The sequence below is a fragment of the Rhodococcus wratislaviensis genome (assembly GCF_041228765.1).
Classification (GTDB): Bacteria; Actinomycetota; Actinomycetes; order Mycobacteriales; family Mycobacteriaceae; genus Rhodococcus_F; species Rhodococcus_F wratislaviensis.
The window spans coordinates 3,928,374-3,980,000 of sequence record NZ_CP150488.1 but is presented as its reverse complement, the minus strand read 5'-3'; the positions used below and the strand labels follow the sequence as shown (position 1 = coordinate 3,980,000).

The 51,627-nt window shown below is 67.8% G+C and carries 49 protein-coding genes (2 of these 49 running past the window's edge); 17 read left to right on the top strand and 32 right to left on the bottom strand.

All coding sequences use genetic code 11. The features are described from left to right. Nucleotides 1–99: the beginning of a tyrosine--tRNA ligase gene (gene tyrS, locus WKC72_RS18345; protein WP_037237498.1), read on the bottom strand. The gene continues 1,179 nt to the left of window position 1, outside the view; 99 of the gene's 1,278 nt are visible here — the first part of the coding sequence; its start codon is at nucleotides 97–99; its stop codon lies beyond the left edge, outside the window. Between the two features lie 8 nt (nucleotides 100–107). Beyond that, the gene (locus tag WKC72_RS18340; RefSeq protein WP_370183818.1) at nucleotides 108–779 is read right to left on the bottom strand and encodes a DNA-3-methyladenine glycosylase; all 672 of its coding nucleotides are present in this window, start codon (nucleotides 777–779) and stop codon (nucleotides 108–110) included. Between the two features lie 39 nt (nucleotides 780–818). Between WKC72_RS18340 and WKC72_RS18335 the strand changes: the two genes are divergently transcribed. The 3 genes from WKC72_RS18335 to WKC72_RS18325 are packed head-to-tail and all read left to right on the top strand — an operon-like array spanning nucleotide 819 to nucleotide 2,928. Next, the gene (locus WKC72_RS18335; RefSeq protein ID WP_037237317.1) at nucleotides 819–1,550 is read left to right on the top strand and encodes an ABC transporter ATP-binding protein; all 732 of its coding nucleotides are present in this window, start codon (nucleotides 819–821) and stop codon (nucleotides 1,548–1,550) included. Continuing rightward, a complete protein-coding gene (locus WKC72_RS18330) occupies nucleotides 1,550–2,305 on the top strand; it encodes an ABC transporter permease (protein WP_037237320.1) in 756 nt (251 codons plus the stop codon). Before WKC72_RS18335 ends, WKC72_RS18330 begins: the two co-directional genes overlap by 1 nt. Next, a complete protein-coding gene (locus tag WKC72_RS18325; RefSeq protein WP_037237323.1) occupies nucleotides 2,302–2,928 on the top strand; it encodes a TetR/AcrR family transcriptional regulator in 627 nt (208 codons plus the stop codon). Before WKC72_RS18330 ends, WKC72_RS18325 begins: the two co-directional genes overlap by 4 nt. Here the strand turns inward: WKC72_RS18325 and WKC72_RS18320 are convergent, their stop codons facing one another. The 17 genes from WKC72_RS18320 to infC all read right to left on the bottom strand — a co-directional run bounded on the left by WKC72_RS18320 (nucleotide 2,929) and on the right by infC (nucleotide 21,301). After that, entirely contained in the window at nucleotides 2,929–3,141 is a 213-nt protein-coding gene (locus WKC72_RS18320) for a Trm112 family protein (RefSeq protein WP_005247353.1), read from the bottom strand. Between the two features lie 38 nt (nucleotides 3,142–3,179). Continuing rightward, entirely contained in the window at nucleotides 3,180–6,170 is a 2,991-nt protein-coding gene (locus WKC72_RS18315) for an acyl-CoA synthetase (protein ID WP_081792550.1), read from the bottom strand. A 106-nt stretch (nucleotides 6,171–6,276) separates the two neighbouring features. Continuing rightward, on the bottom strand, nucleotides 6,277–7,695 hold the full coding sequence (gene argH, locus WKC72_RS18310) for an argininosuccinate lyase (RefSeq protein ID WP_128642011.1): 1,419 nt from the start codon (nucleotides 7,693–7,695) through the stop codon (nucleotides 6,277–6,279). A 2-nt stretch (nucleotides 7,696–7,697) separates the two neighbouring features. Further along, nucleotides 7,698–8,897 (bottom strand): argininosuccinate synthase, encoded by a 1,200-nt coding sequence (locus WKC72_RS18305; protein WP_005247359.1) that lies wholly within the window; start codon nucleotides 8,895–8,897, stop codon nucleotides 7,698–7,700. Between the two features lie 47 nt (nucleotides 8,898–8,944). Further along, nucleotides 8,945–9,487, bottom strand: a complete 543-nt coding sequence (locus WKC72_RS18300; protein WP_037237329.1) for an arginine repressor — start codon at nucleotides 9,485–9,487, stop codon at nucleotides 8,945–8,947. Next, complete coding sequence (argF, locus tag WKC72_RS18295) at nucleotides 9,484–10,431, bottom strand: ornithine carbamoyltransferase (RefSeq protein WP_112300733.1); 948 nt, start codon at nucleotides 10,429–10,431, stop codon at nucleotides 9,484–9,486. Before argF ends, WKC72_RS18300 begins: the two co-directional genes overlap by 4 nt. Then, nucleotides 10,428–11,627 (bottom strand): acetylornithine transaminase, encoded by a 1,200-nt coding sequence (locus WKC72_RS18290; protein WP_037237339.1) that lies wholly within the window; start codon nucleotides 11,625–11,627, stop codon nucleotides 10,428–10,430. The genes argF and WKC72_RS18290 overlap by 4 nt, the downstream gene beginning before the upstream one ends. Further along, nucleotides 11,624–12,550 (bottom strand): acetylglutamate kinase, encoded by a 927-nt coding sequence (gene argB / locus WKC72_RS18285; protein WP_370183809.1) that lies wholly within the window; start codon nucleotides 12,548–12,550, stop codon nucleotides 11,624–11,626. Before argB ends, WKC72_RS18290 begins: the two co-directional genes overlap by 4 nt. Then, entirely contained in the window at nucleotides 12,547–13,791 is a 1,245-nt protein-coding gene (argJ, locus tag WKC72_RS18280; protein WP_052033461.1) for a bifunctional glutamate N-acetyltransferase/amino-acid acetyltransferase ArgJ, read from the bottom strand. The genes argB and argJ overlap by 4 nt, the downstream gene beginning before the upstream one ends. After that, nucleotides 13,788–14,843: an N-acetyl-gamma-glutamyl-phosphate reductase gene (gene argC / locus WKC72_RS18275; protein WP_037237343.1), complete on the bottom strand. Its 1,056-nt coding sequence runs from the start codon at nucleotides 14,841–14,843 to the stop codon at nucleotides 13,788–13,790. The genes argJ and argC overlap by 4 nt, the downstream gene beginning before the upstream one ends. A 68-nt stretch (nucleotides 14,844–14,911) precedes the next feature. After that, nucleotides 14,912–15,310 carry a hypothetical protein gene (locus WKC72_RS18270; protein WP_128642008.1) on the bottom strand — a complete coding sequence of 133 codons (399 nt, stop codon included), beginning with the start codon at nucleotides 15,308–15,310 and terminating at the stop codon, nucleotides 14,912–14,914. A 44-nt stretch (nucleotides 15,311–15,354) separates the two neighbouring features. Continuing rightward, the gene (pheT, locus tag WKC72_RS18265; RefSeq protein WP_370183804.1) at nucleotides 15,355–17,841 is read right to left on the bottom strand and encodes a phenylalanine--tRNA ligase subunit beta; all 2,487 of its coding nucleotides are present in this window, start codon (nucleotides 17,839–17,841) and stop codon (nucleotides 15,355–15,357) included. 67 nt (nucleotides 17,842–17,908) lie between these two features. Beyond that, on the bottom strand, nucleotides 17,909–18,994 hold the full coding sequence (gene pheS / locus WKC72_RS18260) for a phenylalanine--tRNA ligase subunit alpha (RefSeq protein ID WP_037237508.1): 1,086 nt from the start codon (nucleotides 18,992–18,994) through the stop codon (nucleotides 17,909–17,911). 94 nt (nucleotides 18,995–19,088) lie between these two features. After that, nucleotides 19,089–19,898: a TrmH family RNA methyltransferase gene (locus WKC72_RS18255; RefSeq protein WP_370183801.1), complete on the bottom strand. Its 810-nt coding sequence runs from the start codon at nucleotides 19,896–19,898 to the stop codon at nucleotides 19,089–19,091. Between the two features lie 41 nt (nucleotides 19,899–19,939). Continuing rightward, on the bottom strand, nucleotides 19,940–20,329 hold the full coding sequence (rplT, locus tag WKC72_RS18250) for a 50S ribosomal protein L20 (RefSeq protein WP_005247385.1): 390 nt from the start codon (nucleotides 20,327–20,329) through the stop codon (nucleotides 19,940–19,942). 63 nt (nucleotides 20,330–20,392) lie between these two features. After that, the gene (gene rpmI, locus WKC72_RS18245) at nucleotides 20,393–20,587 is read right to left on the bottom strand and encodes a 50S ribosomal protein L35 (RefSeq protein WP_005247390.1); all 195 of its coding nucleotides are present in this window, start codon (nucleotides 20,585–20,587) and stop codon (nucleotides 20,393–20,395) included. Nucleotides 20,588–20,644: 57 nt separating this feature from the next. Further along, complete coding sequence (gene infC / locus WKC72_RS18240) at nucleotides 20,645–21,301, bottom strand: translation initiation factor IF-3 (RefSeq protein ID WP_081792551.1); 657 nt, start codon at nucleotides 21,299–21,301, stop codon at nucleotides 20,645–20,647. A gap of 377 nt (nucleotides 21,302–21,678) precedes the next feature. On the opposite strand from infC, the gene WKC72_RS18235 reads away from it, so the two are divergent. Beyond that, entirely contained in the window at nucleotides 21,679–22,062 is a 384-nt protein-coding gene (locus tag WKC72_RS18235) for a DUF1844 domain-containing protein (protein WP_005247396.1), read from the top strand. A gap of 1 nt (nucleotide 22,063) precedes the next feature. Then, on the top strand, nucleotides 22,064–22,477 hold the full coding sequence (locus WKC72_RS18230) for a DUF1801 domain-containing protein (RefSeq protein ID WP_128642004.1): 414 nt from the start codon (nucleotides 22,064–22,066) through the stop codon (nucleotides 22,475–22,477). A 7-nt stretch (nucleotides 22,478–22,484) separates the two neighbouring features. Here the strand turns inward: WKC72_RS18230 and WKC72_RS18225 are convergent, their stop codons facing one another. Continuing rightward, a complete protein-coding gene (locus WKC72_RS18225; protein ID WP_370183796.1) occupies nucleotides 22,485–23,186 on the bottom strand; it encodes a helix-turn-helix transcriptional regulator in 702 nt (233 codons plus the stop codon). A 119-nt stretch (nucleotides 23,187–23,305) separates the two neighbouring features. On the opposite strand from WKC72_RS18225, the gene WKC72_RS18220 reads away from it, so the two are divergent. Beyond that, complete coding sequence (locus WKC72_RS18220; protein WP_370183793.1) at nucleotides 23,306–24,052, top strand: alpha/beta fold hydrolase; 747 nt, start codon at nucleotides 23,306–23,308, stop codon at nucleotides 24,050–24,052. Between the two features lie 6 nt (nucleotides 24,053–24,058). On the opposite strand, the gene uvrA is transcribed toward WKC72_RS18220, so the two are convergent. After that, nucleotides 24,059–27,055 carry an excinuclease ABC subunit UvrA gene (gene uvrA / locus WKC72_RS18215; protein ID WP_370183788.1) on the bottom strand — a complete coding sequence of 999 codons (2,997 nt, stop codon included), beginning with the start codon at nucleotides 27,053–27,055 and terminating at the stop codon, nucleotides 24,059–24,061. A 151-nt stretch (nucleotides 27,056–27,206) separates the two neighbouring features. Here uvrA and WKC72_RS18210 point away from each other — a divergent pair, with 151 nt between their 5' ends. From WKC72_RS18210 to WKC72_RS18195, 4 genes are all read left to right on the top strand, one after another. After that, nucleotides 27,207–27,896, top strand: a complete 690-nt coding sequence (locus WKC72_RS18210; RefSeq protein ID WP_370183786.1) for an MBL fold metallo-hydrolase — start codon at nucleotides 27,207–27,209, stop codon at nucleotides 27,894–27,896. 168 nt (nucleotides 27,897–28,064) lie between these two features. After that, on the top strand, nucleotides 28,065–29,027 hold the full coding sequence (locus tag WKC72_RS18205) for a DoxX family protein (protein ID WP_112300723.1): 963 nt from the start codon (nucleotides 28,065–28,067) through the stop codon (nucleotides 29,025–29,027). 159 nt (nucleotides 29,028–29,186) lie between these two features. After that, the gene (locus tag WKC72_RS18200; protein ID WP_112300722.1) at nucleotides 29,187–31,469 is read left to right on the top strand and encodes an ATP-binding domain-containing protein; all 2,283 of its coding nucleotides are present in this window, start codon (nucleotides 29,187–29,189) and stop codon (nucleotides 31,467–31,469) included. Next, the gene (locus tag WKC72_RS18195) at nucleotides 31,466–31,852 is read left to right on the top strand and encodes a DUF732 domain-containing protein (RefSeq protein ID WP_370183782.1); all 387 of its coding nucleotides are present in this window, start codon (nucleotides 31,466–31,468) and stop codon (nucleotides 31,850–31,852) included. Before WKC72_RS18200 ends, WKC72_RS18195 begins: the two co-directional genes overlap by 4 nt. Before the next feature lie 12 nt (nucleotides 31,853–31,864). Here WKC72_RS18195 and WKC72_RS18190 read toward each other — a convergent pair whose 3' ends face one another. From WKC72_RS18190 to uvrB, 3 genes are all read right to left on the bottom strand, one after another. After that, nucleotides 31,865–32,317, bottom strand: coding sequence for a universal stress protein (locus WKC72_RS18190; RefSeq protein ID WP_005247414.1), 453 nt, complete (start codon nucleotides 32,315–32,317; stop codon nucleotides 31,865–31,867). A 188-nt stretch (nucleotides 32,318–32,505) separates the two neighbouring features. Next, nucleotides 32,506–33,378, bottom strand: coding sequence for a hypothetical protein (locus WKC72_RS18185; protein ID WP_370183780.1), 873 nt, complete (start codon nucleotides 33,376–33,378; stop codon nucleotides 32,506–32,508). A gap of 28 nt (nucleotides 33,379–33,406) precedes the next feature. Next, nucleotides 33,407–35,569: an excinuclease ABC subunit UvrB gene (gene uvrB, locus WKC72_RS18180; protein ID WP_005260403.1), complete on the bottom strand. Its 2,163-nt coding sequence runs from the start codon at nucleotides 35,567–35,569 to the stop codon at nucleotides 33,407–33,409. A gap of 77 nt (nucleotides 35,570–35,646) precedes the next feature. Here uvrB and WKC72_RS18175 point away from each other — a divergent pair, with 77 nt between their 5' ends. Continuing rightward, nucleotides 35,647–36,165 (top strand): DUF402 domain-containing protein, encoded by a 519-nt coding sequence (locus WKC72_RS18175; protein ID WP_037237387.1) that lies wholly within the window; start codon nucleotides 35,647–35,649, stop codon nucleotides 36,163–36,165. A 1-nt stretch (nucleotide 36,166) separates the two neighbouring features. On the opposite strand, the gene coaE is transcribed toward WKC72_RS18175, so the two are convergent. Beyond that, entirely contained in the window at nucleotides 36,167–37,381 is a 1,215-nt protein-coding gene (gene coaE / locus WKC72_RS18170; RefSeq protein WP_370183776.1) for a dephospho-CoA kinase, read from the bottom strand. Between the two features lie 170 nt (nucleotides 37,382–37,551). Here coaE and WKC72_RS18165 point away from each other — a divergent pair, with 170 nt between their 5' ends. Next, a complete protein-coding gene (locus tag WKC72_RS18165) occupies nucleotides 37,552–37,770 on the top strand; it encodes a hypothetical protein (protein WP_005260399.1) in 219 nt (72 codons plus the stop codon). Between the two features lie 146 nt (nucleotides 37,771–37,916). Here WKC72_RS18165 and rpsA read toward each other — a convergent pair whose 3' ends face one another. Continuing rightward, entirely contained in the window at nucleotides 37,917–39,401 is a 1,485-nt protein-coding gene (gene rpsA / locus WKC72_RS18160) for a 30S ribosomal protein S1 (RefSeq protein ID WP_037237394.1), read from the bottom strand. 250 nt (nucleotides 39,402–39,651) lie between these two features. Here rpsA and WKC72_RS18155 point away from each other — a divergent pair, with 250 nt between their 5' ends. Then, entirely contained in the window at nucleotides 39,652–40,545 is an 894-nt protein-coding gene (locus tag WKC72_RS18155; protein ID WP_112300719.1) for a class I SAM-dependent methyltransferase, read from the top strand. 39 nt (nucleotides 40,546–40,584) lie between these two features. Here WKC72_RS18155 and WKC72_RS18150 read toward each other — a convergent pair whose 3' ends face one another. The 4 genes from WKC72_RS18150 to WKC72_RS18135 form a co-directional block, all read right to left on the bottom strand. Then, complete coding sequence (locus WKC72_RS18150) at nucleotides 40,585–41,346, bottom strand: amino acid ABC transporter ATP-binding protein (RefSeq protein WP_037237400.1); 762 nt, start codon at nucleotides 41,344–41,346, stop codon at nucleotides 40,585–40,587. Then, nucleotides 41,343–42,326, bottom strand: a complete 984-nt coding sequence (locus tag WKC72_RS18145) for an amino acid ABC transporter permease (protein WP_037237404.1) — start codon at nucleotides 42,324–42,326, stop codon at nucleotides 41,343–41,345. The genes WKC72_RS18150 and WKC72_RS18145 overlap by 4 nt, the downstream gene beginning before the upstream one ends. Nucleotides 42,327–42,346: 20 nt before the next feature. Then, on the bottom strand, nucleotides 42,347–43,276 hold the full coding sequence (locus WKC72_RS18140; protein ID WP_052033462.1) for an ABC transporter substrate-binding protein: 930 nt from the start codon (nucleotides 43,274–43,276) through the stop codon (nucleotides 42,347–42,349). Between the two features lie 148 nt (nucleotides 43,277–43,424). Further along, nucleotides 43,425–44,519: an isocitrate/isopropylmalate dehydrogenase family protein gene (locus tag WKC72_RS18135; RefSeq protein WP_037237410.1), complete on the bottom strand. Its 1,095-nt coding sequence runs from the start codon at nucleotides 44,517–44,519 to the stop codon at nucleotides 43,425–43,427. A 19-nt stretch (nucleotides 44,520–44,538) separates the two neighbouring features. On the opposite strand from WKC72_RS18135, the gene WKC72_RS18130 reads away from it, so the two are divergent. Continuing rightward, entirely contained in the window at nucleotides 44,539–45,060 is a 522-nt protein-coding gene (locus WKC72_RS18130; protein ID WP_037237412.1) for a 2'-5' RNA ligase family protein, read from the top strand. Here WKC72_RS18130 and WKC72_RS18125 read toward each other — a convergent pair whose 3' ends face one another. Beyond that, nucleotides 45,061–45,966 carry a DMT family transporter gene (locus tag WKC72_RS18125; protein WP_370183769.1) on the bottom strand — a complete coding sequence of 302 codons (906 nt, stop codon included), beginning with the start codon at nucleotides 45,964–45,966 and terminating at the stop codon, nucleotides 45,061–45,063. 194 nt (nucleotides 45,967–46,160) lie between these two features. On the opposite strand from WKC72_RS18125, the gene WKC72_RS18120 reads away from it, so the two are divergent. Both WKC72_RS18120 and trxA read left to right on the top strand, forming a co-directional pair. Then, entirely contained in the window at nucleotides 46,161–47,159 is a 999-nt protein-coding gene (locus WKC72_RS18120; protein ID WP_112300717.1) for a helix-turn-helix domain-containing protein, read from the top strand. A 73-nt stretch (nucleotides 47,160–47,232) separates the two neighbouring features. Beyond that, nucleotides 47,233–47,601 (top strand): thioredoxin, encoded by a 369-nt coding sequence (trxA, locus tag WKC72_RS18115; RefSeq protein WP_005247443.1) that lies wholly within the window; start codon nucleotides 47,233–47,235, stop codon nucleotides 47,599–47,601. A gap of 19 nt (nucleotides 47,602–47,620) precedes the next feature. Here trxA and polA read toward each other — a convergent pair whose 3' ends face one another. Continuing rightward, nucleotides 47,621–50,365 carry a DNA polymerase I gene (polA, locus tag WKC72_RS18110; protein WP_037237416.1) on the bottom strand — a complete coding sequence of 915 codons (2,745 nt, stop codon included), beginning with the start codon at nucleotides 50,363–50,365 and terminating at the stop codon, nucleotides 47,621–47,623. 226 nt (nucleotides 50,366–50,591) lie between these two features. On the opposite strand from polA, the gene WKC72_RS18105 reads away from it, so the two are divergent. Continuing rightward, a protein-coding gene (locus WKC72_RS18105) for a branched-chain amino acid ABC transporter permease (protein WP_037237418.1) crosses the window boundary here: on the top strand, nucleotides 50,592–51,627 show its 5' portion. Its footprint extends 335 nt past the window's final position; 1,036 of the gene's 1,371 nt are visible here — the first part of the coding sequence; its start codon is at nucleotides 50,592–50,594; its stop codon lies off the right edge, out of view.

Here is a 51,627-nt window from a genome sequence, read left to right as displayed (position 1 = left end):
GACCGGTCCGGCATCGAGATCACGACGCAGCGCGTCCAGATCGGTTGATTGGGCAATGAGCCCGCGCCAGGTCAGTTCATCGATGATGTTCTCAGTCACGGGTTCGATCATCCCATCTGCTCGTCGGCGGACATCGCACGCGGGCTTCTCCGGTACGCGGACACGGCCGGCGACTCCGGTATCCAGAAGCGCCACGGCCGGTCGGCGGCCGTACTGACACCGACGCGGGGGCCACTCACCCAGCCGTCCGACTCCGCGACCTCCAGTCGAACCGGCGAATCGGACTCGAACAGCGCCGCACCGTTCTCCGCGAGGGTCACGCCCGTCGCGGACCCCAGGTTGCCGGGACCGCGCGCCCACTCCGCGGGTCGCGTGACGTGGGGCCTGCGCGCCTGGACCGTCGCGCAACCGTCGAGCACTTCGCCCGCACGGAGAAGCACCCCGCCCGCGACTCCGACCGGCCCGTACGACACGTTCATGCAGAAGTGCATCCCGTAACTGCGGTAGACGTACAGGTGCCCGGCCGGTCCGAACATCACCTCGTTGCGCGGCGTCCTCCCCCGGTACGAGTGCGATGCCGGGTCGGGCCACGGGCCGTCCCTCTCCCCGCCGTACGCCTCCACTTCGACGATGCGGATGCGGACGTCTCCGACGACCAGCGTGGATCCGAGGACGATTCGCGCGGCGTCGACGGGTTCGGCCCGGTCAAGTCGATCAATGGTCACGTCCCGATTCTCCACAACCGTTGACGACGCCACCCCGGCGGTCGCATAATTCATCAAGCAATGAATTCACCCTGTGATGAATTGAGGCCCGCCATGACCGGCAGCCCGGCGATCGACATCCGAGATCTGCACGTGCGAAGAGGCAAGAACGAAGTGCTGCACGGCATCGACGTCGAGGTGCCGAGCGGTTCCATCACCGGCCTCCTCGGACCCTCCGGTTGCGGAAAGACCACGCTGATGCGGTGCGTGGTCGGCACTCAGATCGTGGAATCGGGGACGGTCACGGTGCTGGGCTCCCCCGCAGGCTCGGTCTCGCTGCGGAGCCGCGTCGGATACGTCACCCAGTCACCCAGCGTGTATGCCGACCTCACGGTCAAGAAGAACGTCGCCTACTTCGCCGCGCTCTACGGTCAGCCGTCGAACGCGGTCACCGAAGCGATCGACGCGGTGGGGCTGACCCGGTTCGCCACCCAGAAGGCGGCGGACCTGTCGGGAGGACAGCTCGGACGGGTCAGCCTCGCCTGCGCCCTGGTGGCGCGCCCCGAAATCCTCGTCCTCGACGAGCCGACCGTCGGCCTGGACCCACTTCTACGCGTCGAACTGTGGGAACGGTTCGACGCTCTCGCCGAGGCCGGTACCACCCTGCTGGTCTCGAGCCACGTCATGGACGAGGCCGAACATTGCGCTTCCCTGCTCCTCATGCGCGACGGTTACGTTCTCGCGCAGGTCTCCCCCGGCGAACTCCGGGAGCAGACCGGTGAGACGAGCCTCGAAGACGCCTTCCTGAACCTCATTCGCGCATCACATGTCGGGAGCGAGAGCTGATGAACGTCACGATCTTCGCGGCCACTGCGGGCCGGATCCTCGCGCAACTGCGAACGGATCACCGCACTGTCGCCATGATTCTGGTGGTACCCAGCCTGCTGATGGTGCTGCTGTACTTCCTGTACCAGAACGTTCCGGCGCCCCCCGGTCAGCAGTCGCTGTTCGAGCGCGTCGCGATCACGATGCTCGGCATCCTTCCGTTCGTCGTGATGTTCCTCGTCACGTCGATCGCGATGCAACGCGAACGCACGTCGGGAACGCTCGAACGCCTCCTCACGACCCCGCTGGGCAAACTCGACCTGCTCGGCGGGTACGCGGCGGCGTTCTCCACCGCCGCGGCTGCCCAGGCGGCGCTGGCCTGCGTCGTCTCGTTCGGATTCCTCGGCCTCACCACCGAGGGCAGCGTGACGTGGGTGCTGCTGATCGCCGTGCTGAACGCGATCCTCGGCGTCGCCCTCGGCCTACTGTGCAGCGCCTTCGCGCGGACCGAGTTCCAGGCGGTGCAGTTCATGCCGGTGGTCGTGGTTCCCCAGCTCTTCCTGTGCGGGCTCCTCGTTCCACGGGATCAGCTCCCCACGTGGCTCGAGTGGATCAGCAACGTCCTCCCGCTGAGCTATGCGGTAGACGCACTGCAGCAGGTCGCCACCCATCCCGGCGCGACGGGCGTCATGTGGCGAGACCTGGCCGTGGTCGCCGCCTTCGCGCTTCTCGCACTGTCGCTGGGCGCCGCGACCCTGAGGCGTCGCACACCATGACCGAGCCCGCGACACGCGCAGACGCCACCCCCGGGCTGCGCACGGGACGACGCCCGGGCAACCCGGACACCCGGTCACGAATCCTGACGACTGCACGGAAGATGTTCGCACAGAATGGCTTCGACAAAACCAGCGTGCGCTCCGTGGCCACCGGGGCCGGCGTCGACTCCGCCCTGATCCACCACTACTTCGGAACCAAACGTGAACTGTTCCTCGCCTCGGTCGACATTCCCGTGGATCCGACGCAGGTGATCGCGCCGGTGCTCGACATTCCGACGGGCGAGGTCGGCAGCCACCTCGCCCGGGCAGTCTTCTCCGTCTGGGAGTCGCCGCACAAGCCCGCCGTGGTCGCGGCGTTCCGGTCCGCGATGGCGGGGAACGAACCCAATCTCATTCGCACGTTCCTCCTGGAGGTCGTGCTCCGAGACCTCGGACCACGCGTCGACGATCCGCCGGGAACCGGGATGCTGCGCATGCAGCTGGTGGCATCCCAGATGGCCGGGGTTCTGGTGACGCGGTACATCCTCGAATTCGAGCCGCTCGCGTCGCTGCCCGTCGACGACCTCGTCGCGATCGTCGGACCGACGTTGCAGCGCTACCTCACCGGCGCTCTGCCGGTGTGATCAGGCCTCGCCGGCAGCCCGCGCGAGCAGTGTCTCGTGCTCGTCCGCGCCGACGTCCCGGGCCTCGTCGATGAGGAGGACGGGAATTCCGTTCTCGATGGGATACGCCCGCCGCAGGCGAGGGTTGTAGAGCAGCTCGTCGCCGACCAACAGCAGAGGACCCTTGTCCTGCGGGCACGCGAGAATGCCGAGCAACGTCGGATCAATAACCACGGAAGTCCTCTCCAACCGTTCGGGTGAGCAGTGTCAGGTTACCGCGCACCGGCAGGCACCCCCGCCGAGCCGTTCTGAAACTCCGCGGCCACTGCCTTGGTCAGTCGCTTGTACTGCTGCGATTCCGGATCGACGTACCACACACGGGTTCCCGGCTTGGGCAGTCCGGCCGCGCTCAGCGCCTCGGCATTCGGACGGTACGAGGACCCCAGCGGGATGTCCTCCACTACCTGGATGATGTCGGGTCGCAGCGCGGGAGGAAGCGCCTCGAAGGCGTCGGAGATTTCCGCCAGCCTCGGCGCCCGCCCTTCGCGGAGGGTGAACGCGGCCACGGCCAGTGTCCGGCCTCCGACCTCCACCCCGTAGGCCACCGCGAGGTCGACGCGATCGACGGACACGAGCGCATCGACGATCGGCTGAGTGAACACGGCTCCCCGCGGAGTCGCGATGACGGTCTTCCTGTGGTCGACCAGCCAGTAATCCCCGTCGGCGTCGCGACGGAAGAGGTTCTCCGTCGGAATCCAGGCGTCGCCCGCGGCGAAGATCCCCCGCATCGCGCCGCCGGACATCTCTGCGTGCACGCCCGCCCGGCCGAGGAGCAGACCGACCTCGTCGTCCTGGCATTCCCGGATGAACCCCTGTTCGTCCTCGAGCAGCCGGCCGGCGATCGGGTCGTAGGCCGCGAGCCGCACCTCGGCACTGCCCGGGAGGGGTCGGCCCTTCGCCCCGACCTTCGCGCCTGCGACGTTCGCGAGTACGACGTCGCCCTCGGTGGACGCGTAGAACTCGAGGACCTTCGCCGGTGCGAACCGCTCCGTCGTGCGACGCCACAGTCCCTGCGGCATTCCGGATCCGATGAAGAGCCGGACGGGGTGACTGCCGTCGAGCGCGAGGTTCTCGGCGTCGAGAATCTCGCGCATCATCGTCCACGTGTAGCTCACCACGGTCACCCCGTAGCGGTGGACTTCCTCGGCGAACCGCTCGGGATCGACTCCGCGTGAGAGCGCGATCCGGGAGCCACCTGCCACGGCACCACCGATGGCGGCCAGCAGACTCGACGAATGATGCAGGGGTGCAAGGCAATACACGGTGTCGCCACGGTCCAGATCGGCGGCCGAGGCCGTTCCGAACGCCGACAGCGCCCACCGGTAGTTGGTAATCTGCTTCGTCTCCCAGTGGCCGTTGGACTCACTGCAGATGATGAATGCCAGTTCACGAGCGAGACCGGGATCAGGCCGGTACCAGCCCGGCAGTGTCACGGCGGCGGGGTCGATCTTCTCGAGGTCCACGACGTTCGCCGACGGATCCACGTCGAGTTCGCGCTGGTCGCCACCACCCAGAACCAGGACCTGCATCCCGGTCGCGATCGCCGCGTCGAGATTCTCCGGGTCGGTGACGATACGTTCGACACCGTCGATGCGGATCGCGGTGTGGACCTCCCGGCCCGGGGGCAGCAAGACAGCCACCGCACCGAGACGGGACAGCGCCGCGATGGCGGCGAGCGCACTCGGGCGCGTCTGCATCACGACGCCGACGTGGGCGGCGGGACGGACACCGGCCTGGATCAGGCCGCGCACCACGTTGTCGATCCGCTGATTGACCGCCGCGTAGGTGTGGACGCGATTGTCGAAGAGGAAGCACTCGCCGCCCGGCGCCTTTCGACCCTGTTCGGCCAGCAACCGGCTGAGCGAGATCTGGGTGTGGGGCTGGATCTGACCGAGCCGGGCCAGCCGCGGCAGCGCCCGCGTGGCCTCGCCGGACAGCTCCACCGTTCCCCGCAGCGCCCCCGAAGCGAAATCACTGATCCCTTTGCCGACCCCGACACCGACCTCGGCGACCGATGCCACGGTGTGAATGATGCGGTCGCTGATGGAGACTCCGGATTCGCTGCCGAAATGTTCGTCGTAGCGCATGAGCTCGATGTTGGTGGGCCGCGGCCCGAGACCCTCGTTCCACAGCACCCACTTCCCGGTCGTGGGCCATGTGTGGGTCGCCGCAGCTGAACCGACGACGAGACCGAAATGTCCTGCCCGCAAAGTTGATTCGTACACATTCGCCCGTGGGGCGGCCCGGCGGATGCCGCGGACGGCCAACGGCTGACCGATGTCGTCGACCTCCCCGACGAACGCGAGGATGGGGCAGGTCAACTCAGCGAGCGACACCACCTGGTCCTTGATCACGAACCCGCCGGTCATCATGCGGTTGTGCACGATGAACTGCTTGAGCAACTCCGCGACGGCCGGACCGGACCACGCCACCCAGCCCTCGGTCGCGAGGAATCGTCGCTGCTGTTCCCGCGGCAACAACGCTTCCCGGTCGTGCAGCTGACGCAGGAAGTCGAGCCTCGACTTCAGTGTCTTGACGGGATCGAGGAGCTGAAAACCGGTGCGCGCCATCCACCCCGACACCGCGAGCCGGTTGAAGACGTGGTCGGCGAGGAAGCCGGCGGCGTCGGTGGCGAATCCTGCCGGGATACCGAACGGCAGCCCGGCGAGCGTGTCGACCGGACTGCCGAACGTCACGAGGCCGGCGATGTTGCGACTGCGGCGGTACGCGGCAGCCTGGTAGGCGAACATACCGCCCTGCGAGTATCCGGACAGGTAGACGTCACGACCGGTGTGCGCCCGCACCTGGTCGATGATCTCGCTGATCGCGACGATGTGGTCGGCGAGATTCCGATCCCACCCGCCCTCTTCGGAATCCGGCGATCCGAAGTCGACAACCCACGGGTCGATTCCCATCGAGTGCAGGATGCCGACCGCACCCTGATCCCGGGTCACGTCGTAGACGTCGGCCGACATCATCATCGGCGGGACCAGGACGATCGGGGGCCTTGCGTCGGCAGGGTCGGTGTCGGGGAAATACCGCCGGAGCCGGTACATCGGTGCGCGTTCGACCACCTCGAACGGCGATGTGGTGAGGTCCGTCTCGAGTCCGCCGAGACGAACTACCTCCAACCCGTTCTGCGCCGTCGCCACCACGCGACGGATCGGGCCCATCACCGTTTCGGTATTCAGTCCCACGAACACTCTCCCAGACTCTCGAACCGTGACGCACGTCTCGCTGCCGCCCGCCCTCACCCTACTGCGCTCGACGCGTCACACAGCCCCTAATCCGGGGCGTCCGACGCCGGCGTCATCGACACCACTCACGCAGCGACTCGGACAGCTGACGGACCCCGCCCAACTGTTCGGCCACACGGATACCGGCCGTACCGCCGCGGGCGTTACGCGAGGCGATCGAGCCCTCGACGGTGAGCACCTCCCGCACGTCCGGAGTGAGCGCCGCGTCGACCCCGGCGAGTTCGTCGTCGGTGAGATCCTCGAGTCCGACGCCCCGCGCCTCGGCAACGCGGACGCACGCCCCCGCCGCCTCGTGCGCGACCCGGAACGGGACACCCTGACGAACGAGCCACTCGGCGATGTCGGTGGCCAGCGTGAATCCCGCCGGCGCCAGTTCCGCCATTCGGTCCGTGTGGAATTCGAGAGTGGCCACCAGTCCGGTGATCGCGGGGAGCAGCAACTCGAGCTGCGCGACCGAATCGAAGACCGGCTCCTTGTCCTCCTGCAGATCACGGTTGTACGCGAGCGGCTGCGCCTTCAGGGTGGCCAGCAGACCGGTCAGGTTGCCGATCAGCCGACCGGACTTGCCGCGGGTGAGCTCGGACACGTCCGGGTTCTTCTTCTGCGGCATGATCGACGAGCCGGTCGACCAGGCGTCGGCGAGCGTGATGTAGCCGAATTCCGGAGTGCTCCAGAGAATGACCTCCTCGGCCATCCGCGACAGGTCGACGCCGATCATCGCGAGCACGAACGCAGCCTCGGCCGCGAAATCCCGCGACGACGTCGCGTCGATGGAGTTTTCGGCGGACGAATCGAAGGCGAGTTCCGCGGCGATCGCCTCGGGATCGAGTCCGAGTGACGAGCCGGCCAGCGCTCCGGAACCGTACGGCGACACGGCCGCCCGCACGTCGAAGTCCCGCAGCCGCTGAACGTCACGAAGCAACGGGTGCGTATGTGCCAGCAGATGGTGCGCGAGCAGCACCGGCTGCGCGGCCTGCAGGTGGGTCTTGCCCGGCATCACCGCGGAGGGGTGCGCGGCGGCCTGCGTCGCGAGGGCGTCGACGACGTCGAGCACCCCCGCGGCCACCCGGCGGACGGCGTCCCGCAGCCACATCCGGAACAGCGTTGCCACCTGATCGTTGCGCGAACGCCCGGCGCGCAGGCGTCCCCCGACCTCGGGACCGACCCGATCGATCAGACCGCGCTCGAGCGCCCCGTGCACGTCCTCGTCGGATTCGCTCGGGACGAACTCGCCGCTCGCGACGTCGGCCGCGAGCCTGCCGAGACCGTCGAGCATCGCCGCCAGGTCTTCGTCACCGAGCAGGCCCGCCTTGTGCAGCACCCGGGCGTGCGCCTGGGACGCGCGCACGTCGTACGGGGCGAGCACCCAGTCGAAGTGGGTGGACTTGCTCAGCGCCGCCATGGCGGCGGCCGGTCCGGACTCGAACCGGCCGCCCCAGAGGGCTCCTTCGTTGGTGCCGTGAGCACTCATACCTAGAGACCCAGATCGCGCTTCGCCGCGACCTTCGAGGACAGTCCGTGGATCTGCACGAACCCCTTGGCGTAGGACTGGTCGAACGTGTCGCCCTCGTCGTAGGTGGCCAGGTTGAAGTCGTACAGGGACTGGTTGCTGCGGCGGCCGTTGACGATGATCGCACCGCCGTGCAGCACCAGCCGGATGTCGCCGGAGACGCGTTCCTGCGTCTTCTCGATGAACGTGTCCAACGCGACCTTGAGCGGCGAGAACCAGAGGCCGTCGTACACCAGCTCACTCCAGCGCTGCTCGGTCTGCCGCTTGTAGCGGCCGAGTTCGCGTTCCTGCGTGACGTGCTCGAGTTCCTGGTGGGCGTTGATGAGCACCATGGCTCCGGGAGCCTCGTAGATCTCACGGCTCTTGATGCCGACGAGACGGTCCTCGACGACGTCGAGGCGGCCGACGCCCTGAGCGCCGGCGCGGCGGTTGAGCTCCTGGATCGCTTCGAGGACGCTGACCGGCTTGCCGTCGATCGCGACGGGGCGGCCGGCCTCGAAGCTGATGATCAGCTCGTCGGGGGCCTGCCAGTTGACGGTCGGATCCTGCGTGTAGTCGTAGACGTCCTTGGTCGGCGCGTTCCACAGGTCCTCGAGGAACCCGGTCTCGACGGCGCGGCCCCACACGTTCTGGTCGATCGAGAACGGCGACTTCTTGGAGACGTTGATCGGGATCTCGTTCTCCTCGGCGAACGCGATCGCCTTCTCACGGGTCCACGCGTAGTCGCGGACCGGTGCGATCACGTCGAGGTCGGGAGCGAGCGATCCGAAGCCGACCTCGAACCGGACCTGGTCGTTGCCCTTGCCGGTGCAGCCGTGCGCGACGGTGGTGCCGCCGTGGGCACGCGCGGCCTCGACGAGGTGCTTGACGATCAGCGGGCGGCTGATGGCCGACACGAGCGGGTAGCGGTCCATGTAGAGGGCGTTGGCCTGAATGGTCGGCAGGCAGTATTCGTCGGCGAACTCGTCGCGCGCATCCACCACGACCGACTCGACCGCACCGCAGTCGAGTGCACGCTGACGCACGACCTCCATGTCCTCGCCGCCCTGGCCGAGATCGATGGCGACAGCAACAACTTCCTTGCCCGTCTCCTTGCCGATCCAGCTGATGGCGACTGAGGTGTCCAGCCCGCCCGAGTAGGCGAGTACGACGCGATCGGCCATGGTCCTTGTGCTCCTTAGGTTGAAGATCTGTAGAGATGATTCAGTTGTCAGGCGAGGGATTCGATCTTGGCCGCGAGTTCCGCCCCGCTCAACGGCTCCCGTGCCACCACGAGAATGGTGTCATCCCCCGCGATGGTTCCCACGACGTCAGGTAATGATGCCCGATCGAGTGCACTCGCCAGATAGTGCGCTGCCCCCGGGGGAGTTCGCAGCACCGCCATGTTGCCACTGGCATCGGTCGACACCAGTAACTCCCCCAGCAACCGCGACAGCCGGTCGGTTCCGCCGGAGACGCCGCGGACGGGATTTCCGTCCTCGGGCACCACGTATACCCCGGCGCCGCCGTCTGCGGCGCGAAGCTTCACGGCACCCAGTTCCTCGAGGTCTCGCGACAGCGTCGCCTGGGTGGCGTCGATGCCCTCCGCCGCGAGCAGCGCCGCGAGTTCGGTCTGGCTGCGAACCGGGTTGTTCGACAGGATCGCGACGATGCGCGCTTGCCGTCCCGCCCGTGTCGGTGCCGTCGCCGCGTTGGCGGCGCGCTGCGGCGGTGCCGCACCCGCACCTGCACGCTGCGGAGGGGCCGCACTCACGGACGGTCCCCGGTTCGCTGCGCGAGCAGCCACACGAGCAGTGCCTTCTGCGCGTGCAGCCGATTCTCGGCCTCGTCCCAGACGACGCTCTGCGGTCCGTCGAGAACCTCGTCGGTGATCTCCTCCCCGCGGTGGGCGGGCAGGCAGTGCAGGACCACCGCGTCGGCGTCGGCCTTCGCGAGCAGCGCCTCGTTGATCTGGAAGGGGCGGAACGGACCGACCCGGTCGAGCCCGTCGTTCTCCTGGCCCATCGACGTCCAGGTGTCGGTGACGAGTGCGTCTGCGCCGACGACCGCTGCCTGCGGGTCACCGGAGAGGGTGATGGTCGCGCCGGTCTCGGCGGCCCGCGCCCGCGCCGCCTCGACCACCCACGGGAGGGGTGCGAATCCCTCGGGACTGGCGATGGTCACGTCGACGCCCGCGGTCACACCGCCCAGCATCAGCGAGTGCGCCATGTTGTTGGCGCCGTCGCCGAGGTAGGTGAGCTTCAGTCCTTTCAGCGAACCCTTGCGCTCCGCGAGAGTTTGCAGATCGGCGAGGACCTGACACGGGTGGAACTCGTCGGACAGCGCGTTGACGATCGGGACGTCGGCACCGGACGCCATCGCCTCGAGCCGCTTCTGCCCGAACGTGCGCCACACCACGGCGTCGACGTACCGCGACAGGACGCGGCCGGTGTCCTGCAGCGTCTCCTCCCGGCCGAGTTGGGTGCTGCGCCCGTCGACGACGATCGCGTGACCGCCGAGTTGCGCAATGCCCATCTCGAACGAGAACCGGGTGCGCGTCGAGTTCTTCTCGAAGATCACGCCGACCCCGCGGGGGCCTTCGAGCGGGCGCTCGGCGAACGGGGCCTTCTTCAGCCTGGCGGCGAGCTCGAGGACCTCGGCCTGCTGTGCAGGGGTGAGGTCGTCGTCCCGGAGAAAGTGTTTCACCACGGTCGTCACTGCTTTCCCGGCTGAGAAGCCGATTGCGCGTCGTCGAGAATCGCGGGCAGCGCCGCGACGAATCCTTCGGCCTGATCGTCCGTGAGGACCAGGGGCGGAGCCAGCCGGACGACACCCGGCTGCGCGGCGTTGATCAGGTATCCGGCCTCGCGCGCGGAGTTCTCCACGGCGGCGGCCACGTCCTGAGTCAGGACGATGCCGAGCAGCAGTCCGGCGCCGCGGACGTGGTCGATCAACGGATGTCCGAGACCTTCGATGCCGGCGGAGAGCGACTTGCCGAGCGTGTCGGCGCGGGAGATGAGGTCGTCCTCGGCGATCGTCCGCAGCACGGCGAGCGCCGCCGACGCGCAGACGGGGTTCCCGCCGAACGTCGTGCCGTGCTTGCCCGGCCCGAACAGGTCCGCGGCCGCGCCGGTCGCGATGCACGCGCCGATCGGCATCCCGCCACCGAGACCCTTCGCGAGGGTCATGACATCGGGCACGATCCCGACCGCCTGGTGTGCGTAGAACCATCCCGTGCGGCCGATCCCGGTCTGCACTTCGTCGAGCACGAGCAGGGCGCCGCGATCGGCGGTGATCTGCCGTGCGCCCGCGAGGTACCCCTCCGGCGGGACGACGACTCCGCCCTCGCCCATCATCGGCTCCAGGAACACGGCCGCGGTGTCGGCGTCGACGGCGCGATCGAGTGCGTCGAGATCGCCGTACGGCACGTGCACGACACCCGGAGGCATCGGCTCGAACGGCGCCCGCTTGGCGGCCTGCCCGGTGAGCGCGAGAGCACCCATCGTCCGGCCGTGGAAGGAGTTCTCGGCGGCGATGATCTTCGATCGTCCGGTGGCCCGCGCGAGCTTGAACGCCGCCTCGTTGGCCTCCGTGCCGGAATTACACAGGAAGACACGCCCGGGGGCGCCGAGGTGGGAGAGCAGCTTCTCGGCCAGTTCGATCGCCGGCTCGCTGGCGTACAGGTTCGACACGTGCCCGAGGGTCGACAGCTGCGTCGTGACGGCCTCGATGATCGCCGGGTGTGCGTGCCCGAGGATGTTGACGGCGATGCCGGCGAGGAAATCGACGTACTCCTTGCCGTCGGCGTCGGTCAGCACCGCTCCCTGACCGCGCGTGAGTGCCACCCGGGGGACGCCGTACGTGTTCATCAGAGCGCCGGACCAGCGCTGCTGGAGTTCCGGGGTTCCGGTCATGAGGCAACTCCCTCGGTAGGTGACGTCGGGCCGGGCGTGACCATCGTGCCGATGCCCTCGCCGGTGAACAGTTCGAGCAGAACGGAATGCGCGACGCGGCCGTCGATGACGTGCGCGGTGGGAACACCACCGCGGACCGCGCGCAGGCAGGCCTCCATCTTGGGCACCATGCCGGCGTCGAGGCTGGGCAGCAGTTGCGCGAGCGCGTCCACGTCGATCTCGGTGGCCAGCGAATCGCGGTCCGGCCAGTTCGTGTACAGCCCTTCGACATCCGTGAGGACCACGAGCTTCTCGGCGCCGATGGCCTCGGCGAGTGCTGCGGCAGCAGTGTCCGCGTTGATGTTGTGCACCACACCGTCCGCGTCGGGGGCGATGGTGGACACCACGGGAATCCGGCCCGCTCGGATGAGATCCAGGACGGCCTCCGGGTTCACCGTCGTGACGTCGCCGACGAGGCCGATGTCGGTCGGCCTGCCCTCGACCATCACGGTGCGCTTGGTGGCGGTGAACAGGTGCGCGTCCTCGCCGGAGATGCCGACGGCGTACGGGCCGTGCGCGTTGATCAGTCCGACCAGTTCGCGGCCGACCTGGCCGAACAACACCATCCGGACGACGTCCATCACCTCGGGGGTGGTGACGCGGAATCCGCCCTTGAATTCACCTGTCATGCCGAGCTTTCCGAGCATGGCATTGATCTGGGGGCCGCCGCCGTGCACGACGACCGGCTGGATTCCGACCGTCCGCAGGAACGCCATGTCGGCGGCGAATGCCGTCTTCAGCGCATCGTCGACCATGGCGTTGCCGCCGTACTTCACGACGACGACCTTGTCGCGGAACTGCTGCAGCCACGGCAACGCCTCCGCCAGGACGTGGGCCTTCTGGTGATCGGTGATGCAGCTGAGGGCTTCGCTGGTCGCTGTCATGACGAGTACGCCGAGTTCTCTTCGACGTACGCGTGTGAGAGGTCGGTGGTGCGGATGCTCACCGCGTGCTCGCCCAGACCGAGGTCGATGTCGAGGGCGATGTCGATGTCGCTCAGGTCCACGTCCCGCGCACCCGGGGCGCCGACGCCGTCGATGCAGACGGGGGCGCCGTTGAACGACACCGAGATCTTGTCGGGGTCCAGTTCGATCGGCGCGATGCCGATCGCCGCGAGCACCCGGCCCCAGTTGGGGTCGGAGCCGAACAGCGCCGTCTTGACGAGGCTGTCCCGCGCCACCGTCCGGGCGCCGATCAGGGCGTCGTCCTCACTGACCGCGCCGCGGACCGTGACCCGCACCCGCTTGGTGACGCCCTCCGCGTCGGCCATCATCTGATCTGCCAGATCGTCGCAGACGGCCGTCACCGCGGCGTTCAGCTCTTCCTGGGTCGGTGTCACGTTGCTCGCACCGGACGCCAGCAGCAGCACAGTGTCGTTGGTCGACGTGGCACCGTCGACGTCCAGCCGATCGAACGTCACCCGGGTGGCCGCCCGCAGCGCGGCGTCGAGTTGCGCGGCGGTCGCGACGGCGTCGGTCGTCACCACGCACAGCATCGTCGCCAGCGCGGGGGCCAGCATGCCTGCGCCCTTCGCCATCCCGCCCACGTTCCACTTGTCCGCATGATGCAGGGCGGCCTGCTTCGGCACCGTGTCGGTGGTCATGATGGCGTACGCGGCGTCGGTGCCACCCGAGATTCCCCCGGCGAGTTCGTGCACGGCCTCCGTGACCCCGGCCAGGACCTTGTCCATGGGCAGGCGGTCGCCGATCAGACCGGTGGAACACACCGCGACCTCGACGGCGCCGGTCTCGGTTCCCCAGTTGCTCAGCGCGGACGCCACTTCCTCGGCCGTCTTGTGCGCGTCCTGGAACCCGCCCGCACCCGTGCACGCGTTGGCCCCACCGGAATTGAGCACGACGGCGCGCAGCCTGCCCGTGGTGAGCACCTGCTGCGACCACAGCACCGGGGCGGCCTTGACCTTGTTCGCGGTGAAGACGCCCGCGGCAGCGAGTTCGGGTCCCTCGTTGACGACGAGAGCCAGGTCGGCGTTGCCGCTCGCCTTGATACCCGCCTTGATCCCGGATGCGCGGAAGCCCGCTGGGCCCGAGACTCCCTGGGTTCGGACCAGGGCGCCGCCGGCGACCTCCCGGGTCGGGTGCGGATCGATCGTGCTGTCACTGCTCACGGGGCAACTCCCACTGTCGAGAGACCGGCGGTCTCGGGTAGTCCAAGCGCAAGATTCATCGATTGCACGGCTCCCCCGGCGGTGCCCTTCGCAAGGTTGTCGATCACCGCGACCACGACGATCTGACCGGCGTCGGCGTCGACTGTCACCGCGATCTGGACGGCGTTCGATCCGACGACCGCACCGGTCTGCGGCAGCACGCCCTGGGGCAGCACGTGCACGAACGGTTCGTCCGCGTACGCCTTTTCGTAGATCGCGCGCACCTCGTCCTCGGACGCCGTGGTGGCCGCGGTGCACGTGGCGAGGATGCCGCGCGGCATCGGCGCCAGCACGGGGGTAAACGACACGGTGACACGCTCACCGGCGAGTTCGGAGAGGTTCTGGATGATCTCCGGGGTGTGGCGGTGCACGCCGCCGACACCGTAGGCACGGACCGAACCCATTACCTCGGAGCCGAGCAGATCGGCCTTGGGTGCGCGTCCCGCGCCGGAGGCACCGGTGACGGCGACGATCGTGACCCTCGGTTCGACGACACCCGCGGCGACCGCCGGGGCCATCGCCAGGCTCGACACCGTCGGGAAGCACCCGGGGACGGCGATGCGTGTGGCGCCGGCCAGCTTCTCGCGGGCACCCGGGAGTTCCGGAAGTCCGTAGGGCCAGCTACCCGCGTGCGGGCTCTTGTAGTACCGCTCCCAGTCCTCGGCGTTCGTCAGCCGGAAGTCGGCGCCGCAGTCGATGATGACCGTGGACTCGGGCAGCGCCTTCGCGTACTGCGCCGAATTGCCGTGCGGCAGACCGAGAAACACCACGTCGTGTCCGGCGAGCGTCTCGACGGTGGTGTCCTCGAGCACTCTGTCTGCGAGGGGAAGCAGGTGCGGATGGTGCGAGCCCAGAGTCGATCCGGCGTTGCCGCCGGCTGTGAGCGCGCCGATGACGAGCGAACCGTCCGCATACGACGGGTGCCCCAGCAGCAGACGCAGCACTTCGCCACCGGCGTATCCGCTCGCGCCGGCGACGGCAATCCTGATCGGTTTTCCCGCGTGCTCAGTCATACGATTGATTATGCATCATCATGCAAGCTAATACACACCGCGGTCTCTCGGCGGGACGGAATCCGTGGTCACTGCTTGCCGAGCGACCGCCGAATCTCGTCGAGTTTGGCCTTTCCCGCCTTCTCCCGCTTCTCCCACGCCTCGTCGAGCGACTGCCCCGAGGGGCTGTCGTGCGCGAGTTCGGAGGAGCCCATCGCTGTCCCGAACCGTCCCTCGATCCGCTCACGTACGCGGTCGAACGTCGGAACACCACCCGGCGTGTAGTCCGGCTCGGGCACCCCGGGCGCGATGTGCGGCACAACCTCCGCGGTCACCGGATCCTCGGCCGGGATCGCCGCCCCCACGTCCACCGCCGCGAGCAACGCCCCGAGGCCCGGACGACCTGCGGCCACCGCACGCACGACCTCGAGGAACTCGGCGTCGGTCAACTGACTCGCCGCCGCCACGACGTCGCGCACTTCGGTCATCGCACTGCTCCTCACCGTCCCGGGCCCTCCACCCAGGCTACGGCTCAGCTGCGCAGTTCGGCACCCACGGCAGCGGACGCCGCGGCCACGGCGGCGTCGCGGGCGGCGCTTGCCTCGTCCTCGGTCAGGGTGCGGTCGACGCCTCGGAATCGCAGTGCGAACGCCAGCGACTTCCGGCCCTCCCCAACCTGCTCACCTTCGAACACGTCGAACAGCCGGATGTCCTCGAGGAGCTCCCCTCCACCCGACCGCAGAGCGGCCTGGACCTCGGCGGCGGGTACCGCGGTGTCGACCACGACCGCCACGTCCTGGAGGACCGCGGGGAAGGGCGAGACCTTCGGCGCGGGCAGGTTCTCCACCAGCGGCAGGGCATCCAGATCGATCTCGACGGCACTCGTCCGCGGGGGAAGCCCGGCGCGCTCGAGCACGGCGGGATGCAACTCGCCCGCATGTCCGACGACGACACCGTCCACGATCAGCTCCGCGCCGCGCCCCGGGTGCCACGGCAGGTACTGCGTCGCGCGGAATTCGACCTCGACCCCGGCCGCGGCAGCGACCGTCCGGGCGGCGGCGAACGCGTCGGTGGCGTCCGCTGCGCGGCCCGCGCCCCACGGACCGCTCGGCTCACGCTGCCCCGTGAGGACCGCCGCCACGTGCACCGGCTGGTCCGGCAATGACTGGAGCAGTGCCGTGATCTGTTCGTCGGTCGGGCGCCGGTCCACCGGCAGCGCCTCGACCGGCTTGGTGTCGGCGCCCGGCAACACGACCTGCGCGATACCGAACAGCGACAGGTCGCGCTGACCGCGGGAGACGTTGCGGGCGAGGACCTCGAGAAGTCCGGGCAGCAACGTGGTGGCCAGTTCCGGCCGATCCGATTCGAGCGGGTTGAGCACCGTGCTGGTGTTCCTGCGCGGATCCTCGGGTCCGAGCCCCCACGTGTCGAAGATCGCGGTGGGCAGGAAGACGGGGGGAAGGATCTCGACGTATCCCGAGAACGCCAGTGCACGGCCGACGGCGCGTTTGCGGCGCTGTGCAGGAGTCAGCCCACGACCCGCGGGGGCTGCGGGCAGCACCGACGGAATCTTCTCGAGCCCCTCGAGGCGCAGCACCTCCTCCACCAGGTCGGCAGGCTGCACCAGGTCGGGCCGCCACGACGGCGGGCCGGCAACGAGCTGGCCGTGGCCGCTGTCGCTGACCCCGACCTCGACGTTGCAGCCGATCTGCGTCAGCCGGCGCGCAGCGGTGCCGTTGGGGTAGTCGACCCCCGCCACGCGGTCGGGGAGGTCGATGTCCATGTGGATGGGCTCGTGCGGGGTGACCTCACCGATGTCGGTGAGCGCCGGCTCGACCCGCCCGCCGGCGATGTCGACGAGCAGCGCGGCCGCCCGGTCCAGTGCCGCGACCGGGATCTCGGGGTCGACCACGCGCTCGAAACGCTTGCCGGCCTCGCTCGACAGCTTGTGCCTGCGCGCGGTCTTGAACACCGCAAGCGGATCCCATGTGGCCGCCTCGAGCAGGATGTCGGTGGTTTCCGACCCGACCTCGGTGGACGCGCCACCCATGATCCCGGCCAGCGACACGACGCCCGAATCGTCGGCGATCACGACGTCCTCGGGGTCGAGGACGCGCTCGGTCTCGTCGAGCGTCGTCAGCTTCTCCCCTGCCACCGCGCGGCGCACGACGAGTTCGCCGCTGATCTTCGCGGCATCGAACGCGTGCAACGGCTGGCCCAGTTCGAGCAGAACGTAATTGGTGACGTCGACGGCCGGCGAGATCGGGCGGACCCCCGACAGCAGCAACCGGCGCTGCAGCCACCACGGGCTGACCGCTTTCGGATCGATACCCGTCACCCGGCGGGCGGCGAAGCGCGTCGCCTTCGACTCCGGTTCGACGCGGATCGGCCACGCCTCCCCCTCCGCCGGGTACGGCGCCACCGACGCCGGGTCGGCGAAGTCGAGGTCGAACCCGCACGCCAGTTCACGGGTGAGCCCGCGGACGGAGAAGCAGTAGCCGCGGTCCGGGGTGATGTTGAGTTCGATGACGGTGTCGTGCAGGCCCATCAACTCGTTGGCGTCCGCGCCGGGGAGCGCGGTGCCCGGCTCGAGGACGAGGATGCCCGAGTGGTCCTTGCCGATGCCGAGTTCGGCCACCGAGCAGATCATCCCGTCGGAGACCTGCCCGTACGTCTTGCGGGACGCGATGGCGAAACCACCGGGAAGGACTGCGCCGGGGAGTGCGACCACCACGAGGTCGCCTTCGGCGAAGTTCCGGGCGCCGCACACGATGCCCTGCGGCTCGGCCGCCCCCACATCCACCTTGCAGAAGCGGATCGGCTTCTTGAACTCGGTGAGCTCGGTGATCTCGAGAACCTTGCCGACCACGAGGGGGCCGTCGACGGGCTCGAGCCGGTCGACTTCCTCGACCTCGAGCCCGACCCGGACGAAACCTGCGTCGAGTTCCTCGGCGGTGACGTCCCAGTCCGGGGTGGCACGCTGCAGGATCTCGGTCAGCCAGGATTGCGCTACTCGCACGTCTGCTCAGCTCTCTCGTTCGTGAAAATGTCGTGACTGTGGTGGACGGGATTCGGGTGACGCGGGGTCAGCCCTGGACACCGAAGGGCAGCGTGAAACGCACGTCGCCCTCGACGATGTCGCGCATGTCCGGGATCCCGTTCCGGAACTGGAGTGTGCGCTCGAGCCCCATGCCGAACGCGAACCCGGTGTACACGTCGGGATCGATTCCGGAGGCGCGCAGCACATTCGGGTTGACCATTCCGCAGCCGCCCCACTCGACCCAGCCCGCGCCGCCCTTCTTGTTCGGGAACCAGACGTCGACCTCCGCGGACGGTTCCGTGAACGGGAAGTAGTTCGGGCGCATCCGGGTGCGAGTCTCGGGACCGAACAGTGCGCGGGCGAACGCGTCGAGCGTGCCGCGCAGGTGGGCCATGGTGAGGCCCTTGTCGACGGCGAGTCCCTCCACCTGAGAGAACACCGGGGTGTGGGTCGCGTCGAGTTCGTCGGTACGGAACGTCCGCCCCGGGCACACCACGTAGATCGGCACCTCGCGGGAAAGCATCGTGCGCACCTGAACCGGCGACGTGTGCGTGCGGAGCACCTGGCGCGAGCCCTCCGGTGCGATGTGGAACGTGTCCTGCATGGTCCGCGCGGGGTGATCGGGCAGGAAGTTCAGGGCATCGAAGTTGAAGTGCTCGGTCTCCACCTCCGGTCCCTCGGCGACCTCCCAGCCCATCGCGACGAACACGTCCTCGACCTGCTCGGAGATGATGCTGATCGGGTGGCGGGCTCCCACCGGCTGACGCTGCGACGGCAGCGTCACGTCGATGGCCTCGGCCACGAGGACGGCCGCGTCGCGCTCGGCGAGCAGGACGGCGCGGCGCTCGTCGAACGCCGCACTGATCCGGGTGCGGGCGACGTTCACGCGCTTGCCTGCGTCGGCTTTCTCCTTGCCCGGCAGGGCTCCGAGTCCGCGGCGGGCGAGGGCGATCGGCGACCTGTCACCCATGTGCTCGACCTTGACCTTCGCCAGGTCGTCGAGATCCGCCGCCGACGCGAACGCCTTTTCCGCGCTCTCGGCTGCCGCAGTCAGAGCGTCTTCGGTGAGCGCACTCGCATCGACCGCGCCGCCTTCGACCCCCGTGGAGGCAGCGCCCTCTTTTTTAGCCACGACCGGTGCCACTCCTTAAGTTCTTTCAGTCAACACTCTCGACGAAACCGAAACAGCTCGCCGTCAAATCCTATGCGATCCGATTTTCGCTGTTTCAGCTGTCGGTTCGCTTGCGGTTCTGGACCCGCGCGCTCGAGTACAGGCAGATCGACGCCGCCGTCGCCAGGTTGAGGCTCTCGGCTCGGCCGTGGATCGGAATCCGCACCCGGTGATCGGCTCGCGCCGAGGTCGCTGCGTCGAGGCCGTGGGCCTCGTTGCCGAACAGCCACGCCGTGGGGCGGGCCAGCAGCTCGTCGACATCGTCCAGATCGACTTCGCCGTCGGCCGCCGTGGCGAGCAACTGAATCCCCGCCGCGCTGATGCTGTCGAGGACCGCCGCGGTGTCCCGCTCACGCACCACCGGGAGGTGGAAGAGGCTTCCGGCGGACGCACGGACGCATTTGCCGTTGTGCGGGTCGACGCTGTCGCCCGCGAGAATCGCCGCGTCCGCGCCCACCGCGTCGGCTACCCGGATGACGGTGCCCGCGTTGCCGGGCTCCGCGACCGCGACCGGAACCGCGAGCAAACGAGTTCCGGGGCCTATCGCCTCCGCCAGCGGAACGTCGAGGAGGTCGCACACCGCGACGAGACCCGGCGGGGTCACCGTGTCGCTGAGCGCTCGAACCGCACGGTCCGTCACCAGCGACGTGCGGACGCCGGCAGAATGCGCCCGGTCGATCAGTGTCGAGTACCGCTGCTCCGCATTCTCGGTGTAGAAGAGGTCGTGCACGGGGCGGGTGCCGAGTGCCTCGCCGACGGAGTTCTCGCCCTCCACCAGGAAGCGCCCGACCTTGCGGCGTTCCGCGGTGCGGAGCAGCTTGACAGCAGAAACGACCCGTGGGGTGCGCTCGGTGAGCGGGTCCACGGGTCGTTTCCGAGGCTCTGAAGGCCGGGGTGCTGCGAGACTCAGGCTGCTTCTCCGGCCGGAGCGTTCACGTCGGCCGGGAGCGCCGCCTTGGCGAGGGCCACGAGGCCGGCGAATGCCGCCGCGTCGGAAACGGCCAGCTCGGCGAGGTTCTTGCGGTCGACCTCGATCTCGGCCAGACGCAGACCCTGGATCAGGCGGTTGTACGTGATGTCGTTCGCCCGTGCAGCAGCGTTGATACGCGTGATCCACAGCTTGCGGAAGTCGCCCTTGCGCGCGCGGCGGTCACGGTAGGCGTAGGTCAGCGAGTGGAGCTGCTGTTCCTTCGCCTTGCGGTACAGGCGCGAGCGCTGTCCGCGGTAGCCGCTGGAGGCTTCGAGAATCGAACGACGCTTCTTCTGGGCGTTTACCGCCCTCTTTACGCGTGCCACTGAAAAATCCTGTCAATCTTGGGGCGGTGAGCTGCCCCGGGTGGTCAGTAAAAGGGTGTCGACTCAGATGTCGAGCAGGCGCTTGATGCGAGGAGTGTCAGCCTTGCTGACGACTGCCACGCCATCGAGGCGACGGGTCACCTTCGTGGCCTTGTGCTCGAGCAGGTGGCGGCGACCGGCCTTCTGGCGCAGGATCTTTCCGCTGCCGGACACCTTGAATCGCTTCGCGGTGCCGCTGTGGGTCTTCGACTTGGGCATGGAGTCCTCAGTTCTCTGTATCCGGACCGTGATCCGGGTCGTGCTGGTGTAGTCGGACTAGCTGGTCGGCGCTTCGCCGGGCGCACTGTCGCCCGCCTGCTCCGCAGGTGTCGCCGGAGCCTGTGCCGGTGCGGCCGGCGCGGGAGTTGCACGCTGCGCCGGCGGCGCGGCGGCGCTTTCCTGCGCCTTCACACGGGTCTTCGCGCCCTTGTGCGGAGCGAGCACCATCGTCATGTTTCGACCGTCCTGCTTGGCGGACGTCTCCACGAACCCGAGATCCGCGACGTCTGCACCGAGACGCTGCAGCAGCCGGAATCCGAGCTCCGGACGCGACTGCTCACGTCCGCGGAACATGATCGTGACCTTGACCTTGGATCCGGCTTCGAGGAAGCGCACGACGTTGCGCTTCTTCGTCTCGTAGTCGTGATCGTCGATCTTGGGGCGGAGCTTCTGCTCCTTGATGACCGTGAGCTGCTGGTTCTTGCGCGACTCACGCGCCTTCTGCGCGGCCTCGTACTTGAACTTGCCGTAGTCCATGATCTTGCAGACCGGCGGGCGAGCGTCGGGGGCCACCTCGACCAGGTCGAGATCGGCCTCGAGGGCCAAGCGGAGTGCATCTTCAACACGCACGATGCCAACCTGTTCACCTCCGGGTCCGACGAGGCGGACCTCGGGAACTCGGATGCGATCGTTGATGCGGGTCTCAGTGCTGATGGGGCCTCCTAGGTTGAACGGTCTTGTCTCGAGACCGCCAGCAGCCCGTACGCCCGGATTCCCAACAAAAAAGCCCCGCTGCGGTGAATGACTCTCACCATGCGGGGCCCGATGTCGACCGATCAGACGAACTCACGGCTCACGCCGATCCCTCATCTCCTCACACTCGAGGAACTCGAACCGAGTAACCTCGGACCGAGCGACCGGACCACTGAACTGCAGTTTTACCTGCCGCGCAGAGGTGGGAGTCGGACTCCACTTGCTGCCCCCGACAAATCCGAAGGCGGTCGTTGGGTCAAGAGTAACATTTGCGCACGTCGTGAGCTAATCGATACCGGGACGTTGCGCCGGCGGACGCTGGTGGAATCCTCTAAGGCATGACGGACAACATCGATGACACCCCGAACGACGGCACCTTGACCGGCGGTGACCAGAATACCGACGTCCGGGAACTGGCCGACGTTCCCTCGGTCGAGGTCATCAGCCGCGCCGCGGTCATGCTCATGAGTTCGGCAGCCGAGAAACTCGGCCTCTCCGACGCCGACCCCGACTCCAGCCCCCACCGCGACCTCGACGAGGCCCGCCGGGTCATCACCGCCCTCGCCGGCCTGGTAACCGCGTCCATCGAGTACCTCGGACCGCACGCGGGACCGATCCGGGAAGGCCTCCAGGCGCTGCAGCGCGCCTTCCGCGAAGCGTCCTCGCACCCGGACGAACCGGGCAAGGGTCCGGGCGAGAAGTACACCGGCCCCGTGTACTGACATGGCGAGCCGCAACAAGACCGCGCAGACGCCCGCCGACGTCGACGAGTTCCTCGCCACGATCGCCGACCCGGTCAAGCGCGCCGACAGCACACGCCTGGTGGAACTGCTCACCGCCGCGAGCGGGGAGCCCGCCGCGATGTGGGGCACCAGCATCGTCGGGTTCGGCTCGCGCCACTACAGGTATGCCAGCGGACACGAGGGCGATACCGCACTGATCGGCTTCTCGCCCCGGGCCGCGGCACTCACCCTGTACCTCTCGCTCGACTTTTCCGAGCACGAGGCCGAACTCGCCGCGCTCGGCAAGCACACACTCGGCAAGGGCTGCCTGTACGTCAAGAAGCTCGCCGACGTCGACGAGTCGGTTCTCGTCTCGTTGCTGAACCGATCCGTGGCCGCCGCCCGCGCGCTCTGATCGAATCTCAGTGCTCGAACACGCTGCGCGCGTCGGCCGGCGGTTCGCCGAAGAGACTCGGATCGCGCGGGACGAACGACCGGCCGGTGAGGGTGGCGTCGGACACCCGGTCCAGCCGGAACCACCGCACACCCGCGCGGCTCAGGCACCACGCGACGAGGAACCACGATCCCCTCGTGTGAGCGAGAAGGTGCGGTTCGACGACGCGGTCGGTGCGCTCACCGTCCCGGTCCACATATCGGAGCGACACCAGCAGTTCGCGCTGCACTGCGTCTTCGACGACGCGGCGGATGCGTGGTTCCGCGCTCGCCGTGTCGTCGTCTCGCCGGATCCACACCTTCGCGCCGAGTCGGTGCACCCGCTCCCTCGACTCGGCATCCATCACGTCGAGCAGCTTGGCCAGCGCGGCGCGGCCGTCGGTCGCGAACGGCGCATCGCGAAACGCCGTGAGGGCCAGGGCCACCGAGACCGCTTGCGCGGGCGTGAAATTCACGGGCGGCAACGTGCCGTTCCCGATGATCCCGTATCCCCCACCCGGCCCGGCAGCGGCCCAGATCGGGGCACCCGAGGACTGCAGCACGGCGATGTCCCGCTTGATCGTCCGGGTGGTCACCTCGAACTGCGCCGCCAACTGCTCCGCGGTCCGGCCCCGGTCACCCGCACGGCGCAGTTCTTCGGTCAGGGCGTGGAGGCGAGCGGCGCGGTCCATGAGGGCAGTCTGCCGAACGACCCCGGCAAAGTCCCGATTCTGACCGACCGATTCCGTTATGCGACTGTGACACATACGGTGACACGCAGATGTCACCGTTACGGGTTCACTCTTGTCTCATGACCCAGACAAGCGAAGCACACGACAGCACAGACACTCACATCATCCTGGCTCCCGGATTCTGGCTCGGCGCATGGGCTTGGGAGGCAGTGGCTTCCGACCTGGTCCGGCGAGGACACCACGTCACCGCGGTGACGTTGCCCGGACTCGGCTCCGCGGACAGCGACCGCGCCGGCATCCGACTGGACGATCACATCTCCGCAATCGCTGACGTCGTCGCGAACACACCGTCGTCGGAGCGGATTGTGCTCGTCGCGCACAGCGGTGCGGGACCGGTGGCCTACGCGGCGAGCGATCGGGTGCACGGCCGACTGGCCCGCATCGTCTACGTCGACTCGGGACCACTGCAGAACGGCACCGCACTCCGTGAGGATCTCGATCCTTCGGTCGCCGAGATCCCGCTTCCGTCGTGGTCCGAACTCGAGGCCGACGGCAGCAGTCTCGACGGACTCGACGACGTCGTGCTCGAGACGTTCCGTAACCGCGCAGTGCCCGAACCGGCCGGGCCCGCGAGGGACAGGCTCGAACTCCGCGACAGCGGCCGGCTGGACGTGCCGACCACGGTGATCTGCACCAGCTTCCCGTCGGAGGTCATTCAGCAGATGGCAGGCGCGGGCCATCCGATGGCCGCCGAACTCGCGCAGATCGCGAAGGTCGAGTACGTCGATCTGCCGACCGGTCACTGGCCGATGTGGTCGCGGCCCGCAGACCTCGCGACCGCGATCGACGCGGCCGCGAGGGACTGACCGAACTCAGCTGACTGCCGCGGCCTTCTTCGGCGCCCGCTTGCGCGGTGTCGCCGTGGCGGCCGCGGCGGTCTTCTTCGGCGAAGCGGACTTCCGTGTCGCCGACGACTTGGCCGCCTTAGATTTCGCCGCAGCGGGAGGCGCCGGCACCTCGAGGACGTTTTCCAGGAACCGACCCGTGTAACTCTCCGGAACCTGCGCCACCTCCTCCGGGGTGCCCTGCGCGACGACGGTTCCACCGCCGGACCCGCCCTCGGGCCCCATGTCGACCACCCAGTCGGAGGTCTTGATCACGTCGAGGTTGTGCTCGATCACGATCACCGTGTTGCCCTTGTCGACCAACCCGTTGACGACACCGAGCAGCTTGCGGATGTCCTCGAAGTGCAGACCCGTCGTGGGCTCGTCGAGGATGTACACCGTGCGGCCGGTCGAACGTTTCTGCAGTTCGGCGGCGAGTTTCACGCGCTGCGCCTCACCACCGGACAGGGTGGGCGCGGGCTGACCGAGCCGCACGTACCCGAGTCCGACCTCGACCAGGGTCTTGAGGTAGCGGTGGATCGAGGTGATGGGCTCGAAGAACTCCGCGGCCTCCTCGATCGGCATGTCCAGGACCTCGGCGATGGTCTTGCCCTTGTAGTGGACCTCGAGAGTCTCGCGGTTATACCGGGCGCCGTGGCAGACCTCGCACGGCACGTACACGTCGGGCAGGAAGTTCATCTCGATCTTCAGCGTGCCGTCGCCCGAGCAGGCCTCGCACCGGCCGCCCTTGACGTTGAACGAGAACCGGCCCGGCTGGTAGCCGCGCACCTTCGACTCCGTGGTGGCGGCGAACAGCGTGCGGATCTTGTCGAACACCCCGGTGTAGGTGGCCGCATTGGACCGCGGGGTGCGGCCGATCGGCGACTGGTCGACCTGCACGAGCTTGTCCAGCTGGTCGAGCCCGTTGATGCGGGTGTGCCGGCCCGGCACCTGGCGGGCGCCGTTGAGTTTGTTCGCCATCACCGTCGCGAGGATGTCGTTGACGAGCGTCGACTTACCGGACCCGGACACGCCGGTGACCGACGTGAGCACACCCAGCGGGAAACTGACGTCGATACCCCCGAGGTTGTGTTCGCGCGCGCCGATCACCGTGACCTGCCGCTTGCGATCGACCGGTCGGCGGATGGCCGGAATCTCGATGTGACTGCGCCCCGACAGGTACGCGCCGGTGAGGGATTCCTCGCAGTCGAGCAGTTCCTCGTACGGCCCGCTGTGGACGACCTTGCCTCCGTGCTCGCCTGCGAGCGGTCCGATGTCGACCACCCAGTCGGACGTCCGGATGGTGTCTTCGTCGTGTTCGACCACGATGAGTGTGTTCCCGAGGTCGCGAAGACGCGTCAGGGTCTCGATGAGACGCCGGTTGTCGCGCTGATGCAGACCGATCGACGGCTCGTCGAGGACGTACAGGACGCCCACCAGGCCCGAGCCGATCTGGGTGGCGAGGCGGATACGCTGCGCCTCACCGCCGGACAGGGTGCCTGCGGCGCGGGCGAGCGACAGGTATTCGAGGCCGACGTCGAGCAGGAAGCCGAGACGTGCCTGGACCTCCTTGAGCACCTGACCGGCGATGGCCTCCTCGCGACTGCCCAGCGTGAGGCTGTTCAGGAAGTCGGCGCAATCGGAGATCGACAGTTCACAGACCTCGGCGATCGACTTCATGCCGAACTTCTCGTTCGCGATCGTGACCGACAGGATCTCGGGGCGCAGACGCGCACCGCCACACGCGGGACAGGGGGTGTCTCGCATGTAGCCGTCGTAGCGTTCCTTCATCTGGTCCGACTCGGTCTGCTCGAGCCGGCGGTGCAGGAACGGCATGACGCCCTCGAACTCGGCGTAGTAGGAACGGGTACGCCCGTACCGGTTCTTGTATCGGACGTGGACCTGTTCCTCGCTGCCCTCCAGGATCGCGCGGCGTGCCTTCGCGGGCAGCTTGTTCCACGGCGTCTTCATGTCGAAGCCGAGAATGTCGCCGAGCCCGGACAGCAGGCGGCCGAAGTATTCGGAACTCTGCCCCATCGACCACGGTGCGATCGCTCCGTCCTCGAGGGACAGCTCGGGGTCGGGGACCACGAGGTCGGGGTCGACCTCCTTGCGGATGCCGAGGCCGGTGCACTCGGGGCACGCGCCGTACGGGGAGTTGAACGAGAACGACCGGGGTTCGAGGTCGTCGATGGAGAGCGCGTGTCCGTTCGGGCACGCGAGCTTCTCCGAGAACCGGCGTTCCCGGTCTGCGGCGTTCTCTTCGCGGTCGACGAAGTCGAGGACGACGATGCCCTCCGCCAACCGCAGCGCGGTCTCGACGGAATCGGTGAGCCGCTGCTTGGAGCTGGCCTTGACGGTGAGGCGGTCGACGACGACCTCGATGTCGTGCTTCTCCTGCTTCTTGAGCTTGGGCGGATCGGACAGCGGATGCACCACGCCGTCGACCCGCACGCGTGAGTAGCCCTGCATGTTGAGCTGGTCGAACAGGTCGACGAATTCACCCTTGCGGGTCCGCACGACGGGAGCGAGCACCTGGAAGCGGGTGCCTTCCTCCATGTCGAGGACCTGGTCGACGATCTGCTGCGGCGTCTGCCGCGCGATCTGCTCGCCACACACCGGGCAGTGGGCGGTGCCGGCGCGGGCGTACAGCAGACGGAGGTAGTCGTAGACCTCCGTGATGGTGCCGACCGTCGACCGCGGGTTGCGGTTGGTCGACTTCTGGTCGATGGACACCGCAGGCGACAGACCTTCGATGAAGTCGACATCGGGCTTGTCCATCTGACCGAGGAACTGGCGCGCGTACGCCGACAGCGACTCGACGTAGCGTCGCTGGCCCTCGGCGAAGATCGTGTCGAACGCCAGACTCGACTTGCCCGAGCCCGACAGCCCGGTGAACACGATCAGGCTGTCGCGGGGCAGATCGAGATCGACCCCTCGCAGATTGTGCTCACGGGCACCCCGCACGATAAGGCGATCCGCCACTCCAAGTCCCTTCATTGTTCGACAGCCGAGGACACGCATGAACGCTGGGCCCTCTGGCCGTGCCATGGTAAGCCGGGGCACCGACACGTTCTGTGGGACGGATGGCCGCCCTGCCACTCACCTGCCTGTATTCGACGGTAGCCTCCCCATCATGACCGAGCAGCCCATGGTGATAGAAGACTCGTACACCGGCCACGTCTCCCCCGGGTCGGCGCCGCAGCGCCGCACGGTTCCGGGAGCCACGATCACGAAGATGTCCGTCGGCCCCATGGACAACAACGTGTACCTGGTCGTCTGTTCCACAACCGGAAAATCCGTCCTCATCGACGCCGCCAACGAGGCGGACCGCGTCAACCAACTGATCGGCGAACACGCTCCGTCCCTCGAGCTGATCGTCACCACACACCAGCACGGCGACCACTGGCTGGCGCTCGAGGACGTCGCGGCCGCCACCCGCGTGGACACCGCCGCCCATCCGCTCGACGCCGACGCACTGCCCGTCCGGCCCGACCGTCTCCTCGAGGACGCTGACACGGTCACCGTCGGCGACGTCACCCTCGACGTGATCCACCTCGCCGGCCACACCCCCGGCTCCGTCGCACTCGCGCTCACCGAGGCCGGCGGCGGACGCACCCATCTCTTCACCGGCGACTCCCTCTTCCCCGGCGGCGTCGGTAAGACCGCCGACGCCGGCAAGTTCGCATCGCTGCTCTCCGACGTCGAAACCAAGCTCTTCGACCGCTACGGCGACGACACGGTCGTCTATCCCGGCCACGGTGACGACACCACCCTCGGGGCCGAGCGCCCCCACCTCGGGGAGTGGCGCGAGCGCGGCTGGTGACCCCACCCGATCGCCGATTGCGCAGCGAACGGTCCGCGATTGGCGATCGGCCTCCCTGGGTACTGGTGAATGGGCAGCACGTCGGTTCGGCAACTCAGTCGTACGCCGACGGCTGCCCAGAACTCTCGTTAGTGTGAGACGGGAGAACTCGAGATTGGGAGGCCAGGAATGCTTGTCCGTCGTATCGCTCGCCCACTGCTGTCCGCAGTCTTCATCAGCGGAGGGATCGATGCACTTCGAAATCCGGCGCAGAGAGCACAGGCCGCCGCACCACTGATCGACAAGTCCACCGAGGCGCTTCCCGGGTCCGTCACGCAGAAGATCCCGTCCGACCCGGAGACGTTGGTCAAGATCAACGCCGCCGTGCAGATCGGCGGCGGTATTCTTCTCGCCACCGGGAAGGCGCCGCGACTCGCGTCCCTCGCGCTTGCCGGCAGCCTCGTGCCCACTACCGTTGTGGGGCACGACTTCTGGAACGAGACCGACCCCGCCAAGAAGGCGGCGCAGCGCACTCAGTTCCTCAAGAACGTCAGCCTGCTCGGCGGACTGCTGATCGCCGCCGTCGACACCGAGGGCAAGCCGTCCCTCGGCTGGCGTGGCCGTCGCGCCGCCCGGCACGCACAGGAGGCCGTGGCAGCGGCTCTGCCGCTCGGATCGGGTCACGACCATCACGGTCCCGAGATCGCGGAGGCGTTGGCTGCGGCGTCGGAGCGCGCACGCATCCTGTCCGGTGAGGCCGCCGAGCGCGGGTCCGGGCTCCTCGAGATCGCGAAAGACCGTGGCGCCGAATTCGCGAAGGTCGCGGCGGACCGCGGCCCCGAGTGGGCGGACGTCGCGAAGGAACACGGCTCCGAGTGGGCCGAAATCGCCAAGGAACACGGCTCCGAGTGGGCCGAGGTCGCCAAGGAGCGCGGCGCGGAACTCGTCGAACTGGCGAGGGAACGCGGAGCGGAACTCGTCGACGTCGCCAAAGAGCGCGGCCCGGAATTGGCCGAGGTCGCCCGCGAGAAGAGCGGCGAATGGGCCGGCACCGCCGCGGAACGCAGTGAGGTGCTGAGCAAGCGGGCCCGCAAGCAAGCGGAAACCGCGCTCGAGAAGGCCCGAGCGAAGCGGGACGAACTGTCCCACTGACCCGATCCGCGGCGCCGACCGGCGCCGGATATTCGATCTGATCGGCCCCGGAGATCGCCCCTGACCTGCACTGTCAGCGGGCCGCCTCCGGGGCCGACTAGACTGTCCAGGCACTTTTGCAGCCGATCCGGTTGCAGCCGAACCAGTCAAGGAGACCTCTTGCCCGACGAGGACACGTCACGCGACGAGCGCGAGCTCGAGCAGCAGTACGTGACGATGCTCTACACCCGACTGGACGGCCTTCGCCAGTACGCGGCGAACCGGCTGAGCCGTGTTCTGCTCGAAACCGGCGGGACCCCGCAAGCCCGCAGCGAGCGGGAGTCGTTCAACCAGCTCTACACCGAAGACCTCGCCAAATACGACGCCGCCGAGAACGGTCTGTGCTTCGGGCGAATCGATCTCGACGGCGAGCACCGCTACATCGGCCGACTCGGCATCCTCGACGAGGAGAACGACTACGAGACGATGCTCCTCGATTGGCGTGCGCCCCTTGCCCGCCCGTTCTACCTCGCCACCCCCGCCGCCCCCGACGGCGTCTCCCGTCGACGGCACATCCGGACGCGAAGCCGCCGGGTGACGGCCGTCAACGACGAGTACCTGGATCTGGCGGCGGCGGAGGCCGCGGGCACGGTCACCGGCTCGGACGGCGTCGCGGGTGAGAGTGCGCTGCTCGCGGCTCTCAACGCGGCCCGCACAGGTCAGATGAACGACATCGTCGAGACGATCCAGGGTGAACAGGACGCCATCATCCGGTCGGAACACAAGAGTGTGCTGGTGGTCCAGGGCGGACCCGGAACCGGCAAGACCGCGGTCGCTCTGCACCGCGCCGCCTACCTGCTGTACACCTACCGTCAGCAACTCGCCAAGGCCGGTGTCCTCATCATCGGCCCCAACGCCACGTTCCTCGACTACATCGGTCAGGTGCTGCCGTCGCTCGGCGAGACCGGTGTGCTGCTCTCGACCATCGGCGACCTCTACCCCGGCGTCCGCGCCACCGTCGAGGACGGCCTCGACGCCGGCGAGATCAAGGGCTCGCTCGACATGCTCGACGTCCTCAAGAAGGCGGTCCGGGACCGGCAGGAGGTGCCGTCGCGTCCCGTCGAGCTGACGTTCGACACCTACCGGATCACCCTCGACCGCAAGGTCGTCACCCGCGCTCGTGGCCGGGCGAGGTCGTCGCGACGCCCGCACAACCTGGCCCGTCCCATCTTCGTCTCGTCGGTCATCGAGGCACTCGCCCAGCAACTCGCGGACACACTGGGCGCCAACGTCGTCGACGGCGGCAACCTGCTGAGCCGGGACGACATCGCCGATATGCGGGACGAGATGCGCGAAGACCCGGAGATCATGACGGCGATCAGTGCGCTGTGGCCGGAACTGTCGCCGCAGCAGGTCCTCGCCGAACTGTATGCCTCTCCGAAGCGACTGGCCGACGCCGCGCCGAATCTGACCGAAGCACAACGTGAGTCGCTGCGACGCCCCGTCATGCGCGGCTTCAGTGCCGCCGACGCACCCCTGCTCGACGAATTGGCGGAACTGCTCGGCGTCGACGACGCCGCGGAACGGGAGCGCGCCCGCCGCCAGTGGCGCGCCCAGATCGCGGATGCCCAGGGCGCTCTGGACATCCTGACCGGTTCGGCGCCACAGGATCTCGAGGACGAGCTGGACCCGGAAATTCTGATGGCCTACGACCTGATCGACGCCAGTCAGCTGGCCGAACGCCACGACGTGGGACAGCACCAGACGACCGCGGAGCGCGCAGCGGGCGACCGAACCTGGACCTACGGCCACGTGATCGTCGACGAGGCGCAGGAGCTCTCGGAGATGGCCTGGCGAATGCTGATGCGGCGCATACCGAATCGCTGGATGACGCTCGTCGGCGACACCGCGCAGACCGGCGACCCGGCGGGAACGTCGTCGTGGCAACGGATCCTCGAGCCGTACGTGGCCACACGGTGGAAGCTGACGGAACTGACCGTCAACTACCGCACTCCGGCGGAGATCATGACGACGGCACGGCGGGTTCTCGCCGAGATCGACGCCGAACAGACAGTGCCGCGGTCGGTGCGCGAATCCGGTTTCGCGCCGTGGGCACTGCAGGTGTCCGAAGGCGAACTCGCAGACACCGTGCGCACCTGCGTGTCCCGGGAAACCGGACCGGGCACCACTGTCGTGATCGGGGGCCACGACCTCGTCGCCGCACTCTCCGACCTGAGGTCGGACACCGTCAGCGTCCTGACGGTTCGGGACGTCAAGGGGTTGGAGTTCGACTCGGTGCTCATCGCCGAACCCCAGGACATTCTCGACGAGTCGCCGCGGGGAATGAACGACCTCTACGTCGCCCTGACCCGCGCGACGCAACGACTCGGTGTGGTGCACACCAAGACCTTGCCCGCGGTGCTGTCCGAACTCGGTCCGGCCGAGGTCGGGATTCTGTCGTGACACCGGGCGGCCGCGGTCGGCTGATGGGGTGTGGGCTCGTCCTCACCGCGATCGTGCTGACCGCGTGTTCGGAGGCCACCGCCTCCGATCCGCCGTCGACGGCCGCGGTTGTGTCCACGACGGCCGCGTCACACCTGGACGCCCGTGGCCTGCGCTACAAGGAGTCGCTGATCGGAGCCGGCATACCGGCGCTGCCCGACGACACGGTCATGGCACTCGCCAACGGGATTTGCGGTCAGCTGTCCGGGGGCACCGACGAGGCGACGATCCTCGCGCATCTGACCCCGATAGCGCAGTTCGCCTCGGCGACGTCGGATATCGGCCTCACCACCGAACAGGTGGCGCAGGTCTATCTCGATGCCGCCGAGGCGAATTACTGCTGATCGAGTCGTGCGTCAGCGCACCGTGTGGACGATGAGGACGTCGGACGTCGACTTGCGTGCGGCATCCGACGGAACCGAGCCGAGGAGACGCCCGGTAAGGGTGTTGAGTCCCCGGTTGCCGATCACCAGAAGACCGGCCTCGACCTCGTCGACCAGGTTCAGCAGCGATTCGACGGGGGCGCCGACGACGGCGCGTTCCACGACCTCCTTGGCGCCGGCGGCGTGGGCGCGCTCCTTCGCGGTGCGGAGGATCTCGTACGTCGGGGCAGAACCGGTGATCTGGTAGGCCTCGTCACCGAGCGCGTCGGCGGCCTGCCCGACGTCCTTCGGATCGGCCGGGTAGTACGCGCAGGCGATGATCAGCTTGGCGCCGGCGTCCCCCGCGATGGCGGCAGCCTTCTCGACGGCCAGAAACGACGACTCGGAGCCATCGGTTCCGACGACAACGGTCCGGTAGGCGCTCATTCATTCCTCCATGTCTGCGGTGGTCAATTGGCCGGGGTCCGGACATCCGTCATGCCTGGACCCAGCAGCCACTGCGCTGACCCTAGCTGTATCGGTGCCCGCATAGGTGCATTTGCAACACATGCCACAGGGGATATCCCCAGTGCATGACGGATCACATTCCGGACGCGCCCGGGCTGTGATCAGCGTCAACGTGACGTGCCGACCTTGGGACCGAACACGCCGGCCGGGAACACCCCCGCCGCGACGATCGCGTCACGCCACGGGGTCGCGAGTTCGAGGAGCCGGGCCGCCCCGTCCTCCCCCAGCGCGGCCCACGGGGCCAGCGCGAGATCGTCGGTGAGATCCTCGACCAGTTCGCGCAGTTCCTTGCCGTCTGCGGTGAGTTCACCCCGCGCATCCAGGATCTCGCGGTCGCGCAGACTGTCGCTCGCCGAGTCCCACTGGTCCTGAGTCCAGGCGCGGCGGGTGATCGCGAACTTCTTCTGGAAGCCGAATCCGGTCGCGGTGTGCGTGATCAGAGATTCGAGTCCGCTGAGCCCCGCCGTCTGCAGGGCGGCGACGTGACCGTCGCCGCGATACTCCCGCAACAACGTGAGGGCATGCCAGAAGGCGAGGTGCGGTGCGACCGGCCACTCCACCTCCGCATAACCCGCGTATAGGGGCCTACCCTCGACACCCTGGATCCCCCGGGCGGCGATCGACGCGAGTTCGGCGGCCTCGGCCATCTCCGGAGAATTCGTCACCGATTCGCCGAGAAGTCGCACATACGCCTCCCCGACTGCGCGGTATCGCGCCGCGACGATTGCCGCGGGCGTGGCCAGACCCCAGGCACGCGGAATGACCGACTCGATCACGGCCGGACTGAAGTTGAAGAAGGTCGCAGTGACGACGCCCGCACCGACCGCGCCCATCGCCGCGGAGCGGCCCGCGAAGTAGCCCATCCGACCCGGCTCGAGACCCGCCTCGACCAGACGATCCTCGACCTCGGGAACCAAATAGCTGAGGGAATGAAGCAACTCCAAGGACCGGGCGGTACGACCTGCGCTGTGTGCATCCATGCTTCAGACCGTACTGCCTCGACGCCGCCTATTTCAGGCCCGCGGCGTCCATGCCGCGCAGCTCCTTCTTCAGGTCGGCGATCTCGTCGCGCAGTCGCCCGGCGAGTTCGAACTGCAGATCGCGGGCGGCGTTCATCATCTGATCGGTCAATTCCTTGACCAGGTCCGCCAACTCCGCCCTGGGCATCGACTTCGTGTCGCGACCCTCGTAGACCCCGGCGCTGACCGAGCGTCCGGCCTCGCCCTGCGCGCGGCGCCCGCGGGTGGCGTTGCGTCCGGAACCGCCGACGTCGACCCCGCTGGCCGTGTCCTCGGCTTCCTCGTAGACCTGGTCGAGGATGTCCGCGATCTTCTTCCGCAGCGGCTGCGGATCGACGCCCATCTTCTCGTTGTAGGCGATCTGCTTCTCACGCCGCCGCTCGGTCTCCTCGATCGCGTGCTGCATCGAGTCGGTGATCTTGTCGGCGTACATGTGGACCTGGCCGGAGACGTTACGAGCTGCACGGCCGATGGTCTGGATGAGGCTGGTCGAGCTCCGGAGGAACCCCTCCTTGTCGGCGTCGAGGATGGCCACCAACGACACCTCGGGAAGGTCGAGTCCCTCACGCAGCAGGTTGATACCCACCAGAACGTCGTACTCCCCGAGCCGAAGCTGCCGGAGCAGCTCGACCCGTCGCAGGGTGTCGATGTCCGAGTGCAGGTACCGCACCCGGATCCCGAGTTCGAGGAGGTAGTCGGTGAGGTCTTCCGCCATCTTCTTCGTCAACGTGGTGACGAGGACGCGCTCGTCGCGGTCCGCGCGTTCGCGGATCTCGTGCACGAGGTCGTCGATCTGCCCCTTGGTCGGTTTGACGACCACCTGGGGGTCGACGAGACCGGTGGGGCGGATGACCTGCTCGACGAACTCCCCGCCTGCCTGTCCGAGCTCGTACTTGCCGGGTGTGGCCGACAGATACACCGTCTGCCCGATGCGCTGGGTGAATTCCTCCCAGGTCAGCGGGCGGTTGTCGGTGGCGGACGGCAACCGGAACCCGAACTCGACGAGGTTCCGCTTACGCGACATGTCACCCTCGTACATCGCGCCGATCTGCGGAACCGTCACGTGGGACTCGTCGATGACGAGGAGGAAGTCCTCCGGGAAGTAGTCGATCAGTGTGGCGGGCGCGGTGCCCGGCCCACGACCGTCGATGTGACGCGAGTAGTTCTCGATGCCGGAGCAGAACCCGACCTGCTTGATCATCTCGAGGTCGTACTGTGTGCGCATCCGCAGCCGCTGCGCCTCGAGCAGTTTGCCCTTGTTCTCGAGGTCGGCGAGCCGTTCCTCGAGTTCGGCTTCGATGTCCTTGACGGCGCGTTCCATCCGCTCGGGACCCGCGACGTAGTGCGTCGCCGGGAAGATGCGCACCGAGTCGACCTTCCGCACCACGTCCCCGGTGAGGGGGTGCAGGTAGTACAGCGCCTCGATCTCGTCGCCGAAGAACTCGATCCGCACCGCCAGCTCCTCGTACGAGGGAATGATCTCGACGGTGTCGCCGCGCACCCGGAAGGATCCGCGGGTGAACGCCAGATCGTTGCGGGTGTACTGCACATCGACCAGCAGCCGCAGCAGCGCATCGCGCGGAACCTCCACACCGACCTCGAGCTGCACCGACCGGTCGAGGTACGACTGTGGGGTGCCGAGGCCGTAGATGCACGACACGGACGCCACCACGACCACGTCCCGCCGCGAGAGCAGGCTCGACGTCGCGGAGTGGCGGAGTCGCTCGACGTCGTCGTTGATCGACGAGTCCTTCTCGATGTAGGTGTCGGTCTGCGCGATGTACGCCTCGGGCTGGTAGTAGTCGTAGTACGAGACGAAGTACTCGACGGAGTTGTTGGGCAGCATGTCGCGAAGCTCGTTGGCCAACTGCGCGGCGAGCGTCTTGTTGGGCGCCATCACCAGGGTGGGCCGCTGCACCTTCTCGATCAGCCACGCCGTGGTCGCGGACTTACCCGTACCGGTGGCGCCGAGCAGGACCACGTCCTTCTCGCCGGCGTTGATGCGGCGTTCCAGATCGGCGATCGCGGTGGGCTGGTCGCCGGCCGGCTTGTGGTCGCTGACGACCTCGAACCGCGCTTCCGACCGCTCGATATCCCCGATGGGACGGAACTCGGAATGTGCCACCACGGGGTGCTCGGATGCAAACGCCATGCAACCAGGGTAGGCGCAGGTACCGACAAACTCTCCGACGATCTCCGTCGGCTGAAAAACCCGGTAGGTTCCCCACCATGGCAGGCGCGAGTCACGACATCCACCCACCGAAGGTCGAGTACTTCGACCTACGAGATCACACCAACACCGACCCCAAGGGGTTCGTCCGCCACGTCGATCACTACCGCGTCGAGCCGTGGGGGCTGTACATGGCGCGCACCTCCGACCACCGGCAGTTCCACTACCTGGAGTCGTGGCTGCTCCCCGACCTCGGTCTGCGCGCGTCGATCTTCCACTACCACCCCTACCACCAGCGCGATCAGGACCATTACGTCGACATCGGCACCTTCACCCGAGGTGACGACGTGTGGAAGTCGGAGGACCACTACCTGGACCTGGTCGTCCGCACCGGCCGCGACACCGAACTCCTCGACGTCGACGAGTTGATGGAGGCGCACAGCACCGGACTGCTCGACACCGCGACGGTCGAGCAGGCGATCCTCACCGCCACCACGGCGATCGACGGAATTGCCGCGCACGGCCACGACCTCGGCCGGTGGCTGGCCTCGATCGGGATGCCGATCGACTGGCGGTGACCTACGCGCTCCAGCCGGTCCGCTCGGACCATTCCCACGCCCGGTGATAGGCGCGGTCGAACCACGGGGACTTCGCGTCGACGTAGGCGGTGATCGCGTCGCGGTAGTCCGTGTGACCGGCAGCCTTCTCCGCCGCACCTTCCTTGACCGCGAGGTACTCGGTGCGGGCGTCGGTGTCGGCGCGCAGCCAGTCGCGGAACACGAGCGCGAACTGCTGCCCGGGCCACCCGTCGACACGAAGATGGATGTTGACGGGCCGTCCCGGGTCGGCACCGCCGTGGATTCGCTTGCCCCACAGCGCCGGGTCGGTCTCTCCGCCCTGGTACGAGGGCTTCGGGTCGTCGGCGGTGATGTGCTCGATGCGGGGGAACCCGGCGTCGGCGAGTGATTCGGCGAGGTCGTCCGCCGTTTCGAGGTTCGCGACCGTCACCTGCACGTCGAGGACGTCCTTGGCGGGCAATCCCTCGACGGCCGTCGACCCGATGTGGTCGACCCGGACAGCGCGGTCGCCGCACACCAGTCTCAACCGAGCGATCAGCCGGTCCGCCTGCGCCGGCCACTGCGGATTCGGCGGGGCGAGTTCGGGCAGGACACGGACGACGGTCCGGGTGCGGATGTTGGACTCGAACGGCACGAGACGCTCCGACCACAGCGCCCGGATCTCCGGCTCGAGCGCGCCCGGGGCGCCGCTGTTGTCGAGCCAGACGTCGGCCGCCGCCCGCCGCTGATCGTCGTCGGCCTGGGCTGCGATCCGCGCCCGCGCATCGGTCTCGGGCATCCCCCGCGATCCGACGAGCCGCTGCACCCGCTCCTCGGCATCGACGAACACGACGACGACCAGGTGGAAGGCAGCGCCCATTCCGCCCTCGACCAGCAGCGGAATGTCCTGGACGAGGATCGCGTCCTTGGGCGCCGATTCGATGGTCTCGGTGGTGCGCGCCCCGACGAGCGGGTGAACGATGGCGTTCAGCGCGAGCCGCGATTCGTCGTCGGCGAAGGCGCGGGCGGCCAGGGCGGGCCGGTCGAGCGCGCCGTCCTCCGTCAGGATCTCTTCGCCGAACCGATCGACGAGGGCCGCGAGGCCGGGTGTTCCGGGTTCGACGACCTCCCGCGCAATCAGATCGGCATCGACGATCACGGCCCCGAGTTCGGCGAGGACCTTCGACACGGTGGACTTACCGGCTCCTATGCCTCCAGTGAGGCCGATTCTCAACACGCCCCCCAGTGTTGCACCCGCCGTGCACCGAGTACGCACGTCCCTCGCCGATCTCCACCCTCTTCCCTCCCTGCAGACTCACCTGCCCCAAATACCACAGATGTCCGACACGGTCGGTTATGTTCTAGCGAACGCACCCGACCTGCACCTTCTCGAAGAAGAGGAACGCCATGCGCGATCACCGCAACCAGTTCGGTCGGCACCGCCTCGGCATTGCGGGCGGGGTGCATTGCATCGAGATCCCCGAGGTGGCCTCCGCGCTCGCCGAACATCGCCGGACCTGGCTCACGGCACTCATCGGCCAGGGCAGGCACAGCTTCGCAACGATGCGCAAGCGCGCCGAGGTGCAGTCGTCGTCCGGTTACTGGATTCCCGCCACCGCGAACTGAGCGCCCGCCTCACCCGACACCACTGTGGCTCAACCTCCGAAGAGGTTGGGCCACAGTCATGTTCGGACGTCCTGCAACGACGAGACCCCGCCCCTGCAATGCAGGAGCGGGGTCTTCGGCTTTGCCTGACGAGTCAGGCGGACTTACTAGGCGTTGCCCGACAGCTTCTCGCGCAGTGCGGCGAGCTGTGCGTCGCTGGCGAGCGATCCGCCGGCAGACTCGGACGACGAGGCGCTGGAGGACGCAGCGGCGTCGGCGTCGCCGGCACCCGACTCGGAGGAGTAGCCGGCAGCAGCGGTGGCAGCCTCGGCGGCCTCGTCTGCAGCGGTCTTCTCCATCTGAGCGGTGTGCATCTTGTGACGACGCTCAGCCTCGGCGTAGCGGTTCTCCCACTCTTCACGCTGCTTGTCGAAGCCCTCGAGCCATTCGTTGGTCTCGGGATCGAAGCCCTCGGGGAAGATGTAGTTGCCCTGCTCGTCGTAGCTGTCCGCCATGCCGTACTTGGACGGATCGAACTCGGCGTTGTAGTCCTCGTTGGCCTGCTTCAGCGACAGCGAGATGCGACGACGCTCGAGGTCGATGTCGATGACCTTGACGAGTGCATCGTCGTTGACGCCGACAACCTGGTCCGGGACCTCCACGTGGCGCTCGGCCAGCTCGGAGATGTGGACGAGGCCTTCGATTCCCTCTTCGACGCGCACGAAGGCACCGAACGGAACCAGCTTCGTGACCTTGCCGGGCACGATCTGGCCGATGGCGTGCGTACGGGCGAACTGACGCCACGGGTCTTCCTGGGTGGCCTTGAGCGACAGGGAGACGCGCTCGCGGTCCAGGTCGACGTCGAGAACCTCGACGGTGACCTCGGTGCCGACCTCGACAACCTCGGACGGGTGGTCGATGTGCTTCCAGGACAGCTCCGAAACGTGCACCAGGCCGTCGACGCCGCCCAGGTCCACGAAGGCACCGAAGTTGACGATGGAGGACACGACGCCCTTGCGGACCTGGCCCTTCTGCAGCTGGTGCAGGAACTCGCTGCGAACCTCGGACTGCGTCTGCTCGAGCCATGCGCGGCGCGAGAGGACGACGTTGTTGCGGTTCTTGTCGAGCTCGATGATCTTGGCCTCGATCTCCTTGCCGACGTACGGCTGGAGATCGCGGACACGGCGCATCTCGACGAGCGAAGCGGGGAGGAAGCCACGCAGGCCGATGTCGAGGATCAGGCCGCCCTTGACGACCTCGATGACGGTGCCCTTGACGGCCTCGTCCTTCTCCTTGAGCTCCTCGATGGTGCCCCAGGCACGCTCGTACTGAGCGCGCTTCTTCGACAGGATCAGTCGGCCTTCCTTGTCCTCCTTGGTGAGGACGAGAGCTTCGACCTCATCGCCCACGGAGACGACCTCGTTGGGGTCGACGTCGTGCTTGATGGAGAGCTCACGGGAAGGGATGACGCCTTCGGTCTTGTAACCGATGTCGAGCAGGACCTCGTCACGATCGACCTTGACGATGGTGCCTTCGACGATGTCGCCATCGTTGAAGTACTTGATCGTTGCGTCGATGGCGGCGAGGAAGTCCTCGGCGGAGCCGATGTCGTTGACGGCTACCTGCGGCGAGGTCACGGTGGTGGAGGGCATGTGTTGAGTTGCTCCGGACGGGTTGTGGTCGGTTGATGGTGTTCTGTCGGACAAGCAACCTGAACCGACGGAACATTCCCGCCGAATCAGATCACCGCAAGCGCAGTGAACGACACCCGACTGGAACCGAACAAACTCGAACTGAACCGAATCCGATGCCGCACACATAGACACTCGCGTGCAATAGGCTACGCGCCCGTGGGCAAGCTGGGCAAACCCGGGCACGTTCCCACGCTCTACTCTGTTGCCCATGCCCGATCCTCGCCCCTCCGATTCTCCTCTCTCCCCCGAAGACGACCGTCACGGCACCGCCAACAGCGTGCTCGGAACGTCCGGGGTGAGCAGGGTTCGTGTCGATTCCGAGTCCAGCGAACGCGCGAGCCGCGCCTGGTGGGACGCCGATGCGGACGACTACCACCGCACCCACGGCGAGTTCCTCGGCGTGGACTCGTCCGGGGGCGAGTTCGTCTGGTGTCCGGAGGGACTCCACGAGGGCGATTACCACCTGCTCGGTGACGTGGCGGGCAAGGACGTCCTCGAGGTGGGCTGCGGTTCCGCGCCCTGTGCGCGATGGCTCGCCGGCCGGGGCGCCCGGGCGGTCGGGCTCGATCTGTCCATGTCGATGCTGACCCGCGGGGTCGAGGCTATGCGGGCGGGCGGCGCGACTGTGCCGCTCGTTCATGCGGGAGCCGAGCACCTCCCCTTCGCCGACGCGAGTTTCGACATCGCATGTTCGGCTTTTGGTGCAGTTCCGTTCGTGGCGGACTCACAACAGGTGATGAGTGAGGTGGCCCGAGTTCTCCGCCCGGGCGGGCTGTGGGTGTTCGCCGTCAACCATCCGATCCGCTGGATCTTCCCGGACGATCCGGGCCCGCGCGGGCTCACCGCGTCGCTCCCCTACTTCGACCGCACGCCCTACGTGGAAGTCGACGGCGACGGCGTCCCCACCTACGTCGAGCACCACCGGACCATCGGCGACCGGGTTCGCGAGATCGTGGCGGCAGGCCTGGAGGTACGCGACATCATCGAGCCGGAGTGGCCCGAGTGGCTCGACCGCGAATGGGGGCAGTGGAGCCCACTGCGTGGACAGATCTTCCCTGGCACCGCCATCTTCAGCTGCCGCAAACCCGTGAGTACTTGTTAACCGCGGGCGGTTGACAAGTACTCACGGGGCCGGAGGCCATTACAGCAGCTTCGACAGGAACAACTTGGTGCGGTCGTGTTGCGGATTGGCGAGCAGCTCGCGAGGGTTGCCCGATTCGACGACGACGCCGGCGTCCATGAACACGAGCTGGTCGGCCACCTCGCGTGCGAAGCCCATCTCGTGCGTGACGACGACCATCGTCATGCCGCCTGCCGCGAGATCCTTCATCACGGTCAGCACCTCCCCGACCAGCTCCGGGTCCAGCGCGGACGTCGGCTCGTCGAACAGCATCAGCTTGGGGTCCATCGCCAGCGCGCGGGCGATGGCGACGCGCTGCTGCTGCCCACCCGACAGTTGCGCCGGGTACGCGTCCGCCTTCTCGCTCAGGCCCACCTGCTCGAGGAGATCCCGTCCCCGCTCGAGCGCCTTCTTCTTGTTGAGCCTCTTCACCTGGATGGGCGCCTCGATGATGTTCTCGAGTGCCGTCCGGTGCGGGAAGAGGTTGAAGTGCTGGAAGACCATCCCGATGTCGCGGCGCTGCTTCGCGGCAGCCCTGGGATGGAGTTCGTAGAGCTTGCCGCCCCGCTCGGAGTACCCGACGATCTCGCCGTCGACGTACAGCCGCCCGGCATTGACCTGCTCGAGGTGGTTGATGCACCGCAGGAACGTCGACTTCCCCGAGCCCGAGGGCCCGACCAGGCACAGGACCTGGCCGGCGTCGATCTCCAGCGACACACCCTTGAGTACCTTCAGCGCCCCGAAGTTCTTGCAGACCCGGTCCGCCTTGACCATCGGCGTCATCGTCGTTCCCCTCCGGGTGTGTCGGGCAAGGTCTCCGGCCCGGGCTCGATCACGAGCGGCTTGCCCTGCGCGTCGGCGAGCGCCTGCAGTTGCCGCGGGGTGAGCTTGCGGGACGCACCCTTCGAGTAATACCGCTCCAGGTAGAACTGGCCGATCATGAGCAGGCTGGTGATGGCGAGGTACCAGGTGGCGGCCACCATCAGCAGCGGGATGGGCTGGAAGTTCGCGCCCGAGATGTCTCTGGCACGTCCGTACAACTCCAGGCTGTACGGCACCGCGGTGACCAGCGACGTCGTCTTCAGCATGCTGATCAGCTCGTTGCCCGTGGGCGGGATGATCACCCGCATGGCCTGCGGCAGGACCGTGCGGCGCATGGTCTGCGACCACGTCATGCCGAGTGCCACCGACGCCTCGGTCTGCCCTTCGGCGACCGAGTTCACGCCGGCCCGGACGATCTCGGCCATGTACGCGGCCTCGTTGAGTCCCAGCCCGATCACCGCGAACAGGAACGCCGCGTTGATTCCCTGCAGGTCGATGTGCACGAACTGGTGGACGAACGGGATTCCCAGATCCAGCTGCTTGTAGATCGACGGGAACAGCCCCCAGAACACCAACTGCACGTAGACCGGGGTCCCGCGGAAGATCCACAGGTACCCCCACGACGCCGCCTTCAGCACCGGGTTCGGCGACAACCGCATGACGGCGAGGACGACACCCAGGATGATGGCGATCGCCATCGACAGGATCGTCAGCTGGATGGTGTTCCACGCCGCGGCCGAGATCCGTGCGTCGAACAGATAGCGGGCGTAGATGTCCCACCGGTACGCCTCGTTGGTGCGCGCACCGTTGACGAACAGCGCCAGCAGCAGACCGACGACGATCGCGGCGATCCAGCGGCCGGGCCGCCGCAGCGGGATCGCCTTGATCGGTTCCGGTTCCTGCCCCGTCTCGGTGCCGGACCGGTCCGGAGCCTTCTCCACGTCAGACACTCGTCAACCGCTCAGCTCGTGGCGCCGTTGATCTGGGACGTGGTGATGACGCCCGCCTCGACACCCCAGTTCTCGGCGATCGTCCGGTAGGTGCCGTCGTCGATGAGGTGCTGCAGCGCCTGCTGGAGGGTCTGCGCGAGCGGCGAACCCTTCGCGACGGGCCAGCCGTACGGTGCGGCGTCGAAGACCTCGCCCGCGGCCTCGATCTTGCCGTCGCTCTGCTTGATCGCGTACGCGGTGACGGGCGAGTCGGCGGACATCGCGTCGACCTTGCCGAGGGCGACGGCGTTGGCCGCGTCGTCCTGGCTGTCGAACTTCACGATCTCGATGGGCGGCTTACCGGCCGCGACGCACGCCGCGCTCTTGGCGGGCACCTCCTCGAGATCCTCGATGGTGGTGGTCTGCACGCCGACCCGCAGGCCGCACGCGTTGGTGGGGTCGACGGACTTCCCGGCGGGCTGCGCCCACTGCACTCCGGCGCTGAAGTAGGTGGTGAAGTCGACCGACTGCTCGCGTTCCTTGGTGTCGGTGAACGACGACATACCCATGTCGTAGCTGCCGGCCTGGATCGACGGGATGATCTTGTCGAAGTCCGCCTCGGTGTACTCCGGTGTCACGCCGAGCACCTTGCCCACGGCGTCCACGAGGTCGACGTCGAAGCCGACGATCTTGCCGCTCGGATCCTTGAACTCGTTGGGCGAGTAGGGAATATTGACACCGACGATGATCTTGCCGGACGAGGCGATCTTCTCGGGCAGTGTCGCCGCGATGGCATCCACCTTGTCGACTTCCACGGCGACGGTCTCTTCTCCGGAGGGCGTACCACCGCCCTCGGTGTTGCTGGCGCAGCCGGCGAGCAGCAGAGCACTGCCACCCGCCAGTGCACAGATGGTGCGGGCCACTCGGCCTCGCGCGAAGACGGATCGACCAGACACTGGCATGTCCTCCAAGGAAATCGTGGTACACCGAGCGAGCTACGGCGACGGAGAACTCGCGAACTCCGAATAGTCGAACGGTAGGTTACGGCACCCGCATCTGCGGGCGTCGTTACCGAACATTAACGGCCTGTCCCGGCCCGTGGCGGCGGTTTCAGCGACGGAGTGTCCGGGCGAGGACCGTCTCGGTGAATTCACTGGTCGATGCGAGTCCACCCAGGTCAGCCGTGGCGACTCCGGATGCGATCGTCGCACGGACCGCGTCGCGGATCCGGTGGGCCGCGCCGCCGAGATGCCGGTCCGCGCGGCGGTCCCCGAGCCACTCGAGCATCATCGCGGCCGACAGCATCAGCGCCGTGGGATTGGCCCGGTTGTGGCCCGCGATGTCGGGGGCGGCTCCGTGCGCCGCCTGCGCCATCACCTTGGTCTCGGAACTGTTGATCGACGGGGCCGTGCCGAGCGAGCCGGACAACTCACCCGTCAGGTCCGACAGGATGTCGCCGAACATGTTCTCCGTCACCACGACGTCGAAGTCGCGTCCCCTGCGGACGAGGTGCGCGGTCATGGCGTCGACGTGCTCGTCGTCGATCCGCACGTCCGGGTAGTCGCGCTCCCCCACCTCCCTGCAGACGTCGCGGAACAGTCCGGTCGTCATCGACAGCACGTTGGCCTTGTGCACGATCGTGACGTGGCGGCCGCGCGTACGCGCCAGCGCGAATGCGGTGTGCGCGATGCGCTCACACGCCTTCCTCGTCACGACGCCGACCGCCAGTGCCACGTCGGGAGTCGGCATGAACTCGCCGCTGCCTGCGAACATGTTCCGATCCGCGTACAACCCTTCGGTGTTCTCCCGGACGATCACCAGGTCCATGTCCGGGACCGTCGAGGCGACGCCCTCGAGCGAGCGGGCGGGGCGGATGTTCGCGAAGAGGTCGAATCTCTTGCGCACCACCCCGCCGGGGGTCAACCGGCCGCGGAACGGTTCCGGGTAGGCGGCGCTGTCGTGCGGGCCCAGGATCCACGCGTCGAGTTCGTCCAGCGCGGAGAGCGTGGAGTCGGGGATCGGCGTTCCGTGCGACTCGATGGCGCCCAGGCCGAGGGGCAGATCCACCCAGTCGACGTCGCCTCCCGCCGCGGTCACCGCGGCCGAGACCACCCGCTGGGTGGCCGGGACGATCTCGTGACCGATGCCGTCGCCGAGGAGCACCCCGATCCGGGTATCGGAAATGTTTGCCGTAGCACCGCTCATGAGGCCATCATTGCCTACCATGGTCCAGTCGGTGGAACTGCTGTTCGACGAAGCGACCGACGTTGCCGTGCGCGCGGAGTGGCAACGCCTGTGGGATGCCGGGATGCCCAGCCGCACTCGCGTTCGCGCCGAATCGAATCGGCCCCACATCACCCTGTTCGTGGCACGCCACATCCCACCCGAGATCGACGAATTGCTGGGCCGCCGGATCGCGACGCCCTCGTTCCACATCCGGCTGGGCGGGCTCGTGATGTTCGGCGGCAGGCATGTCACGCTGTCCCGGTTGGTGGTGCCGTCGAAGGCGCTGCTGTCCCTGCACCGCAGCGTGTTCGATCTCGCGGCGCACGCCACGGAGTTCACGCCGCACATCCGCCCGGGCGAGTGGACGCCGCACGTGACTCTCGCGCGGCGACTCCCGGCCGATCAGATCGCGGAGGCCGCGCGACTGCTCGACGGCGGCGACATCATCGGCCGGGCGTCGGTGGTGCGCCGGTGGGACGGGGACGCCAAACGCGAGTGGGTGGTCACGGCACCGCCGTGATCACGATGCGTCCGCGGCGACCGTCTCGGCGGCCTTGCGCGAAGACCGTTGGGTGACGACGATTCCCGCGATCACCGCGAGCGCCCCGACGGGCTGGTTCCAGGAGATGTGCTCGTCGAGTGCGACCGCGCCGAGCACGACGCCGACCACCGGTGTCAGGTAGGTGACGGTGGAGGCCGCGGTGGGCCCCCAGCCGCGGACCACGTTCGTGTTCCACACGAACGCCAGCCCGGTGCCGAACGCCCCGAGCCCGATCATGGACGCGACGATCGCGGGGGTCAGGTGCATCGACGTGCTCGCGACCCACGGGGCGGCGAGGAGCATGGCGGCTGCCGCGATCGACACCTGCATGAACGCGATGGTGGGCGTGCCGACGCCTCGCGGAAGGATGAACCGCCTCAGGTAGACGAGTGCCACGCCGTACGACGCGGTGGCGCCGAGGCACGCGAGCTGGGCGGGAACGCTGCCGATGATCCCCGCCTGCCACGGCGCCAGCACCACGACCACCCCCGTGAATCCGAGCAGGAGGCCGAACAGCTTTGCGTCCGTGAGCTTCTCCCCCGGCAGGAACGCCAGGGCCACCGACATCGTCATGAGTGGTGTGGTCGCGTTGTAGATGCTGGCCAGGCCCGAACTGATGCTCTGCTCGGCCCAGCTGAACAGCAACCACGGCACCACGCACTGGGCGACCGCCAGTACCGACAGGTGCGCCCACGTCGCCGCTTCGCGCGGCAACCGTGTTCGGGTGAGTCCGAGGACGGCACCGAGGGTCACCGCCCCGAACACGAGTCGCCACAGCACGACCTGCGTGAAGGACAGGCCCTCGAGACCGACCTTGATGAAGAGGAAACTCGCGCCCCAGGCGAGCGCCGTGCCCGCGTACTGGAGCGCCAGGTTCCCTCTCAAAACCGGAAGTCCCCGTGCTGGATGACTTCGTTGTGCGTGTCGGGCGTGCGGCCGGCGAGCGCCAGCGCGTCGAGCGCCAGGAACACGAGGAGTACCACGACCAGGATTGTCATGTCTTCAGCCTGGTTCCATCGGCCCCTCAGAAAAAGTGGCAGAAACGACATTGTTGACCGTATTTCTGCCATACTGGGGTGGTGCTGAAAAAGGTCGTCGTACCGCTCATGCCGCTCACCGAAGCGTTCGAGCTCGGAGTCGCCTGCGAGGTGTTCGGTTTCGACCGGTCCGACGACGGACTCCCCACCTACGACTTCTCGCTCGTCGCCGGCTCACCGGAACCGATCCGCACCCGCTTCGGTTACGGCATCGACGTCCCGTACGACCTCGACCGGCTCGACGACGCCGACCTCATCGTCGTTCCCGCGGGCGGAACCTACGCCGAGGCGGACGGCACCTTCGTCTGCGCGAAGCAGCCCGACCCGTGCATGGATCCCCTGCTCGACAAACTCCGGGCCGCGGTGGACCGGGGCGCCAAGGTCGCCAGCCTCTGCAGCGGCGCCTTCGTGCTCGGTGCGGCCGGACTGCTGGACGGACGCACATGCACCACCCACTGGCGGCACGCCCAGCGGCTCGCCGACCTCCATCCGGCGGCCACCGTCGACCCGAACGTCCTGTACGTCGACGACGATCCCGTCCTGACCAGCGCGGGCACCGCCGCGGGTATCGACCTGTGCCTGCACATCGTGCGGAAGGAACAGGGCAGCCGAGTGGCCAACGGGATCGCGCGGCGGATGGTGGTCCCGCCGCACCGGGACGGCGGCCAGGCGCAGTACGTGGCGATGCCGCTGCCGTCGACGACGATCGACACGCTCGGGCCGCTGCTCGACTGGATGACCGAGCACCTCGCCCTCGACCTGTCGGTGACCGCGGTGGCGGCCAAGGCGAACATGTCGCCCCGCACGTTCGCGCGGCGGTTCCAGGCCGAGACCGGGACCACACCGGCCCGATGGCTCAGCGACCAGCGGGTGCTGGCCGCACAGCACCTGCTCGAGAACTCGGACCTCTCGGTGGACGTGATCGCCGAACGGGTCGGCTTCGGTGGCGGCGCCGTCCTTCGGCAGCATTTCCTGCGGCTGCGTCACACCACCCCGCAGGCGTACCGCCGCACGTTCCGGGACACGGAGCGCACCGGCTGAGCAAGCCGCAGGGAAGAATCGGCGGCGACGCGGCGTTGCACACGCACAGCAGTAACCGAACGAAAGGACCCTCGTGGCCACCAAGACTCTGACTCAGCAGAACTTCGACGAGACCGTGACCGGCAACGACGTCGTTCTGGTCGACTTCTGGGCATCGTGGTGCGGACCGTGCCGCTCCTTCGCCCCCACCTTCGAGGCCTCGTCGGAGCAGCACCCCGACGTCGTACACGCCAAGGTCGACACCGAAGCGGAACAGGGCATCGCCGCCGCCGCGAACATCCGGTCGATCCCGACCATCATGGCGTTCCGCGAGGGTGTGCTGGTGTTCAGCCAGCCGGGTGCGCTGCCGCCCGCGGCGCTCGAGGATCTGGTCACGCAGGTCAAGGCCCTCGACATGGACGAGGTGCGCAAACAGATCGCCGAGCAGGCGCCGGCCGAATAGGGCGGAGGACCGCCGCCGCCTAGTGTGCGGCGGCGTCCCAACTGCGGCCGGTGCCGACGGACACGTCCAGCGGCACCGACAGCTCGATGGCCGAGGACATCTTGTCGCGGACCAGCTGTTCGACCTGTTCCCGTTCCGAATCGACGACCTCGAGCACGAGTTCGTCGTGGACCTGGAGCAGCATCCGCGACTTCAGACCCGCCTCGCGCAGTGAGCGCTGCACGTTGATCATCGCGACCTTGATGATGTCGGCGGCCGTGCCCTGGATGGGGGCGTTGAGCGCGGCGCGCTCGGCGACCTCGCGACGCTGACGGTTGTCGCTGGTGAGGTCGGGAAGGTAGCGGCGGCGCCCGTACAGCGTCGACGTGTAGCCGTCCTTGCGGGCCTGTTCCACGACCTCGTGCAGGTAGTCGCGTACCCCGCCGAACCGGGCGAAGTACGCCTCCATCTGCGATTTGGCCTCTTCGGTCGAGATCTTGAGCTGCGCAGCCAGACCGAACGCGCTCAGCCCGTACGCCAGCCCGTAGGACATCGCCTTCACGCGGCGGCGCAGCTCCGGCGTGACCTCCTCGATCGGCACGCCGAACGCGCGCGCCCCGACGAAGCTGTGCAGGTCTTCTCCGGTGTTGAACGCCTCGATCAGCCCCTCGTCTCCGGACACGTGGGCCATGATCCGCATCTCGATCTGGCTGTAGTCGGCGGTGAGCAGGGAGTCGTAGCCCTCACCGACGACGAAACCGTCCCGGATCTGCCGGCCGGCATCCGTGCGCACCGGGATGTTCTGCAGGTTGGGCTCGGTGGACGACAGTCGGCCGGTGGCCGCGACGGTCTGGTTGAACGTCGTGTGAATGCGGCCGTCCTCGGCGACCGTCTTCAGCAGGCCGTCGACCGTCACCTTCAGCCTTGTCGCGTCGCGGTGCGCGAGCAGGTGCTCGAGGAACGGGTGCGACGTCTTCTCGAACAGGTTCTGCAACGCCTCGGCGTCCGTGGTGTACCCGGTCTTCGTCTTCTTCGTCTTGGGCATCTCCAGCTCGTCGAACAGCACGACCTGCAACTGCTTGGGTGACCCGAGGTTGATCTGCTTGCCGATGACCCCGTAGGCCGCCTCCGCCGCCTCGGACACCTCGGCCGCGAACCGGCTCTGCAGGTCGTGCAGGTGGGTGCCGTCGACGGCGATACCGGACGCCTCGATGACAGCCAGCACCTCCAGCAGCGGCAGCTCCATCTCCGACAGCAGAGCCGTCGATTCGATGTTGTCGAGTTCGGTGTCGAGCGCGGCCGCGAGGTCGAGGACGGCGCGGGCGCTGAGAATTTCGGTCTCGGCGGCTTCCGCGTCGACCTGGTCGGCGTCGTCGAGCAGCGACAGCTGCTCCTGGCCGGTCTCCTCCACCCGCAGCTCCCTGCGCAGGTACCGCAACGACAGGTCGTCGAGGTTGAAGGTCCGCTGGCCGGGGCGCACCAGGTAGGCCGCCAGCGCGGTGTCGCTGGTGAGACCACCGAGCACCCAGCCGCGTCCGCGCAGAGCGTGCATCGCCCACTTGGCCTCGTGCAGGGCCTTTGGCTGATCCGCGTCCGCGAGCCAGTCGCCGAGCGCCTTCTCGTCCTCCGGGGTGGCGGAAGCGGTGGCGATATAGGCGCCCTCGCCGTCGGCGGTCGCGAGGGCGATCGCCGTCACGTCACCGCCGTACGGAGTGCGGGTGCCGACCACCGAAACACCGGATCGCTCGCCCGTCGACGCGTGCGCCGCCAGCCAGTCCGCGACCGCTCCGGGATCGAGCGCGCCCCCGCGCACCTCGAAGCCCTCCTCTGCCTCCGCTTCGACCGGGGCCAATGTGGCGAACAGCCGGTCGCGCAGCACCTTGAACTCGAGGTCGTCGAACAGCGCGTGGATCTTCTCCCGATCCCACTGCGCGAGCATCAACTGGTCCGGGGTGTACGGCAGCGGGACGTCGCGCACCATCTCGGTCAGTTCCCGGTTGAGCAGGACGTTCGGCAGGTTCTCCCGCAGCGCGTCACCGACCTTGCCGCGGACCTTGTCGACGTTGTCGACCAGGCCGACGAGATCGCCGTACTCCTTGATCCACTTGGTGGCGGTCTTCTCCCCCACCCCCGGGATGCCCGGCAGGTTGTCGCTCGGGTCGCCGCGCAGCGCCGCGAAGTCGGGGTACTGCGCAGGTGTGAGCCCGTACTTCTCCTCGACGGCCGCCGGCGTGAACCGGGTGAGGTCCGAGACGCCCTTCTTCGGGTAGAGCACCGTCACCCCGTCGGTGACCAGTTGGAGCGAGTCCCGGTCGCCGGTCACCACGAGGACGCGGTAGCCGAGCGCCTCGGCCTGGGTGGTGAGCGTGGCGATGATGTCGTCGGCCTCGAAGCCTTCCTCGGCCATCACGGGGATACCGAGCGCTCCGAGGACGTCCTTGGTGATCTCGACCTGCCCCTTGAACTCGTCCGGAGCCTTGCTGCGATTGGCCTTGTACTCGGGGAACTTCTCCGCCCGGAACGTCTGCCTGGACACGTCGAACGCCGCCGCCACGTGGCTCGGCTGTTCGTCGCGCAGCAGGTTGATCAACATCGACGTGAACCCGTAGACGGCGTTGGTGACCTGACCGCTGTGTGTCTTGAAGTTCTCGGCGGGCAGGGCGTAGAACGCACGAAAGGCCAGCGAGTGGCCATCGAGCAGCATCAGGGTGGGGCGATCGTCGGACGACGCTGCTGCGCCGGACGTCGGGGAAGTGGTGGACCGGGGGGTGGTTGCAGGGCTCACGGTTGCCCAGTCTAGGGAGCGGATCCGACACCGATCAGCCGGATGGTTCGATACCCAACCGAAACGTGCCGGAAATCCGAGAACCCCATTTCGCGCGACCGGAGCCGTTAGAGTCCGGAAATTGCGGCACGGGCGGTAGTCGGGTCCGTCGCCGCATGTTCCTGACCGATCTACACGTCCCCGGAGGACCTGCGTGGCCCCAACCGTGAGGAAGCGACTCCCAGCAGTGAGTACGCGACCGAAATCCGCGAGGAAACGCACGAGGCGAGGGTCGGTCACCCGGCAACTCGGCCGTGCGTTCGTCCTCGTCCTGCTCGGCCTCGTCGCGGCGATCGCTTTCGGCGGTCCCGCGGCGGCGCAGGAACCCACCCCGCCGCCCCCACCGCCCGCGACGAGCGCACAACCGGCGCCCCCGGAGAACGCGGTGCGGGTCAGCGGCAATCTGAACAACGCAGGCGAACGGCTCGCGGACGTCGAGGTACGCGCACTCGATTCGTCGGGCAACGAGGTGGCGAAGGCGACGTCGGAGGCGAACGGCCGCTGGGAACTACAGGTCGCGCCCGGCACGTACACATTCGAGATCGTGGCGGACTCGCTTCCCGACGACGTCAGCGTGCAGGCCACGGTGCAGCGGGAAGTGGTGGCCGGTCGCACCAACACGGTGATCTTCTCGTTCGGCGAGGCCCGCACCGGTTCCGCGGTCCCGTTCTACGAGAAGCTGATTCGCCAGACCATCGACGGACTCCGGTTCGGTCTCGTCATCGCCATCGCCGGTGTCGGGCTGAGCCTGATCTACGGCACCACCGGCCTGACGAACTTCGCGCACGGCGAACTCGTCACCCTCGGCGCGGTCGCGGCGTGGGTGATCAACGTGACGTTCGGCGTGCAGCTGATCCCGGCCACGATCCTCGCGGTCTTCGTGGGAATCCTGATCGGACTGCTGAACAACGCCGGGATCTGGAAACCGCTGCGAAAACGCAAGACCGGCCTGATCGCGCAGCTGGTGGTGTCGATCGGGCTCGCGATCTCCCTGCGCTACCTGATCCTGATCTTCTTCTCCGATCGTGCGGAGCCGTTCGTCGACTACCAGGCCCAGGTGGAGAGGCACTGGGGTCCGATCGCGATCACCGACGCCAACCTCGTGAGCATCGCCATCAGTCTCGTCGTTCTCGTCGGAGTGGCCCTGCTGCTGCAGAAGACGCGCATCGGCAAGGCCATGCGCGCGGTGTCCGACAACCGCGACCTGGCCGCGTCGTCCGGCA

Bases quoted from the DNA above. Each gene is read 5' to 3' on its own strand.
- WKC72_RS18340 (WP_370183818.1), bottom strand. From the start codon at position 779: ATGAATTATGCGACCGCCGGGGTGGCGTCGTCAACGGTTGTGGAGAAT.
- WKC72_RS18210 (WP_370183786.1), top strand. From the start codon at position 27,207: ATGACCGAGCAGCCCATGGTGATAGAAGACTCGTACACCGGCCACGTC.
- rpsA (WP_037237394.1), bottom strand. From the start codon at position 39,401: ATGCCCTCCACCACCGTGACCTCGCCGCAGGTAGCCGTCAACGACATC.
- WKC72_RS18155 (WP_112300719.1), top strand. From the start codon at position 39,652: ATGCCCGATCCTCGCCCCTCCGATTCTCCTCTCTCCCCCGAAGACGAC.
- WKC72_RS18205 (WP_112300723.1), top strand. From the start codon at position 28,065: ATGCTTGTCCGTCGTATCGCTCGCCCACTGCTGTCCGCAGTCTTCATC.
- WKC72_RS18220 (WP_370183793.1), top strand. From the start codon at position 23,306: ATGACCCAGACAAGCGAAGCACACGACAGCACAGACACTCACATCATC.
- argH (WP_128642011.1), bottom strand. From the start codon at position 7,695: ATGAGTGCTCACGGCACCAACGAAGGAGCCCTCTGGGGCGGCCGGTTC.
- WKC72_RS18290 (WP_037237339.1), bottom strand. From the start codon at position 11,627: ATGACCGGAACCCCGGAACTCCAGCAGCGCTGGTCCGGCGCTCTGATG.
- WKC72_RS18305 (WP_005247359.1), bottom strand. From the start codon at position 8,897: ATGGCCGATCGCGTCGTACTCGCCTACTCGGGCGGGCTGGACACCTCA.
- WKC72_RS18185 (WP_370183780.1), bottom strand. From the start codon at position 33,378: ATGGATGCACACAGCGCAGGTCGTACCGCCCGGTCCTTGGAGTTGCTT.
- WKC72_RS18190 (WP_005247414.1), bottom strand. From the start codon at position 32,317: ATGAGCGCCTACCGGACCGTTGTCGTCGGAACCGATGGCTCCGAGTCG.
- argB (WP_370183809.1), bottom strand. From the start codon at position 12,550: ATGACAGCGACCAGCGAAGCCCTCAGCTGCATCACCGATCACCAGAAG.
- WKC72_RS18165 (WP_005260399.1), top strand. From the start codon at position 37,552: ATGCGCGATCACCGCAACCAGTTCGGTCGGCACCGCCTCGGCATTGCG.
- argC (WP_037237343.1), bottom strand. From the start codon at position 14,843: ATGACTGAGCACGCGGGAAAACCGATCAGGATTGCCGTCGCCGGCGCG.
- WKC72_RS18330 (WP_037237320.1), top strand. From the start codon at position 1,550: ATGAACGTCACGATCTTCGCGGCCACTGCGGGCCGGATCCTCGCGCAA.
- WKC72_RS18175 (WP_037237387.1), top strand. From the start codon at position 35,647: ATGGCAGGCGCGAGTCACGACATCCACCCACCGAAGGTCGAGTACTTC.
- rpmI (WP_005247390.1), bottom strand. From the start codon at position 20,587: ATGCCCAAGTCGAAGACCCACAGCGGCACCGCGAAGCGATTCAAGGTG.
- WKC72_RS18235 (WP_005247396.1), top strand. From the start codon at position 21,679: ATGACGGACAACATCGATGACACCCCGAACGACGGCACCTTGACCGGC.
- WKC72_RS18130 (WP_037237412.1), top strand. From the start codon at position 44,539: ATGGTCCAGTCGGTGGAACTGCTGTTCGACGAAGCGACCGACGTTGCC.
- WKC72_RS18140 (WP_052033462.1), bottom strand. From the start codon at position 43,276: ATGCCAGTGTCTGGTCGATCCGTCTTCGCGCGAGGCCGAGTGGCCCGC.
- WKC72_RS18135 (WP_037237410.1), bottom strand. From the start codon at position 44,519: ATGAGCGGTGCTACGGCAAACATTTCCGATACCCGGATCGGGGTGCTC.
- WKC72_RS18335 (WP_037237317.1), top strand. From the start codon at position 819: ATGACCGGCAGCCCGGCGATCGACATCCGAGATCTGCACGTGCGAAGA.
- WKC72_RS18325 (WP_037237323.1), top strand. From the start codon at position 2,302: ATGACCGAGCCCGCGACACGCGCAGACGCCACCCCCGGGCTGCGCACG.
- WKC72_RS18225 (WP_370183796.1), bottom strand. From the start codon at position 23,186: ATGGACCGCGCCGCTCGCCTCCACGCCCTGACCGAAGAACTGCGCCGT.
- WKC72_RS18150 (WP_037237400.1), bottom strand. From the start codon at position 41,346: ATGACGCCGATGGTCAAGGCGGACCGGGTCTGCAAGAACTTCGGGGCG.
- WKC72_RS18270 (WP_128642008.1), bottom strand. From the start codon at position 15,310: ATGACCGAAGTGCGCGACGTCGTGGCGGCGGCGAGTCAGTTGACCGAC.
- WKC72_RS18230 (WP_128642004.1), top strand. From the start codon at position 22,064: ATGGCGAGCCGCAACAAGACCGCGCAGACGCCCGCCGACGTCGACGAG.
- uvrB (WP_005260403.1), bottom strand. From the start codon at position 35,569: ATGGCGTTTGCATCCGAGCACCCCGTGGTGGCACATTCCGAGTTCCGT.